This is a genomic window from Vampirovibrio chlorellavorus (assembly GCF_003149375.1).
GTDB lineage: Bacteria > Cyanobacteriota > Vampirovibrionia > Vampirovibrionales > Vampirovibrionaceae > Vampirovibrio > Vampirovibrio chlorellavorus_B.
In genome coordinates, this window is sequence record NZ_QFWH01000008.1 from 57672 (window position 1) to 115342 (window position 57671).

General features: G+C 54.2%; 41 protein-coding genes and 3 rRNA genes (1 of these 44 only partly in view). 25 read left to right on the forward strand and 19 right to left on the reverse strand.

The window, feature by feature from the left end; genetic code table 11:
- Window positions 1-210 precede the first annotated feature (210 nt).
- The 9 genes from DF283_RS10810 (at window position 211) to rrf (ending at window position 15226) form a co-directional block, all read left to right on the forward strand.
- A complete protein-coding gene (locus DF283_RS10810; protein WP_303674887.1) occupies window positions 211-1647 on the forward strand; it encodes an MBOAT family O-acyltransferase in 1437 nt (478 codons plus the stop codon).
- Window positions 1648-1692: 45 nt separating this feature from the next.
- A complete protein-coding gene (locus DF283_RS10815; RefSeq protein WP_303674888.1) occupies window positions 1693-2868 on the forward strand; it encodes a hypothetical protein in 1176 nt (391 codons plus the stop codon).
- Window positions 2869-3118: 250 nt separating this feature from the next.
- Window positions 3119-4411: an NAD(P)/FAD-dependent oxidoreductase gene (locus tag DF283_RS10820; protein ID WP_303674889.1), complete on the forward strand. Its 1293-nt coding sequence runs from the start codon at window positions 3119-3121 to the stop codon at window positions 4409-4411.
- Between the two features lie 271 nt (window positions 4412-4682).
- Window positions 4683-6677: a sensor histidine kinase gene (locus DF283_RS10825; RefSeq protein ID WP_303674890.1), complete on the forward strand. Its 1995-nt coding sequence runs from the start codon at window positions 4683-4685 to the stop codon at window positions 6675-6677.
- Window positions 6678-6716: 39 nt separating this feature from the next.
- Window positions 6717-6899 (forward strand): CPXCG motif-containing cysteine-rich protein, encoded by a 183-nt coding sequence (locus DF283_RS10830; protein ID WP_303674891.1) that lies wholly within the window; start codon window positions 6717-6719, stop codon window positions 6897-6899.
- A 288-nt stretch (window positions 6900-7187) separates the two neighbouring features.
- Entirely contained in the window at window positions 7188-9446 is a 2259-nt protein-coding gene (gene topA, locus DF283_RS10835) for a type I DNA topoisomerase (RefSeq protein ID WP_303674892.1), read from the forward strand.
- 593 nt (window positions 9447-10039) lie between these two features.
- Window positions 10040-11553: ribosomal RNA gene (locus DF283_RS10840) — 16S ribosomal RNA — on the forward strand.
- Between the two features lie 386 nt (window positions 11554-11939).
- Window positions 11940-14948, forward strand: a 23S ribosomal RNA gene (locus DF283_RS10845).
- Between the two features lie 162 nt (window positions 14949-15110).
- Window positions 15111-15226 (forward strand): 5S ribosomal RNA (rrf, locus tag DF283_RS10850).
- Together the 16S, 23S and 5S rRNA genes form the textbook arrangement of a ribosomal RNA operon.
- Window positions 15227-15366: 140 nt before the next feature.
- Here the strand turns inward: rrf and DF283_RS10855 are convergent.
- A complete protein-coding gene (locus tag DF283_RS10855; RefSeq protein ID WP_303674893.1) occupies window positions 15367-16134 on the reverse strand; it encodes a response regulator in 768 nt (255 codons plus the stop codon).
- 370 nt (window positions 16135-16504) lie between these two features.
- Between DF283_RS10855 and DF283_RS10860 the strand changes: the two genes are divergently transcribed.
- Window positions 16505-17203 carry a response regulator transcription factor gene (locus DF283_RS10860; RefSeq protein ID WP_303674894.1) on the forward strand — a complete coding sequence of 233 codons (699 nt, stop codon included), beginning with the start codon at window positions 16505-16507 and terminating at the stop codon, window positions 17201-17203.
- Between the two features lie 18 nt (window positions 17204-17221).
- On the opposite strand, the gene uvrC is transcribed toward DF283_RS10860, so the two are convergent.
- Both uvrC and DF283_RS10870 read right to left on the reverse strand, forming a co-directional pair.
- Window positions 17222-19060 (reverse strand): excinuclease ABC subunit UvrC, encoded by a 1839-nt coding sequence (uvrC, locus tag DF283_RS10865; protein ID WP_303674895.1) that lies wholly within the window; start codon window positions 19058-19060, stop codon window positions 17222-17224.
- Window positions 19061-19478: 418 nt separating this feature from the next.
- Window positions 19479-19784, reverse strand: coding sequence for a hypothetical protein (locus DF283_RS10870; protein ID WP_303674896.1), 306 nt, complete (start codon window positions 19782-19784; stop codon window positions 19479-19481).
- Between the two features lie 500 nt (window positions 19785-20284).
- Here DF283_RS10870 and DF283_RS10875 point away from each other — a divergent pair, with 500 nt between their 5' ends.
- Window positions 20285-22252: an adenylate/guanylate cyclase domain-containing protein gene (locus DF283_RS10875; protein ID WP_303674897.1), complete on the forward strand. Its 1968-nt coding sequence runs from the start codon at window positions 20285-20287 to the stop codon at window positions 22250-22252.
- A gap of 15 nt (window positions 22253-22267) precedes the next feature.
- Here the strand turns inward: DF283_RS10875 and DF283_RS10880 are convergent, their stop codons facing one another.
- Window positions 22268-22939 carry an ankyrin repeat domain-containing protein gene (locus tag DF283_RS10880; RefSeq protein ID WP_303674898.1) on the reverse strand — a complete coding sequence of 224 codons (672 nt, stop codon included), beginning with the start codon at window positions 22937-22939 and terminating at the stop codon, window positions 22268-22270.
- A 303-nt stretch (window positions 22940-23242) separates the two neighbouring features.
- Between DF283_RS10880 and DF283_RS10885 the strand changes: the two genes are divergently transcribed.
- Window positions 23243-23569, forward strand: coding sequence for a DUF6812 domain-containing protein (locus DF283_RS10885; protein WP_303674899.1), 327 nt, complete (start codon window positions 23243-23245; stop codon window positions 23567-23569).
- Here the strand turns inward: DF283_RS10885 and DF283_RS10890 are convergent.
- From DF283_RS10890 to DF283_RS10900, 3 genes are all read right to left on the reverse strand, one after another.
- Window positions 23509-24375: an alpha/beta fold hydrolase gene (locus DF283_RS10890; RefSeq protein WP_303674900.1), complete on the reverse strand. Its 867-nt coding sequence runs from the start codon at window positions 24373-24375 to the stop codon at window positions 23509-23511. The genes DF283_RS10885 and DF283_RS10890 overlap by 61 nt on opposite strands.
- 88 nt (window positions 24376-24463) lie before the next feature.
- The gene (locus tag DF283_RS10895) at window positions 24464-25309 is read right to left on the reverse strand and encodes a formyl transferase (protein ID WP_303674901.1); all 846 of its coding nucleotides are present in this window, start codon (window positions 25307-25309) and stop codon (window positions 24464-24466) included.
- A 498-nt stretch (window positions 25310-25807) separates the two neighbouring features.
- The gene (locus tag DF283_RS10900; RefSeq protein WP_303674902.1) at window positions 25808-27310 is read right to left on the reverse strand and encodes a menaquinone biosynthesis decarboxylase; all 1503 of its coding nucleotides are present in this window, start codon (window positions 27308-27310) and stop codon (window positions 25808-25810) included.
- Between the two features lie 428 nt (window positions 27311-27738).
- On the opposite strand from DF283_RS10900, the gene DF283_RS10905 reads away from it, so the two are divergent.
- From DF283_RS10905 to purQ, 4 genes are all read left to right on the forward strand, one after another.
- Complete coding sequence (locus DF283_RS10905) at window positions 27739-28317, forward strand: GerMN domain-containing protein (protein WP_303674903.1); 579 nt, start codon at window positions 27739-27741, stop codon at window positions 28315-28317.
- Between the two features lie 443 nt (window positions 28318-28760).
- The gene (locus DF283_RS10910; protein ID WP_303674904.1) at window positions 28761-29093 is read left to right on the forward strand and encodes a hypothetical protein; all 333 of its coding nucleotides are present in this window, start codon (window positions 28761-28763) and stop codon (window positions 29091-29093) included.
- 255 nt (window positions 29094-29348) lie between these two features.
- The gene (gene purS / locus DF283_RS10915; protein ID WP_303674905.1) at window positions 29349-30332 is read left to right on the forward strand and encodes a phosphoribosylformylglycinamidine synthase subunit PurS; all 984 of its coding nucleotides are present in this window, start codon (window positions 29349-29351) and stop codon (window positions 30330-30332) included.
- Between the two features lie 24 nt (window positions 30333-30356).
- Window positions 30357-31052 (forward strand): phosphoribosylformylglycinamidine synthase subunit PurQ, encoded by a 696-nt coding sequence (gene purQ / locus DF283_RS10920; RefSeq protein ID WP_303674906.1) that lies wholly within the window; start codon window positions 30357-30359, stop codon window positions 31050-31052.
- A 314-nt stretch (window positions 31053-31366) separates the two neighbouring features.
- Here purQ and gltX read toward each other — a convergent pair whose 3' ends face one another.
- Together gltX and DF283_RS10930 are read right to left on the reverse strand one after the other, a co-directional pair.
- Entirely contained in the window at window positions 31367-32848 is a 1482-nt protein-coding gene (gene gltX / locus DF283_RS10925; protein WP_303674907.1) for a glutamate--tRNA ligase, read from the reverse strand.
- 131 nt (window positions 32849-32979) lie between these two features.
- Window positions 32980-33918, reverse strand: coding sequence for a septal ring lytic transglycosylase RlpA family protein (locus DF283_RS10930; protein ID WP_303674908.1), 939 nt, complete (start codon window positions 33916-33918; stop codon window positions 32980-32982).
- Window positions 33919-34293: 375 nt separating this feature from the next.
- On the opposite strand from DF283_RS10930, the gene DF283_RS10935 reads away from it, so the two are divergent.
- Window positions 34294-35238 carry a cation diffusion facilitator family transporter gene (locus DF283_RS10935; RefSeq protein ID WP_303674909.1) on the forward strand — a complete coding sequence of 315 codons (945 nt, stop codon included), beginning with the start codon at window positions 34294-34296 and terminating at the stop codon, window positions 35236-35238.
- 74 nt (window positions 35239-35312) lie between these two features.
- Here DF283_RS10935 and DF283_RS10940 read toward each other — a convergent pair whose 3' ends face one another.
- The gene (locus DF283_RS10940) at window positions 35313-36263 is read right to left on the reverse strand and encodes a hypothetical protein (RefSeq protein WP_303674910.1); all 951 of its coding nucleotides are present in this window, start codon (window positions 36261-36263) and stop codon (window positions 35313-35315) included.
- Between the two features lie 440 nt (window positions 36264-36703).
- Window positions 36704-37261, reverse strand: a complete 558-nt coding sequence (locus DF283_RS10945; protein ID WP_303674911.1) for a LysM peptidoglycan-binding domain-containing protein — start codon at window positions 37259-37261, stop codon at window positions 36704-36706.
- Window positions 37262-37620: 359 nt separating this feature from the next.
- On the opposite strand from DF283_RS10945, the gene DF283_RS10950 reads away from it, so the two are divergent.
- Window positions 37621-40320 (forward strand): valine--tRNA ligase, encoded by a 2700-nt coding sequence (locus tag DF283_RS10950; RefSeq protein WP_303674912.1) that lies wholly within the window; start codon window positions 37621-37623, stop codon window positions 40318-40320.
- 126 nt (window positions 40321-40446) lie between these two features.
- On the opposite strand, the gene DF283_RS10955 is transcribed toward DF283_RS10950, so the two are convergent.
- Entirely contained in the window at window positions 40447-40749 is a 303-nt protein-coding gene (locus DF283_RS10955; protein WP_303674913.1) for a hypothetical protein, read from the reverse strand.
- Window positions 40750-40950: 201 nt separating this feature from the next.
- The gene (locus tag DF283_RS10960; RefSeq protein WP_303674914.1) at window positions 40951-41103 is read right to left on the reverse strand and encodes a hypothetical protein; all 153 of its coding nucleotides are present in this window, start codon (window positions 41101-41103) and stop codon (window positions 40951-40953) included.
- A gap of 641 nt (window positions 41104-41744) precedes the next feature.
- On the opposite strand from DF283_RS10960, the gene DF283_RS10965 reads away from it, so the two are divergent.
- From DF283_RS10965 to DF283_RS10975, 3 genes are all read left to right on the forward strand, one after another.
- Window positions 41745-41990 carry a FeoA family protein gene (locus DF283_RS10965; protein ID WP_303674915.1) on the forward strand — a complete coding sequence of 82 codons (246 nt, stop codon included), beginning with the start codon at window positions 41745-41747 and terminating at the stop codon, window positions 41988-41990.
- Window positions 41987-43849: a ferrous iron transport protein B gene (gene feoB, locus DF283_RS10970; RefSeq protein ID WP_303674916.1), complete on the forward strand. Its 1863-nt coding sequence runs from the start codon at window positions 41987-41989 to the stop codon at window positions 43847-43849. Before DF283_RS10965 ends, feoB begins: the two co-directional genes overlap by 4 nt.
- Before the next feature lie 117 nt (window positions 43850-43966).
- A complete protein-coding gene (locus tag DF283_RS10975) occupies window positions 43967-44473 on the forward strand; it encodes an EF-hand domain-containing protein (RefSeq protein WP_303674917.1) in 507 nt (168 codons plus the stop codon).
- 46 nt (window positions 44474-44519) lie between these two features.
- On the opposite strand, the gene DF283_RS10980 is transcribed toward DF283_RS10975, so the two are convergent.
- The 3 genes from DF283_RS10980 to DF283_RS10990 form a co-directional block, all read right to left on the reverse strand.
- Complete coding sequence (locus DF283_RS10980; protein WP_303674918.1) at window positions 44520-45236, reverse strand: ComF family protein; 717 nt, start codon at window positions 45234-45236, stop codon at window positions 44520-44522.
- Between the two features lie 669 nt (window positions 45237-45905).
- Complete coding sequence (locus tag DF283_RS10985; protein ID WP_303674919.1) at window positions 45906-46388, reverse strand: hypothetical protein; 483 nt, start codon at window positions 46386-46388, stop codon at window positions 45906-45908.
- A gap of 261 nt (window positions 46389-46649) precedes the next feature.
- Window positions 46650-46979 carry a hypothetical protein gene (locus tag DF283_RS10990; protein ID WP_303674920.1) on the reverse strand — a complete coding sequence of 110 codons (330 nt, stop codon included), beginning with the start codon at window positions 46977-46979 and terminating at the stop codon, window positions 46650-46652.
- 256 nt (window positions 46980-47235) lie between these two features.
- On the opposite strand from DF283_RS10990, the gene DF283_RS10995 reads away from it, so the two are divergent.
- Window positions 47236-48834: a peptide chain release factor 3 gene (locus tag DF283_RS10995; RefSeq protein WP_303674921.1), complete on the forward strand. Its 1599-nt coding sequence runs from the start codon at window positions 47236-47238 to the stop codon at window positions 48832-48834.
- A 102-nt stretch (window positions 48835-48936) separates the two neighbouring features.
- Window positions 48937-49686: a hypothetical protein gene (locus DF283_RS11000; protein WP_303674922.1), complete on the forward strand. Its 750-nt coding sequence runs from the start codon at window positions 48937-48939 to the stop codon at window positions 49684-49686.
- 27 nt (window positions 49687-49713) lie between these two features.
- Here the strand turns inward: DF283_RS11000 and uvrA are convergent, their stop codons facing one another.
- Window positions 49714-52623 carry an excinuclease ABC subunit UvrA gene (uvrA, locus tag DF283_RS11005; RefSeq protein ID WP_303674923.1) on the reverse strand — a complete coding sequence of 970 codons (2910 nt, stop codon included), beginning with the start codon at window positions 52621-52623 and terminating at the stop codon, window positions 49714-49716.
- Between the two features lie 141 nt (window positions 52624-52764).
- Here uvrA and DF283_RS11010 point away from each other — a divergent pair, with 141 nt between their 5' ends.
- Entirely contained in the window at window positions 52765-53640 is an 876-nt protein-coding gene (locus DF283_RS11010) for a hypothetical protein (RefSeq protein ID WP_303674924.1), read from the forward strand.
- An 18-nt stretch (window positions 53641-53658) separates the two neighbouring features.
- A complete protein-coding gene (locus DF283_RS11015) occupies window positions 53659-55104 on the forward strand; it encodes a tetratricopeptide repeat protein (RefSeq protein WP_303674925.1) in 1446 nt (481 codons plus the stop codon).
- Here DF283_RS11015 and DF283_RS11020 read toward each other — a convergent pair.
- Together DF283_RS11020 and DF283_RS11025 are read right to left on the reverse strand one after the other, a co-directional pair.
- Window positions 55101-56621: an MptA/MptB family glycosyltransferase gene (locus DF283_RS11020; RefSeq protein WP_303674926.1), complete on the reverse strand. Its 1521-nt coding sequence runs from the start codon at window positions 56619-56621 to the stop codon at window positions 55101-55103. The two genes, DF283_RS11015 and DF283_RS11020, sit on opposite strands and share 4 nt — an antisense overlap.
- Window positions 56615-57671, reverse strand: the 3' portion of a protein-coding gene (locus tag DF283_RS11025) for an amidohydrolase family protein (RefSeq protein WP_303674927.1). It continues 212 nt past the right edge of the window; 1057 of the gene's 1269 nt are visible here — the last part of the coding sequence; the start codon falls outside the window, past its right edge; the stop codon is at window positions 56615-56617. The genes DF283_RS11020 and DF283_RS11025 overlap by 7 nt, the downstream gene beginning before the upstream one ends.

A 57671-nucleotide genomic window follows, 5' to 3' on the forward strand; every position in this document is an offset into this window, starting at 1 on the left:
CGCTCAATTTTCTACCACCACCTTCCATTAACACTTTGACTAACCGGAGTAACAGCGTGTCTTGTTGAATCAGGGCGCGCTGTTATTCTGTTCAGGGGTAAGGAATTTGGGCATACGCTGGCGAAGGGGTCGATGGGTGGCAATTTGGGGCGGTTTTGTTTTTTATTGGTGTATTCCTCACCGCCCCCCGGGAAACCCGATTGACGCCGTATGTTGTTTAACAGCCTGACTTATATCCTGTTCCTGGCCCTGGTGGCCCTGTTGTACTGGAACGTGCCGCCTCGTTTTCGGGTGCCCTTGCTGTTGCTGGCCAGTTATGGGTTTTACATGAGCTGGAGTCCTCCGCACGGGTTGATATACGGCCCGCTGATCCTTGTGGACTCCCTATACTTTTACGGCTTGAGCGTGGCCATGGTTCGCTGGCCTGACTTTAAAAAGTCCTTGCTGATTTTCGGCGTGACTACCGAGTTGTTGTTACTAGCTTACTTTAAATACGCCAACTTCCTGGCCCAAACCAGCGAGCAGATTTTGCGATGGCTGCACCTGCCTGCCGCCCATCAACAGTTTGATATCTTCCTGCCCTTGGCGATTTCCTTTACCAACTTTGTGTTGATCAGTTACCTGATTGACGTGTATCGGGGTAAGGAAACCCCAGATCCTTCCTTTGTGCGCTTTGCCACCTATGTGGCTTTTTTCCCTCACCTGATTGCCGGGCCCATTGTGCGGGCCAGTGAACTGCTGCGCCAGTTTGACGACAACCCTCGCTTTGACAAGGCCCGCTTGATTCAGGGCATTCACCGCTTCTGCACCGGTTTCTTCCTGAAGGTGTTTATCGCCGATGTCATTGCCGTGTATGTCGATACCATTTTCGGGCATCCCGGCTTGCAGGCTTTTAATACCAACTGGATTGCCCTGTACGGGTTTAGCGTGCAACTGTTTTGCGACTTTTTCGGCTACACGCTCATGGCTCAGGGATCGGCGCTGATACTGGGCTACACCTTGCCAGAGAACTTCAACGCCCCCTACTTCGCCAAAAACATGTCGGAGTTTTGGCAGCGCTGGCATATTTCGTTGTCTCGCTGGCTGCGCGATTATTTGTACATTCCGCTGGGGGGCAATCGGCACGGCAAGGTTAACACTTACCGCAACCTGTTTATCACCATGGGCCTGGGTGGGCTGTGGCATGGGGCCAGCTGGAATTTTGTAATCTGGGGCCTGCTGAATGGATTATTCCTGTGCATCTATAAAACGGCGGCCTACTTCAAAATCAATCGTTTCATTCCCACGGCGCTGGCGGTAATCATAACCTTTCACGCGGTGTGCCTGACCCGGGTCTTTTTTCGGGCCCCCACCCTTCAGGAGGCCTGGCATTTTTTAGGCGCACTGCTCAATCCCTTCCATTGGCAAACCCTGGCCACGCCTGCGGGCAGCGTGGAGGATGGACATGCCTTTATGGCCCCGGAAACCGCCTTGTTACTGGTGATTTTGTTTTTTGTAGGACATGCCCTGATTCGCTACTACCGGCCCCGGCTCACCCATCCCTTGTGGCAAGAGGCCTCCATCGCCGCCGCCTACGGGATTTTTCTCTACGGGCTGATTACTCTGGGGGGGCGTTCCTCCCAGCAGTTTATTTACTTTCAATTCTAGATGTTGATGATGAACCAATCGCCCCCAAAGCATTTGCCTGCCTCCATGCCACAACCGCCTGCCGCCCCCCCACCTCCGGGTCAGCGCTGGCGACCTGTGCTGCTGGGCGTGGTGGGCTTTGGCGTGTTCAATCTGTTGGTTTCCCTGTTGGTGACCTGCTCGCCCCTCAATCAGCGCTTTAATTTCAAGTACGGTAATTTTTTACCGGCCAAGCTGCAACTGCTAAATGTTTACGGCCCATCCTCGGTCAATGTGCTGTTTCTGGGAACCTCTCAAACCAACAACGGCTTCATCCCGGCCTTCTTTGATGCTCGCATGGGCCATGGCGTGAAAAGTTTCAATCTGGGCTTGCCCAACAATCGCTACGATATTATGCTGGCCACCCTTCAGTTGTATCAACGACGCTATGGCAAGCCCCAATTGGTGTTGCTGGAACTCAGCCCCTCCATTCAGGAGACAGACTCCCGCTACTATTATTTATCGGCGCTCTATTACCGAACGCTCATTGAACAGGAGTCCAACCAGCTCTTCTCGTATTTGTCGAATCCGCTGTTGGCGGACAACGTCAAGCAGGAGTTAGTGACCTCTGCTTTCAGTAGTTTGCGGCAATACCGCAACACGTTTTCTCCGGTCAGCCTGCTGGATAAAGTGGGTGGCAAGATGCGGCAAGTCACCCAGCGTCTGCCGGTGTGGGCCAATGCCCCGGCCATGGCGGAATCGCCTGCGGATGATGCTGTGACCGCTTCTCTGGATGAGGCGGACACGCCCCCACCGGCCTGGGTCACCGATAAAATGCTATCCGGAGGCTGGTACCCCAAGGCCCAAAGCCCGTACATGACAACCCGGCAAGGCATTGCGGATAGTGTTCGGGAAGCCCGAAAGTACTATATTGACGCCCAGACGTCGGTGAATTTCGAGAAAATCAGGGCCTTGCTGGCTTATTGTCAGCATCAGGGCATCCCGGTGGCCTTGGTGACCTGGCCGAACCACCCAGCTTATGTGCAGGCATTTCAGCATTCTCCCCTGCATCCCGATTATCAGCGGGGAGTGGCCCATTTATTAAAAAAATATCCGGTACTATGGATCGATCTGAACCGGTATTCACCAGCGGCGACAAAAGCATTGGGAGCAGGGACCTTCGCCGACCCCCGGCATTTGACCCCGGAGGGAGCCCGGTGGTTTACCCAAACCCTGGCCGAGCGGTTGACAGGGCGGTCTTAAAATACGCTTTGGCACGCTTTCACAGCGGATTTTTCACCTGAGCCGGACGGGGCTGTTTGAGCATTCCTAAATGTTGCCTGCCGGTTGGCGTATTCCTGTTTGATCCGGGGATGCCCTTTGTGAAATACTACTGCCAACTAAAGTGTTCAGCCTACACCATCATTTTGATATTTTTTGACACTCCGTTAACACCCTGTCTCCTCACTCACCGTTCATTTTTATTGAAAACAAGATAGAAGGACGTTCCGAAATGACAGCTCCCTGGGTTCCGCATGTGGTCATCGTTGGCGGCGGCTTTGGCGGCTTGTATGCGGCTCAGGCCTTGGGCAATCAGCCGGTCAAGGTAACGTTGATCGACAAGCGTAATTTTCACCTGTTCCAACCGTTGTTGTACCAAATCGCCACCGGCAGCCTGTCTCCGGGCGATATTGCATCCCCCTTGCGCACCGTTGTGAAAAAGTTTTCCAACGTACGGGTCATCATGGATGAGGTGCTGGATATCGATCCGCAGGCCAAAACCCTGAAACTGAAGCACAACGCCGAGGGCGTCAGTTATGACATGCTGGTGCTGGCCACTGGCGGGATGACCCACTACTTTGGCAACGATGCCTGGGCCCAGCATACCCAGAGCCTGAAAACGGTGGAAGAAGCTCTGGATATGCGGCGTAAGGTCTTTATGGCCTTTGAAAAAGCCGAGCAGGAGCCTGATCCCCAAAAGCGGGACGCCTTGATGAACTTTGTCATCGTGGGCGGGGGCCCTACCGGGGTGGAATTGGCCGGAGCCCTGGCCGAGCTGTCCCGTTTCAGTATGCCGTCCGATTTCAAGAACATTGACTGCCGTCGGGCCAACATTATATTGGTGGAAATGGGGCCCCGGGTGTTGGCCGCCTACCCCGAGGATTTATCTCAAAAGGCCGGGGAAACCCTGGAGCGCTTGGGCGTTACTTTGCGCACCGGCACCTCTGTGACCGATATTCAGGAAGGCATGATTACTCTCTCTGCTCAGGGAAACACCGAGCATATTCCGGCGGAAACCATCCTGTGGGCCGCTGGGGTGAAGGCCTCTCCCCTGGGACAGTTGTTATGCGAGAAAACCGGCTGCGAGCTGGATCGGGGGGGGCGGGTCATTGTGGAAGCCGACCTGTCCGTTCCCAAGCACCCGGAAATTTTTATTGTGGGCGATTTGGCCAACTACTCCCACACCCCCGATAAACGTCCCTTACCGGGGGTAGCCCCGGTGGCCATGCAGCAGGGCCGTTATTTGGCCCAATCTATTCTCAAGCGCCAGAAAGGCCAGTCGGTTCAGCCCTTCAAATATCTCAACAAGGGAAATCTGGCCGTTATTGGCATCAACGAGGCGGTGGCCGATCTGCATAAAGTCCATCTCAGTGGCTTCCCGGCCTGGTTTATTTGGGCCTTTGTCCACGTCATGTACCTGGTGGAGTTTGATAATAAGGTACTGGTCATGTTGCAGTGGCTATGGGCCTTCTTCACCCGACGCCACAGCGCCCGCCTGATCACGGGTAAGGGATCCTACGATTAATTCCCGCTTTCAGTTTTTACGGTTATTTTTTTTCAATAGGCCTCCCTCCCGATTTTGCACGGATGGTCTTGAGCCAATGCCCAGTGGTCTGGGGTGTGTGGTTTCTCTCCGACACTCAGACACGCCCGGAGTGGCGTCTTTTCGGACGGTCTCTCCGTGGGCTCCCTCGAATCGCTCCAGAGTGTAGTAGCCCCTAGGGTAATGGCGTGGGGCTGCGGGAACGGAGTAAGCTATAATCAGTTAGGTTAGGTAATCAGGCTGGAAAAAGCGTATGGGGTTCCTCAAAAGGCTCATCAAGGAGAAAGAGCTGGCCTTGCTCTTGCTGACCGGGCTGGCCGTGATTGTGCTGATGGATGCTCTGCTGGCGGAAGGCTTCCGCAAGGATCAGCGCAACCGGCAGATTCTGGACGCCGAGCGCTTGCAAGCCAAGGTGGAATCCTCTCTGGAAGAGCATGTGACGGCTTTAATCGCCTTGAAAGTCGTTTACCAGAATTTTACCGACATTACCCATTACGACTTCCAACAGTACGGTAAATCCATCACCTCCACCCTGGGGGGCTTTCAACGCCTGTTGTATATCGACCCCTCCCTGACCATTCGGCAGGTGTATCCGCTGACGCCGGAAAACGCAGGGCTGTACAACTACTCCCTGCTGAAACAGGGGCCCATGACCCGGGCTTTGCTGAACGCCAAGAATTCCCAAAGCCCTTCCACCTCCCGGCTGATTCCATTCCTGAATCATCCTAAAAGTTTCTGGGCCTTCATCCCGATTTACCGCAATAATGCCCGACACGATTTTTTGGGGTTTGCCGCTGGCGAAATCTCCATGGAGAAAGTGTTTCAGCCTCTGGCCCCTTCTTTTTCCGCCTATCAAATCCAGTTGATCGATCCGGCCAATGTGAAGCTGTTTGAACATGTCACCATTGATGGCACTGTCAACAAGCGGGTGTATACCTCCCGCTTTAATTTACTGGGTCAGCCCTGGCGGCTTCAGCTCAATCCGGTCAATCCGCCCACGGAAACCCTGCTGTTTCAGCGGAGCAGCTTGTGGGTGGGCGGGCTCATGATTCTCTTTCTGCTGGGGCTGGTGATTATGGGCTCCAAGCGGCATAAGTTTGAGCTGGAAGAGGCTCAGAAGCAGTTTGAGACGATTGTGGAAGCTTCGCCAGACGGCATTTTGCTGCTGGATGAGCGGTTGGACCTGCAGATTTCCAACCGGGTTATTCGGGACTGGCTGGGGCAAGATGAAGTCGCCTTGCAGGGAAGGAACTTCTTTCAGCTGTTTGAATGCCAATGCCCGAATTTGGGCAAATGCAGCGAATTGTCTCACTTGCTTTGCACCACCACCCAATTTGCCCAGGATTTGCCGGATGTACTGGAAACCCGGATCATCGACGCGCCGGAGACTAGCCCTAAAACCCTGCGCTTGAACGCTTCCCGCATTGTGCAGGAAAAAAACGGGAAAAAAGAGCCCGGTTTCATTTGCGTGCTGGGCGATATTTCTACCAGCAAAGAATTGGAACGGGTCAAGGAAACCTATGTGGCCACCCTGACCCATGACCTGAAAACCCCTTTGCTGGCCCAGCAAATGGTACTGGAAACCCTGGGGAATGGCACCATTGGCCCCATTAACGAGGAGCAGCGCAAATTGCTGCTGGGGGCCAAGGAAAGTGTGCATGATCTGGTGGAGATGGTGAACAGCACCCTGCTGTTCTACAAGCTGGAATCCTCGCATGTGCAGTTACACCGTCAAAAATCCCAGTTGGCCGGGGTGGCGAAAGAGGTCATGAGCAGCCTGCAGCCTTTGGCCGAGAAAAAGGACGCGCCTTTGGAGCTGGATGCGGCCATGGCGTTGCCGGATGCCTGGATTGACGTGATTCAGATGAAGCGGGTATTCCACAATTTGTTGTCTAATGCCATTAGTTACGGACGCAAAGGGGCGCCCATCCGGGTCAGTATTACGGTGGAATCTCGGGGTGATGATGGCGAATGCCTGCTGATTGAGGTCTACAACGAAGGCAAGGGGATTCCGCCTGAAGAGATACCCAAAGTTTTTGACAAGTATTATTCCCTGTCTCGCAAGTTTAAACAGATTGGCACCGGACTGGGCTTGTATATCTCCCGTCGCATTGTGGAACTGCATGGGGGCAAGTTATGGGTCACCAGTGAAGTGCAGAAGCAGACCCGCTTTTTTATCTCGCTGCCCGTGATGCAACAAGTGGAAAAGGCCACCACGACCGGCCCCGTCAGAAAAATGGCGGTTTAGACCGCACAACAATGCTTAGGAAAGGCCCGTAAACGCAGTATGGATTCTTTTTTCTTGTGCGCTTTTTGTTTTCAGAAAAATTCCGTATTCGTGGATCCCTCCGGCGGGGAGAGCCAGCGCTATGTGGAGGACTGTCAGGTGTGCTGTCAGCCCAACCGGCTGTCCGTGTGGTGGGATGAGTACGAAGAGGTCTATGTGGCCGATAGTGAGCCGGAAAGTTAAGGGGCAAGTCGTAAGCCCGGGACTGCGGAAGCGGCCGGTTTTCTCGATGAGTTATCTTGATGAAGCGGGGGCTATTCCATCCCCTCGCGCGCTTGTGAGTCATTCTGCTTAATAGTGCTTTGGGATTCCACCGCCCCGGCGCGTGGTGTGGTATTTTAAAATCTCGCAGGATATGGGCAAGCCCGGGGACTGTCGCCCGTGATCGGTTGACGAGCGGCGGCACCTGTGAAGTTTTGAATAAAAAATTCTGAGTCAAAAGTTCTGAGTAAAAATTCTGGATAGTTGAGCATGGCCAAGCTGCTGATAGTAGAGTCTCCCGGTAAGTTGAAAACCCTGCGCAGTATTCTGGGCGCGGGTTGGAACGTGCAGCCCAGCGTGGGCCACATCACCGAACTGGCCCATGACGGCGAGGACGCCCTGGGCTTTGAGCTGGGCGACAATCAGGTCATTTGCCGCTATATCGCCCGGGGCGATCGGGGGCGGGAGGTCATTCAAAAGCTCAAGGCCGCCGCCAAGAACGCCGATGAAGTCTATCTGGCCACTGACCCGGATCGGGAAGGGGAGGCCATTGCCTGGCACGTGGCCCAGCAACTCAAGTTATCCGACCCCAAGCGGGTGATTTATACCCAAATTACCGAGCAGGCGGTCAAGTCCGCCCTGGCCTCGCCCACTCGGCTGGATATGGACCTGATCAACGCCCAGCGCTGCCGCCAGTGTCTGGATAAGCTGGTGGGGTATCGGGTTTCTCCCTTGCTGTGGAACTCCACCGGGGGTAAAAGCGCCGGGCGGGTGCAAAGCGCCACTTTGCATCTGGTTTGCCAGCGGGAGCGGGAAATTCAGGCCTTTACCCCGCAGGATTACTGGTCGGTGTGGGTGAACTATCAAATTGAGCCGACCGCTTCCCCGGAAATGGATAGCCCGGAGCCCATTATTTTTCGGGCGTTTTACAAGGGCCAGCTAGCTTTAGCCGGTGCCAGCAGCCCGGCGGAGGAGACGACTCAAGACGAGGCCAGCGAAGATGGCAAGAACGACGATGCCAAGTCCGATGAGGTGCAAGCGCCGGAATCCACCAAGGTTCTAACGCTGGCCGAGGCCGAGCGCCTGGTGACCATTGCCCGGCAAGAGCCCCATCGGGTGCTTAAGGCAGAAGGCAAGCTGACCACCAAGTCGCCTCCGCCTCCGTTTATCACCAGTTCCTTGCAGCAAAGCGCCGGGTCCCAGTTGGGCATGAACCCGGAAAAGACCATGGCTGTGGCCCAGTCCCTGTATGAAGGGGTGGAGCTGGCCAATGGCCCCAAGGGTCTGATTACTTACATGCGTACCGATTCCGTGGAGCTGTCCCCGGAGTTTATCGAGCAGGTGCGCAGTTATCTTTCCCAAAAAGACCCCAAAAACCTGCCTACCGGAAAAACCAGGCAACACAAGGTGAAGGACAGCGCGCAAGCGGCCCACGAAGCCATCCGTCCCACCGATGTGTTTATCACCCCCAAAAGCATTCAGCAGTATCTAACCCCTGATCAGTACGGACTGTATGCCATGATCTGGCGTCGAGCGGTGGCCTCTCAGGCGGCGCCCGCCAAACTGATGAAAACCGTCATTCTCACTCAGTCGGGTCCTGTCTGTTGGGAAGCTCGCGGCATGATGGTGGAGTTCCCCGGTTACACGTTCTACTGGAACAACCTGGACAAGGCCTCTCATTTGCCCACGCTGCAAAAAGATCAACCCCTGCCGGTGGCGGAAGCGGGGCATGACCAGCGGCAAACCCAGCCGCCGTCTCGCTACACGGAGCCTCGCCTGGTGCAGTTGATGGAAAAGCGGGGCATTGGGCGGCCCTCTACTTTTGCCTCCACCCTCAAAACCTTGAAAGAGCGCCAGTATCTGGCCCTGAAGGGTAAGGCCCTTTACCCCACCGAGTTGGGCCTCAGCACCGATCAGGTGTTGCTGGATGTGCTGCCCGATATTGTGTCCAGCGAGTTTACCGCGGCCATGGAGAGCAGTCTGGATGCCATTGCCGAGGGCAAACAGCAGTGGGAGCAGTATTTGATTGGCTGGAATCAGTCGTATCTGGCCCCGGAACTGGTAAAAGCCCGGCTGGCCATTAAGGAAAAGTTCCCCCAGCGCCTGTACCGGGGCGGGAATAACAATCAGGATTTGGCCAAGTCTCGCACTAAATGCCCCCAGTGCGCCCAACCCATGGGGAAAGTCCCCACCAAAAAAGTGAAGAAGGGTTACTTTTTAAAGTGCGTGGGCACTTGTGAGAACCTGGTTTTGTTCTGGTCGGATCGCAGCGGTCAGTGGGAGCAGCCGCAGGCCCGGCAGGAGGCTGGCACTGGGAAACCGGTGGAGATGAGCCCTTACCCTTGTCCGGTTTGCCAGAAAAATCTGGAAATTTATCCTTATGTGAAAGACGGGCAGGAAAAGCAGCTGTTGCGTTGCTCCGATACCAAGGCCCGTCAGGAAAAAAAGCACGCCGATGTGGTGTACTTCCAGTCCAAAGGGAAGTGGTGGAGCCCCAAATTTGGGGAAATCAAAGCTCAAGACTCTTAAACCGCAAAAAGAAATTGTGATGAGCTTGCTTTAGTTATTAATACAGAATTGTCGAAAATTCAGTGAGGGAAATAGTTTTAAACGCTTTTAAAGCTCTTGCACGGATCAGTTGACAACCCCAATTCCTCGACTTACTATGATACTCCCCTCACGACAGAAGGGGCGAGCGAAACGAGTCGCCAGAAGCCAGTAAAGCAGCTCACAAAAAAGTGGTTGACAAGCCGGTAAGAAGCGATAAGATATAACTCCCCTCAAGTCACCGGGTCGAGTTGAAGAACTCACTGAAACTGGCAAGTAAACAACTAGTTGACAAGCCAAGTGGAAGCGGTAAGATAAAACTCCTCCCGAAAGAAAAACCCCTCACTCCAGAACAATAAATACCTCAGTCATCTCGATTGATTATATAGAGTTCTAAGTCGAATGGTTTTTCAAGGGTTCGTACTTTGAAAACTGAATATTGGAACATACAAAGACTCCGTTCAAATCTAAACAACGAGAGCCAGAGAAACAGGAATAATCCTGAAGATTTCGAAGTTACTTGATGCAAGTTGAGTGACTGACACTGAATCGTAAGATTCGGGTAAAAGATTTCTGTAATGGAGAGTTTGATCCTGGCTCAGGACGAACGCTGGCGGTGTGCTTAATACATGCAAGTCGAACGATGAGGCCCTTCGGGGTACATCAGTGGCGGACGGCTGAGTAACGCGTAGATAACGTGCCTCTTACTGGGGGATAACATCGGGAAACCGGTGCTAATACCGCATAAGTCAATGGCTGGAATGCTGTTGATTAAAGATTTATCGGTAAGAGATCGGTCTGCGTCTGATTAGCTAGTTGGTAGGGTAAAGGCCTACCAAGGCGATGATCAGTAGTTGGTCTGAGAGGATGACCAGCCAGAGTGGGACTGAGACACGGCCCACACTTCTACGGAAGGCAGCAGTAGGGAATTTTGCGCAATGGGCGAAAGCCTGACGCAGCAACACCGCGTGTAGGATGAAGGATTTCGGTTCGTAAACTACTGTCAGCAGGGAATATAATGACTGTACCTGCAGAGGAAGCATCGGCTAACTACGTGCCAGCAGCCGCGGTAAGACGTAGGATGCAAGCGTTGTCCGGAATTATTGGGCGTAAAGAGTTCGTAGGCGGTTGCCTAAGTCTGATGTTAAAGCCTGGCGCTCAACGCCAGCATGGCATTGGAAACTGGGCGACTAGAGTGTGGTAGAGGTCACGGGAATTCCTGGTGTAGCGGTGAAATGCGTAGATATCAGGAGGAACACCGGTGGCGAAAGCGCGTGACTGGGCCATAACTGACGCTGAGGAACGAAAGCCAGGGTAGCAAAAGGGATTAGATACCCCTGTAGTCCTGGCCGTAAACGATGGATACTAGGTGTAGGTGGATTCGACCCCATCTGTGCCGTAGCTAACGCGATAAGTATCCCGCCTGGGGAGTACGCTCGCAAGAGTGAAACTCAAAGGAATTGACGGGGGCCCGCACAAGCGGTGGAACATGTGGTTTAATTCGATGCAACGCGAAGAACCTTACCTGGGCTTGACATCTACGGAACCTGCGTGAAAGCGTGGGGTGCCTTCGGGAGCCGTAAGACAGGTGGTGCACGGTTGTCGTCAGCTCGTGTCGTGAGATGTTGGGTTAAGTCCCGCAACGAGCGCAACCCTCGTGGTCTGTTGTTACAGGTCGTAAGATGCTGAACCCTCAGGCCAGACTGCCGGTGACAAACCGGAGGAAGGTGGGGATGACGTCAAATCATCACGCCCCTTATGTCCAGGGCTACACACGTGTTACAATGGGTAACGGACAATGGGCAGCTTGGCAGCGATGTCTGGCAAATCCTGAAACCGTCCCTCAGTTCGGATCGTAGTCTGCAACTCGACTACGTGAAGTCGGAATCGCTAGTAAACGCAGATCAGCACGCTGCGTTGAATACGTTCCCGGGCCTTGTACACACCGCCCGTCACACCACGAAAGAGGGTTATGCCCGAAGTCGGTGTCCCAACCGTAAGGAGGGAGCCGCCTAAGGTGGAACTCTTGATTGGGGTGAAGTCGTAACAAGGTAGCCGTACCGGAAGGTGTGGCTGGATCACCTCCTTTCTAAGGAGAGCATGACCAACAATTTTGGTTGGTTATACTCCTAGGTCGACGTCATTCATACTGGTTTCCAGTGTGATGTAGTTACTTCATTTTCAGGCTTACGTTTTAGAAGTAACCAAAGGCGCATTTGAACGTTTGAGTCGTTCCGATATTCAGTCTTCAGGGTGAGAGCCTTGAGGTAGCGAGATTCCGAGGATTTGCATCTGAGGAATTGAGTTATTAAAGTTTGTACTTTGACAACTGCATAGATCAAATTGAATCTCTAAAATATTAAAGAAAGATTCTGTTTGCGTAATCTTATTTCAAACTGAGAAATAAAAAAGGATTACTCGCGTATCAATTGAGAGATTGATTGATACAGAAAAAATGGATGAATCAATGTTTTAGGTAAAGCTACCAAGAGCGCACGGAGAATGCCTAGGTACGAGCAGCCGATGAAGGACGCGATAAGCGGCGATACACTACGGGGAGTTGCAAATAAGCCTTGATCCGTAGAAATCCGAATGGGGCAACCCCACTGGAGTAATGTCCAGTGACCGATACCTGAATCCATAGGGTATACGGAGGTAAGCCAGGGAACTGAAACATCTTAGTACCTGGAGGAAAAGAAATCAAACCAGAGATTCCCTTAGTAGCGGCGAGCGAACGGGGAAGAGCCTAAACCTCATACATGTGATAGCTGACAGGCGTTGTGTATGGGGTGTCGTGGGACCTCCCACCGGAGCTGTTGATCCGGTAAACAGTTACAAAATCTTAGCTAGTCAAACACAGCTGGAAAGCTGGGCCATAGAGTGTGATAGCCACGTCGACGAAAGCGAAGGATCTGTTGGAGTCATCCCGAGTAGTACGGTGCACGTGAAATACCGTATGAATCTGCGAGGACCATCTCGTAAGGCTAAACACTGCTCGTAACCGATAGTGAACTAGTACGGTGACGGAAAGGCGAAAAGAACGGTGGAAACCCGAGTGAAATAGAACCTGAAACCGTGTGCTTACAAGCAGTCAGAGCCCTATTGATAGGGTGATGGCGTGCCTGTTGAAGAATGAGCCAGCGAGTTAACTTCAGTAGTTGGTTAAGGGGTTAGTACCCGGAGCCATAGGGAAACCGAGTCTGAATAGGGCGAATAATAATTACTGGAGTTAGACCCGAACCCTCGTGATCTAACCATGGCCAGGATGAAGCGTAGGTAACACTACGTGGAGGTCCGAACCCACGAATGTTGAAAAATTCGGGGATGAGTTGTGGTTAGGGGTGAAATGCCAATCGAACGAGGAGCTAGCTGGTTCTCCCCGAAATGTGTTTAGGCACAGCGTCGGACGTATCTTACCGGGGGTAGAGCACTGATTCGGTGCGGGCCCTAGAACGGGGTACCAAATCGAGACAAACTCCGAATACCGGTAAAGTGATATCCGGCAGTGAGACTGCGAGAGATAAGTTCCGTGGTCAAGAGGGAAACAGCCCAGACCATCGGCTAAGGTCCCAAAATCTACGCTAAGTGATTAACGAGGTGTTATTTCCTAGACAACCAGGATGTTGGCTTAGAAGCAGCCACCATTAAAAGAGTGCGTAATAGCTCACTGGTCAAGAGATAATGCGCGGAAAATGAACGGGGCTAAGCGTAGTACCGAAGCTATGGCAAATACAATTTATTGTATTTGGGTAGGGGAGCGTTCTGTTGTAGGTTGAAGTCAGACCGATAAGGACTGGTGGACGAAGCAGAAGTGAGAATGCTGGCTTGAGTAGCGAAAACATTGGTGAGAATCCAATGCACCGAAAACCTAAGGTTTCCCACGGCAGGCTCGTCCGCGTGGGGTTAGTCGGAACCTAAGGCGAGGCCGAAAGGCGTAGTCGATGGACATCAGGTTGATATTCCTGAACTATTATTAAACCGTTATGAGCTGCGGAGGGACGCAGAAGGCTATGTATGCCAGCGATTGGAAGTGCTGGTGCAAGCGTGTAGCTAGTTCGTGTAGGAAAATCCGCACGGGCGTCAAGACGTGAGACGTGATGCGCAGGGTTTACGAACCCGAAGGTACAGACGCCACGCTGCCGAGAAAAGCTTCGCGAGCCAGGTTTAATAGTATCCGTACCGTAAACCGCCACAGGTGGGTAAGTAGAGAATACTAAGGTGCGCGAGATAACCCTCTCTAAGGAACTCGGCAAAATAGCCTCGTAACTTCGGGAGAAGAGGTACCCTGGTAGCGTGTAGGATCCAAGCGGTCCGAAGCGTGATAGGGTTGCAGCGAATAGTCCCAGGCGACTGTTTACCAAAAACACAGGTCTCTGCTAAGTCGCAAGACGATGTATAGGGGCTGACGCCTGCCCGGTGTCGGAAGGTTACGGGGAGCGGTTAGTGGCAACACGAAGCTGTGAACCTAAGCCCCGATGAACGGCGGCCGTAACTATAACGGTCCTAAGGTAGCGAAATTCCTTGTCAGGTAAGTTCTGACCCGCACGAATGGCGTAACGATCTGGGAGCTGTCTCGGAGAGGGACTCGGTGAAATAGGAATGGCTGTGAAGATACGGCCTACGCATGCCAGGACAGAAAGACCCTATTGAGCTTTACTCTAACTTGTCATTGAAATTTGACTTTGTATGCGCAGTATAGGTGGGAGGCTTTGAAGCTGGAACTCTGGTTTCAGTGGAGCCGTCGTTGAGATACCACTCTTACAAAGTTGGATTTCTAACAGTTTGCCGCACAATTCCGGCGACTGGACAGTGGCAGGCGGGGAGTTTGACTGGGGCGGTCGCCTCCTAAAGAGTAGCGGAGGCGCCCAAAGGTTCCCTCAGGCCGTATGGAAATCGGCCAAAGAGTGTAAAGGCAGAAGGGAGCTTGACTGTGAGACCTACAAGTCGAACAGGGACGAAAGTCGGGCTTAGTGATCCTGCGGTTCTTCATGGAAGGGCCGTGGCTCATCGGACAAAAGTTACCATAGGGATAACAGGCTGATCTCCCCCAAGAGTCCACATCGACGGGGAGGTTTGGCACCTCGATGTCGGCTCGTCGCATCCTGGAGCGGTAGTACGTTCCAAGGGTTGGGCTGTTCGCCCATTAAAGCGGTACGTGAGCTGGGTTCAGAACGTCGTGAGACAGTTCGGTCCATATCCGGCATGTGCGCAAGAGATTTGAAGTGGATCTGACCTTAGTACGAGAGGACCGGGTCGGACGAACCGCCAGTGTACCGGTTATCACGCCAGTGGTAAACGCCGGGTAGCTGTGTTCGGAGTGGATAAGCGCTGAAAGCATATAAGTGCGAAGCCCACCACAAGATGAGATCTCTCACGCGGTCAACGCGGTAAGTGCCCAGGAAGATAATCTGGTTGATAGGACACAAGTGGAAGCTTGGCAACAAGTGCAGCTGAGTGTTACTAATCGCACGAGGGCTTTTCCTATAACACGTTGATTCATTGAAAATAACGAGTAATTTGAAAGCAAGAACAGTTGATTTCAGGTTTAGAGATGAAATGCGGACAATGCGCTTCAAACAGTGTTGTCTGTGATCTATGCAGTCTTCAAGGTATTTGAGTTCTGGTATATCCAGAGTGACAGATTTCCTTGGTAGTTTAGTGACAGGAAAACTCCCGTTCCCATTCCGAACACGGCCGAAAAGACTGCTCACCGCGACAATACTCGGACCGTAAGGTCCCGGAAAGATAGCGCTCTGCCAAGGGTTTATTTAGAAAAAAGCGTCAGTAGCGATACTGGCGCTTTTTTTTGCTTCCACTGGAAGAAGCATACGCCCAAGCCCTCCACACACCCCCTCCCCGCACGGAACTTTACTCAGCTTTTTGAGTCTTTGATTAAGGCAGGTTAGGACAAATGTTGTTGCAGTAACCCATCCAGATCATCAATGCTTTTTTTCAAGTCTGGGAGGAGCGTAGTTGCTTCCATAATAGCATTTTTTGCGACCAGTTCTTCCAGTTCACCGATGGTCTGAAAGGGGCCTTCTGTGGTGAAGGCGCCAATGGTCCCTTTTAACCGGTGCAGATGAGACAATAGTGCAGCATGATCACTTGTTATGAGAGCTTGGTCTATTTGCAACCATACTTCTCGGGTGGTTTTACGCAAGAGCGGTGCTGTCTTTCTTAGAAGCGACAGGTCACCGTGCGATTGCTTGAGAACTTTGGTGAAATCGAGCCACTCTGTTGCGGCTGCCGTTTCTGGTCGTACAGGTTTATTTGTCTCCTCTGACAGTGGCTGGGTTGCCGCGCCCTCTGCAATGAAGCTGTGGATCTTTGCTAATAATGTTTCAATTTGATAGGGCTTGGATACATGCCCATTCATACCGGCCTGAATCAGATCGTCCAAGTTAATGGTTGCCTCATCAGCGCTTACGCCAATGATGGGCAATAATTCCTGGGAATAGGTTTGACGGATGATCTTCGTCGCTGCAATCCCATTCAGTTCGGGCATATGGACGTCCATTAAAATGCCCGCGTAGCCGCTTTGCTGGATCATGTCCAGACATTCTTTGCCATTGCAAGCCCACTCTACCGCATAGCCGCTTTGGGTCAGGATATATTCAGCGAGTCTGTAATTGAGCTGATTGTCCTCGACAACCAGGATCTTCTTTTTCATTGGCAATTCTTTGGCTTTTAGACAGGGGAGGGGCCTATTCCTTGTTTGTTATAAACAAGTTTATTATAGCCACCCTTTGCGCAATTAAATACGATATAACTTATCTTCGCTGTCAGGGTATTTGAGAGTCTATTTCATGTGTAGTTGCTTAATTGCCGGCATTAGCCCAAAAGGCTGAGTTTAATTGTTATTTTGAATGGTTCCTTCAGTTTGTGGTCATTCATCCCATTAAAGTATAAGATATTAAACATCCCTGTTGTTTGCGAATGATTTGGCTTTATTGGTATCGCTCATATTTTCGGCTTGCACTTGTCAGGCCAGTTTCACGTCATTCAGTATCATTAAGTATTCTGCAATGAGGTTTTGTTTGATGGTTGATCAATCTGTCGTCACATCAAGTGTGCAAGCCATGATTGTCGATGACGACGAAATTACCCGCATGGGCTTAAAACATGCGCTGGAGAAAATGCAGATATTTTCTGGCGTCTACGAGGAATCAAGCGCCAACGCCATGCTGGCTTACTTGGCTACAAAACCAGTGGACCTGGTGTTGCTGGATATTTCCATGCCCGGAATGGGCGGCATCGAAGCGACACGTTTCATCAAACAGCACCACCCTGAGGTTAAGGTGCTGATCTTTACCTATCACGATGACGTGGATAAGGTGAGCGCTGCCTTAAGCGCCGGGGCAGATGCCTACTGTGTCAAAAATATCAGTGTGGAACGGCTGCGGTTGGCCATTGATTGTGTGCTGCAAGGGGCGCTTTGGCTGGATCCTCTGATTTCCCGGAAAGCCTTGGGGTTTTTGGGGCACTCCGAAGGCGCCCAGGTGCCGCCCGCTGCCTCGCCGACCCTGTCTCACCGGGGTTCCAAACGGCTTGATTTGACGGAGCGGGAGTTCGATGTACTGCGCCTGATTACTCAGGGCAAAAGCAATAAAGAGATTGGTGTGTTGCTTGAAATCTCCCCGTACACCGTGAAAACCCACATTCGCAACCTGACCCAAAAACTGGGGGTTGAAGATCGGACTCAGGCTGCCGTAAAGGCCTTGACCGAGAGCTTGCTGTAAATCTGCCCATTGGGGCGGTTACTCCTTCAGCGCGCTGTGTATGACTTGGGCTATGTTTTGGTTGAAGCCCGGCAGCCCGGCAATTTCCTCCAGCGATGCGGACTGGAGTTTGTTTATGCTGCCAAAATGCTTCATCAGCGTTTCTTTTCGTTTAGGCCCAATCCCCTTAATGCTATCCAGTAAGGACTGGGTGGCTTGTTTTCCGCGTAAGTCCCGGTGGTAGGTAATGGCAAACCGGTGGGCCTCATCCCGAATCTGCTGCAATACAAACAAGGCCCCGGAGGTACGCGAGAGCAAGATCGGTCGGGATTCTCCCGGTAGATAAATTTCCTCGAACTTTTTGGCCAGGGAGATGATGGGCTGATCCTGCACGCCCAGTGCGCCCAGGGCCTCCAAAGCGGAGGATAACTGTCCCTTGCCGCCATCAATGATGACCAGATTGGGCGGCTCCCAGCCGTCCTGCTGCTCAACGGCCCTTCGGAACCGCCGGGTGATGACCTCGTGCATGCTGGCAAAGTCATTGGGCTCCCCTTCTGCAATCTGGATCTTGAATCGGCGGTAGGCCTTGCGATCGGGAACGCCATTGGTAAAAACCACCATGGATGCTACCGTTTGCGACCCCTGGAAGTGGGAAATATCATAGCATTCCATACGGGCCGGAAACTCTGGTAGTCCCAGTGTGGTTTGCAGTTCGAGCAAGGCTCTGGCCGGGTCGTTGCGATGACTCTTCTCTTCTTGTCCTTGCGCTTGTTCCAGGGTTTCCGTGGCGTTTTTGATGGCCAGCTCGATTAGTTCCCGCTTCAGGCCCTTTTGGGGCTGGGTAATACTGATTTTTTTGCCGCGCTTTGCGGTTAACCATTCCACAAACAAACCTTCATCCTCAATGGGGGCGTGCAGGATGATTTCATCGGGCAGATCCTCGGGCTCTTCGTCTTGATAATATTGGGTCAGGAAGGCATTATATGCCTCCTCGGGACTGCTTTGATGGGTGAGGGCGATATCGTGCGGGCGGCTGCCAATGAGCTTTCCCCGGCGGATATTGAGGACCACAATGGCGCATCGGCGGGCGTTGCTGGCCATTGCCACAATGTCCTGGCTGACCTTGGCGTCCGGGTAGTAGATTTTTTGTTGAGCCACCACGTCCTGCACCGCCAGATAGCGGTCCCGCAACTTGGCAGCCAGCTCAAAGTTGAGCGCCTCGCTGGCCCGCTGCATCTCCAGCGCCAGCCGCTCTATCAGGTCGTCCGCTTTCCCTTTCAGAAACAGTTCCACCTGTTTCACCACTTCCGCGTACTCTGCGGCGGTGACCAGCTCCTGGCACGGCCCGGAACACGTACCGATGGAGTAATTCATGCAGGGCCGGTTTTTAAACAGGGGCTTGCGCCGCTGCCTGAGCGGAAAGTGCTTGCGAATAACCTGTAAGGTTTTGTACATATTGCTACTGTGGACGTACGGACCGAAAAATTTCCCCCGCCCGGTGGGTTCCCGGGTGATAAACAGACGGGGATAGGTTTCCGCGCTGAGCCCAATCCATGGAAACTTTTTGTCGTCCCGCAGCAAAATATTGTACTTGGGCCGATGCTGCTTGATGAGGTTGTACTCCAGAATGAGCGCCTCAATCTCCGTATCGGTCAAAATATAGTCGAAACGGGTCACCTGTTGCATCAGCACAGCGACCTTGGGAGCCAGACCGGCGGGGTTCTGGAAGTAGCTTTTGACCCGATTCTTCAGGTTCTTGGCCTTGCCCACATAGAGCAGTGTGCCATCCGACCCAAACATGCGGTACACACCGGGTTGATCCGGTAACCGCAGCAAAGCGGTCTTAAAGTCAAAGGAAGGCGATGCGGACTGTGACATGGAGGGCCTATGCGGTGAATAAAGGTGAATTCCGGCCGCAAAAATCCAACTGCGGGATTTTACACGATGCCAACCCCTTTATTATCGCTCGTTTGTCAAACGTTCGCCATAGGGCCTGCCAAGGAGCCCAGCCATTTGACCCAGCTGCCTTTCAGGTTTCGGGAGGGCTTTTCGCCATGTCATGCAAGACTAGAACCCGGTCCGGGGAGTGGTGCGACGGTTTGCCCAGTCCTCTCTGTTTTTAAGCCCACATCGTTTCTTGTAGCGTTTATCGAAGCGTTTTTTTACCAGCCAGCCAATTTAACCAACCCTGATAGTAGCCGTGAACTAATTTCCGGCAGGTTTTCGGCAGGGCAATTGGACTGTGCAAGCGGGTTCCTTCCCGTTTGTAAGTCAAAGGCTCTGCCAGTGGTTTTGCTTACTCCAGAATACCGGCTTCTACCAGTTGGGCGAAGACTTCAGGATTTTGGAACTGTGCTTGGGCCTCAGGCAGGCTCATTTGGCTAATCTTGTCGACCAAGCCAGCGATGGGGGATTGACCACCGGGTGCTTGTCCAACTTCTGCCAATCGAGCAAAATTGATTTCAACGGTATCGGCCAACGGTCCACTCTGGGCAGCTAGGCTCTGTTCTTTTTTAATACGCTCGGCTTCGCCACCTTTGTCTTTGAAGAGTCCTGCGTTGGCAAAACTGCTGAGCTTTGCTTGAAAACGATTAATATCCATTCTCTATTTCTCCTTTGGGATGCTCTCTCTGTATAGCTCTCAATAGAATGATTTCTCTCTGTATGTGCATAAAACCCATGAATCTGGTTTTGATGTCAGCAGGACGTTTATTTGTTTATATATATTTACAAAAATATTGCTTGCCCAGCCTACGGCCAGTGTTCAGCGGGCCAGGGTCGGAAAGGCAACAATATCAGGGATGATCATAATGGCTGAGCCTGCGATGCGCAATTTTGAAGGGCTAAATCTTTACGTTTGCGCTGACTGGCCCGGGCAGCCGAGTGGCCCGGTTGCCCCTCGGGGGCATGTTCAAGGCTTTTTGTGACATCTCTGGTAAAAACCGCGTTCCTTAACAGGGAATAAGGCTATGATAAGGGTGGGGCAGGAATATCCAGAGAACCCGTGGCGGGTGACTGCAGCCCTCCAGCCGGCGAAAACGCCCTGCTGGCGTGTATGATAGATCGGTTGATGGCAAACATTTAGACAGGGAGAGGGCCGGGGTGTCGGGCAACTGGTTGCGAAAAGGTTTACTGTGGATTTACAGCCGGCTTTTACCAGCCATATTGTCTTTGGCCGCCCTGTTCGGGCTTTGGTTCTGGGGGCAACGGCAGGAACAGTCCGTTTATGACCTTTGGTGCGGTTGGTCGGCCCCGCTGGCCACCCACAGCCCGGTGACCCTGGTATTGATCGATGATGAATCCATTGCCCGCCTGTCCGGACGCTTTGGGCCCATGCCCTGGCCCCGGCAATTTTATTTGCAAATTTTCCAGCGGGTTCAGGCCCAATCGCCCGCGGTGATGGTTTTTGACGGGCATTTTGCCCACTTTTCCCAGGCTGGGGATCAGGGGCTATTTGATGCTCTGAGCCGATTCCCGAACCTGATTACGGGGCTTGCCCTGCCGGAGCGAGCAGACAGGTCCGGCCCGCTGAATCCCGCTCGACCGTCTTATTATCACCGGCTGAATCCGGGGGTGGTGAGCATCCGTGAGGACGCGGATGGGGTCATTCGGCGGGTGAAGCCCTTTGAGCTGATTCAGCCCCCTGCGCAGAAGAGCGACCGTTTTCAGCAATCAGGCGTGTTTCCGGCAGGCGTGTTTCCCGCCCTGTCCACGGAGGCCGCCTATCAGTTCTGGGCGCGGCTTCATCCTCAGCAATCCTGGGCCCTTGAGATTAGCCCCTCGACACTGGGGGCTCCCCGGTTGCGCTTTGGGTCGGAGGGTCACTTATCCACATTGCCCGGTTTGCCGCTGGCCGGGGATTTATCCTACCGATTGCGCTGGTCTCGCGTTCTTAACCCGGTTTCCGGGGAATACGCCCGCAGCCACCTTGTCGTGCCGGTGTGGCGTCTGTTTGAGCCGGGTGCCGTTCTCCCGGCCCCCCTGAAAGGGCGGGTGGCCTTAATCGGCTCTTCCTCTACCGTGTTTCGGGACTTTCATCGAACCCCCATGGCTTACCGTCATCTGGGGCCGGATATCCACGCCACGGCCATCGATAATTTACTGACCGGGCAAGCCATCCGTCGCGCCAGTCCGGTCTTTAACGCCCTGGTACTGGTGCTGTTGGCCGGGGCTGTGTTTGGACTGCGTCTGGGCCTGAGCAGTCTGGGGAAAACCTTGCTTTATACCACGGGGGGGATGGTGCTTTACTGCTGGGCGGCCTTTTGGCTGTTTGCCCATCAGTCCCTGTGGCTGGATGTGGTGACCCCGGAGCTGTTCATGATGGGGGCCTTTCTGGCGGGGAGTACCTACCGCAGCCTGTTCAAGGAAAAGCAACTGGCTGCCATGGAAAAAAGTCTGACCCAACTGGTGGATCCCGAAGTGTTGCGGGAGATCCGGCGGCAGGCCCACGTGCTGAAGCCCGGAGGCGAGAAGCTGGAGATTACCTCCATGTTTGTGGATATTCGCAACTTTACCACGCTGGCGGAGCGCCTGCCGCCGCAGGACGTGACCGCCCTCCTGAATCAGTTCTACGGGCTGGTGGTGGATATTGTGTTCCGCCATCAGGGCACCATTGATAAATTCATGGGGGATGGCATCCTGATTATTTTCGGGGCGCCCTTGCCCGATGCCAGCCATCGGGTTCTGGCCTTGCGGGCGGCCCTGGAAACGTTGTACGAGACCCGTAAACTGGCCCGGCACTGGCAGGAAAGTCTGGGTTTTGATACGGACATCGGCATTTCCATGAACACGGGAACCGCCTTTGTGGGCTTTCTGGGGCCAGCGGATAAGCTGGAGTATACCGCCGTGGGGGACACGGTGAATACCTGTGTCCGCCTGCAAGAGCAGGCCCGGTTGCTCCAGACAAGTTTGTTGATGAGCGAGTCCACAGTGGCTATGGAGGCCGCCCTGCTGTCCGATATTCTGGGATCCGGGGACTGCCTGTCGCTGGGAGAAGTGTCCGTACGTGGCCGTGAGGCCAGCATTCGGGTATTTACGGTTTCGCAAGCGCTTTATGGACAGCCTGACTAGCTTTTTGCGGGTCTGCTAGGGTTTTTGGCGCTTGTAAACGGCGCTTTCCGCTCCCGCGGCTTGTAGCAGCCGGATGCTCTCCTGATTGTGCTGGCGTATGCTCCAGTCCAGGGCCGTCATGCCGTCTTTATCCCTTGCGTTCAGATTGATCCTGGGGGTGTTCAGTAATTGCTGCAGGATGGGCGTACGGCCATAGCGGGCGGCCAGAATGAGCGGGGTTCTCTGGTCCTGGTTGGGCTGGTTGGCGTCCGTTTTGGGGTGGGCCAGCAGTTGCTTGACCACAAAGTCCTTGCCATAGCGAACCGCCACCGCCAAGGGGGAAAAGCCGTTCTTGTCCGCCTGATTGATGGCCTCGCCGGAGAGTTTGGCCAGCAGTGAGTCGATGCGAGCCGTCTCGTTTTTAAAGACCGCTTGCCCCAGCGCGGACATGTCTTTTAATGCCGTGCTGGTTTCCGTTTCTCTGGGTTGGGTCATTTCGGTTTGGGGAACGGGTAACCGGACTGGTGTGGAGGCAATGGGAATTCTGCGTGGATTGCTGACGGGGATGGGGATGGGCTGCAATTGCTCAGCGCTCACAGAGCGGCGGCCTGCGGCGGCTACTTTCCGTGTGTTTGAACTCTGGCGGTGATCGACCGGATAACGCCCGGTGGTTTGCTTCTGAAATGGGTTAATAAGGCTGAAAGTCATCGTCTACAATCCCTTCCCGCTTGCATGCGTTGCGTCACTTTTATGGCCACTTGAACAGGACGGGTGTTTACCGCCCATTGAATTGATGAAATCATTCACTCTTTTTTACTGTATGACAAACAGGGGCATTTGATAAAGCAAAAAACGGAGTTTTCCACAGGCAGAAATGCGGTGAACCCGATCCGCACGCCACTGCCCGTGACGCTTGAAATGGCTCAAGCCCCTGTTTTTAGAGGAGGACAGGCATTGCTCATCAGGGTAGGATCAAGGTCAAGGCAGCGTGAGCAATTTGGGAGCGAGGGAGTGGATCAATTCGTAGCCGATTCCATACGCAGTACATCGGAGAAGCTCCGGGCTATGGTGGTGACACGGTATTTTAACCTGGAAGGGAGCATGCACTTCCCGCGCCTGGGCAAAGAGGGACGCCGACTGTCCAACATGCTCAACAGCGATCGCAAGTTCATCGCCATGACCAATGTCAAAATCATCAATCGCATGAATGGGGTGCAAGATCCCAAAGTTTACCCGTTTATTCAGGTGAATGTGGAATCCATCGAATTCATTCAACCCTACGACGATCCGGAACCGACCTCGGAGGTCAGCGAGGCCAATCCGTCCAGTATGCCCTGAGCCAGTCGGCCATAATCGGCTTCAAACAGGACATCGTGATAAAAGTCAGGGTAGTTGAGCAACTGTTTGGGGGTGTGCCGGGGGATGCGCTCGTAGGCCTGCCTCATGGCCCCGGGGTCACAGACGATATCCTGTCCGGGAACGACCATCAGGGACGGAATCTGGAGGGTCTGGATTTCCCGCATGGCCTGATTGCACCAATCCCGCACGCCCAGTAAAAAGCCCGGGGTCAGGGGCATTTTCAGGGCCCCGTTGAACTGGGGATCGTTCAGGATGGTCGGGTTGCGGGTAATGGCCTCCAGTCCGTAGGGCAGCTGGGTGCGGGCCCTGGCCCCCAGTAGCAGATGGCTGAGAACATTGCGCAGTACGTAAGCCGGGCTGAAGGTTTGCTGGTGGGGTTTATAGGCCGGGGCCAGCAGGGTTACGCTGGAGAAGCGCTGTGGATGTCGGGTGGCCAGCAAGGTGGATAACACCCCGCCCAAACTGATGCCGCACAGGGCCATTTTATCGGGTGTGTGTGGTTGAAGCACCTGTTGATGAAAGGCTTCCAGATCCTGCCAGATAATGGGCGCCTGAGGCAGGGGGATGTCCACTGGATTGAGGCCAAAGCCTCGCAAGTCCGGGGCGAAGATGGGGTTGTAGCGGGGCAGTAGCAATTCCAGAAAATGCAGGGCTCCTTTGACGGAGCCGCCCAATCCGGGGATGAATAACAGGGCCTGACCGCTGGCGGGAGGCTCGGGATGGTTCAGGCGTCCGTATTTCAGGGGAGAACCGTCGCTGCTGGTAAAGGATAGCACTTCAAACATACTGGGTATCATAGGGGGTGGGTGGCAGGAAAGGCAAGCCTGTCTCGACTGCGCGCAATTTGTTTACGGCAAGCAGCCTTCTTTCTATTCAGGCCAAAACCGGATTGGGCTTGGGCTGGTATTGGGCCAGCCATTGGTAATAAGCGGCCCGGTTCAGGATGGGGTGCCCCAGAGCGATGAGTTGCTCGAAGTCGTCCGGGGTGGGGAGGGTGTAATAGGCGCTCTCGGCTTCCGCTTGGGGCCGGGCTAGGGGCGTTTGTCCCTGTCTATATTGCTCAAGCGCTTTTAAAATACTGGCCGCCGCAGGTTCATAAAGGGCCACGGTATGTTCAAACAGGGATTGCCCAGCCTGGACGGGAAAGACTTGCCGATCCACGATGGCCCCGGTGTCAATGGTGCCATCGGTAACGGTGTGCAGGGTAAAGCCGTATTCGCTGCGCTGGTGCAGCAAGCTCCAGAAGGTGGCCAGAATGCCTCGATACTGGGGTAATAGACCCGAATGCAGGTTTAAAATGCCCAGCCGGGGGATTTGTAGCACGGGCCCTTTAAAAATGTGCCCAAAGCGAATGGAGACGATCACATCAGGGGCGAATTGCGCCATTTCCGCTATCACCTCTGGGGTGTTGATACTGCTGATCAGCCTCATGGGGGCTTGGTAGCAGTGGCTGAGCTGGTTGAAGGTTTTCAGTCGCCCTGTGCCGATGGCGGACAGGGCCTCTTGTTGCGGAAACAGAAACTCATTGAGGAGATCCTGCTCGTAGAAGCGCAGGTAGGTCAAAGCGGCTCCGTGGGCTCGGGTGCCCGCCACGGATTCCGAGAACAGGACTTTCAGCTCATTCTCTGGGAGTTCTCTCGTCTGACTGAGGGCGGGAAAAATACGGTTGAGGGCGATATTGGCGTAAATATCCCGGTTGACGCAAAAAAGCAGTTTCATAGGGCATGGGCCTGTCAGCGGCGCTGGGTTGGTGAACTGCGTTCTATTATGGCCCAGTTCTTCGAAGAGGCAAGAATTTGTTTGCTACTGCCAGTTAAACCAGGAAGGATCGTAAGGACCTGGGTCATTTCCACAGTAGGCACTGTTGCAACTACTAACCTTGACTTTCCCCCGGCTCGTCATGAAGATTGAATGTACCGCTCCCTGAATTTATGAGTCAGGCATCCCTTACTTATCGGACAGGAGCCACAGAAACGCTATTCGGTGGCCCCAAGCAGGCCCCGATGCAATCAGCGGCTCAATTTGCGCCGTGATCCGCGCCTAGCTGAACATGGGATCGCTGTTGTAACAGACAAAGCCAATAATAAAAATGACCGCGAATAAAATCAAAATCTGAAGCATAAAAAACGAATCTCCAATTGCTTGAGTACCATGACATAAGCAATTAAAGATTCGTTTTGAGGTAAAATTGCCCGAATTTTCGATTCACCGAATTTTTTAACGGGCCATCACCGGCGTTTTCCCGAAGTACTCCTGCCAGCGGGCGTCGACTTTGGCCCGGGTGTCACTATCCATCTCGATTTCATCCGGCCAATCCCGGTCAAAGCCTTCCGTGGGCCATTTCTTGGTGGCATCAACGCCCACTTTGCTGCCGTAAGCCCACAGCGGGGTGGCGTGATCCAGAATGTCCATGGGGCCGTCGGCAAACATCATATCCCGCTTGGGATCGGTGTTGTTGAACACGTGCCAGGCCACCTGGCTCAGGTCATGCACATTGACGTGCTTGTCCACCACAATCACGTACTTGCTGAACATCATCTGCCCAAAGCCCCACACGCTGCTCATCACCTTTTTGGCGTGGCCGGGGTAGCGTTTATCAATGCTCAAAATCACGCAGTTGTGGAATACGCCTTCCCAGGGCAGGTTCATGTCCACAATTTCAGAGATAAACAGCTTGAGCAAGGGCAGGAAAATGCGCTCGGTGGCCTTGCCCAGATAGCAATCTTCTTGCGGGGGCTTGCCCACGATGGTGGTTTGGTAAATGGGGTTCTTGCGGTGGGTAATGGCGGTGACATGCAGCACCGGGAAGTCATCGGCCAGGGAGTAATACCCGGTGTGATCGCCAAAGGGCCCTTCCCAGCGCAATTCATCTAAAAGCACGTAGCCTTCCACCACCAGCTCTGCGGTGGCGGGCACTTCGTTATCAATGGTTTTGCACTTCACCATTTTGACCGGATCGCTGTGCAAAAAGCCCGCCAGAATCATTTCATCAATGCCCGGTGGCAGCGGGGCCGTGGCGCTATAGATGATGTGCGGGGCGCAGCCGAAGGCGGCGGCCACCTCTACCCGATCTTTTCCCAGGCGGCGGGCGTTTTCGTAAATGCGGTTGCCGTCGTGGTGCTTGTGCCAGTGCATGCCGGTGGTGGTGTTGTCGTACTTCTGCATGCGGTACATGCCCACGTTGCGCTCGCCGGTGGCCGGATCTTTCACGAACACGCAGGGGTAGGTCATAAAGGGGCCGCCGTCATCCGGCCAGCAGGTGATAACCGGCACGGCATCCAGCATGGGTTGGCTGGGATCGGTAATGACCACTTCCTGGCAGGGGGCCGGGCCCTTGTGATCGCGGGGCAAAAACTTGTTGAGTTCGGCCAGCTTGGGCAGCATCTGGATTTTTTCCCAAAAATTGGAGGGAATATCCGGCTTGATGAAGAACTCGATGCGCTTCTGGATCTCCTCATAACGTTCCACGCCCAGGGCCAGCATCATGCGGTTATGGGAGCCCATGGCGTTGATGAGGACCGGCATGTCGTATTTTTCCCCGTTGGGGCCGTGGACGTTGGTAAACAGCAGGGCTTTGTTCTGATTGCCCGGGGCTTTGCTGATGCGATCGGTGATCTCGGTGATTTCCAGGTGGGTGTTCACCGGGGCGGAGATTTCCACCAGCTCATCTGATTTTTTCAGTAATTCAATATAACCGCGTAGATCATTAAACTTGGGCATGGCCATCATACTCCTTCAAACAGCAAATCAGCTTGGGAACGGTTATGGAAGTGGGGCAATACAAAGTCGGTGTTAATAATGGAATTCATTGGCGCTCATCGGGGTTCACTTACCGTGGGGTTGAGCAGTTGCTTCAGAAAATCCGGGAGCCATTGAAACGTCTGGCATCAAGCGGGAGGCCGTTTAAACAAAAATATCGAGGCTTATTTACTGGGTAACAGTAGCACAAAGCCGGCCCGCATCAGATGTTATTTCGCAAGAAACCATTCCCGAACAGAAATCTTAAAGGCGGCACGCCGGGCGGCTATCTTCAGCAAGTCGGCCTCTGTTCAGACAATCCTGAAAAATCTTGTTAAAATAAGGGGCAGTGTTGCAGTTTGTCTCAGCCGTTTGTGTCATTAGAGCGTTGTGAATTGAAGGGAATGCGTATGCCTGCCGTTTCAGCCCAGAAAAGTCCGGTATGGTTCCGTCAGTGGTTGACCTGGGGACTGTTGCCCGTGCTGTTGACGGGGGCGGTTTCTCTGAGCGGATGCAACTGGTTTGGCCCCAAGCCGGTGTTGCCGCCGGGTCAGCAAGCGCCCATTGCCTCCGATGAAGTGGCCGTATTTTTTAGTAAATATCAGGGGAATCAAAGCATTGCAGAGCCGGTTATTCGAAAAATCCCCGAAGCGGCCAAAGCCGAGCCCCTGAAATTCGCCCTGACCGAATTGCTGAAAGGCCCCAGCGCAGAAGAGAAAACACAGGGCTTTTACACGGAAATTCCCAAGGGCACGCAGCTATTGGGCGTGGCTCAGGATCCTAAGGTGATTACCATCAACCTGTCTGGCCAGTTTGCCACCGGGGGTGGTTCCACCAGTATTACCCAGCGGCTGGAAGAGCTGAAGCGCACCATTAAGGCCATTGATACCCAGCACGAAATCACCGTGCAAGTGGATGGAAAGCCCCTGGAACTCCTGGGTGGAGAAGGGCTGGAAGTGCCCGGCTCTCTGCAGTCCGAGCCGCAATAGACCTTTTCAGCAGGAATACTCACGGCCCCTTGCGAGGAATACTCGGGCCGCTGGGCGGTGGATGGCGCTTTGTGATCAGTCCCGCCGCCTCGGGTGGAACGCACCTGCTTGAAATCGCAGGGGGATGATACCTTGGGTTGTGGCTGGCGTTTTTGTGTTTTTCGCAAAATTTTATGCGGGGCTACTTTCGTTTTCTAGCGCGCTTTTTGGCCATGCTCGCCCAGTGGGCTGTGGGTAATTGACATGAAGGAAAAGGCAATCTTTTCCATTTGGTTGTTTTTATTTTATTAGCTAGAGAGGTCGTAGGCGGTTTAAAGACGTTCGTAAGATATCTCATGAAATACCCTATGTACGCTGGTTTTAAGTGTTCCGGGGTGTCTCAGGGAGTTGATGTCAATGTGGCTGGCGTTTTTGGACTGGTTTAGAGGAGAGGGTGAATTAAGATGGTCGCAGTTCCACAGTTTGTGAATGTGGTGAATGTCAATAACAATTATTTTATGGGTGGCCCACCTGGCATGGGAGGCGCTCCAATGATGATGGCGCAGCAACCTTCCAGCATGGATCAGTTCATGTATGGGATTAACTATCAGGTCGCCATGGCCACCGCAGGGCCTTGTGGTGGCAGTGTCGTTGACTGGGCGCGGTCGCTGGCCGCTGGGCAACAGCAGGGGGGGGCTTCCGGGGCCGGTGGCGGAATGGAGCTTCTGGTGCAGCTTTTCACCATGCTGACGCAGGCCGTTGCGGCCAAAGTACAGCAGCGAAGAGCCGAAAAGTAAGGCGTCTCATCAAGCGATTTTGGCGGTCGGGGGCCTTGTTGTCCCCGACCGTTTGCGTGTTCGGGCCTTAAGCCAGTGGGATCGAAGCTGTTTACACCGGCCCGCTTTGTTTGTAGAGTAGGGGCAAGCAAGGGTTTTCAGAACGTATTTGCCTCCGATTTGATGGTTCAGTCTGTTAAAACCAAGTCAAACTGCGCTCAGGCCCTTTTTTTCTGACACATCAGCAACTGACTCAGTAATTAACAAGGGGGCCCTATGAGCGTCTCAACCGATATTCTGGCCGAGGGTAAAACCAAGATCCTGCAGGCGGCAGCCTTGCCTGAGATGTTGTCGGTGACTTTCAAGGACGCCGCCACGGCTTTCAATGGCAAAAAATACCAGGAGATTCCGGGCAAAGGGGCGCTGAACGCCAGTATTTCCGCCTTGCTATTTCAGTTGCTACAATCCCACGGCGTGCCCACCTGCTTTGTGCAAAAGGGCAGCCATCCCGGCGAACTGATTTATCGTCGCCTGACCATGATTCCGCTGGAAGTGGTGGTTCGTAATTACGCTTATGGAAGCATCGTCAAACGCTTTGCCCTGGAGGAGGGAACGCCTTTCCATAAGCCGCTGGTGGAGTTTTTTCATAAAACGGCTGATGACCCGCAAATCACGGAAGATTTAATTCTGGAATTCCAGTTAGTGCCCACGGAAGGGGTGTTGCAAACCATTCGGCAACTGGCTCTGCAAATCAATGAAATTTTTGTACCTTACTTTGAGGCTTGCGGCATTCGCTGCGCCGATTTCAAGCTGGAGTTTGGCCTGACCAAAGAGGGGCAGGTGGTGCTGGGCGATGAACTCAGCCCGGATAATTTCCGCCTGCGGGATATGCAGACCGGAGCGGTGCTGGATAAAGACGTGTTCCGGCTGGATTTGGCCGATTTGCGGGAAACCTATCAAGGGCTATTGACCCGTCTGGAAGCGCCTTCCCAAACGCTACAGGCTGTACCCCGGACCTATACGGCGGAAGTGTATGTCCACAGCCGCAAGAATATTCTGAATCCGGAGAGCAAGGCCATTCTGGAAGCCCTGCAGGCTCGTGGCTATAGTAGTTTGCAAGCGCTGTCCGCCGGGAAGCGCTTTACGCTCAAAGTGGAAGCCCCCAGCCTGATCGTCGCCGAACAAACGCTGCGACAGCTGGCGGAGACCGTGCTGAGTAACCCGGTGATCGAAGATTACGAACTGATTTTCAAGAATTGAGATAGCAAGAATTGAGATAGTTTGATGAAATTTGGCGTTGTTGTATTTCCCGGCTCCAACTGCGAAAAGGACATGGCCGATGCCGTGCGGTTGTATTTAAAGCAGGATGTGACGTTTTTGTGGCACGACGCCACCGATCTGGCGGGGGTTGACGTGGTGCTATTGCCCGGTGGCTTCAGCTACGGCGATTATCTGCGCTCTGGAGCCCTGGCTCGCTACTCGCCGGTCATGGAAAGCGTGAAGGCCTTTGCCGATAAAGGCGGCCCGGTGCTGGGTGTGTGCAATGGCTTTCAGGTGCTTACGGAAGCCCACTTGCTGCCGGGCGCCCTGATGCGGAATCAATCGCTGAAGTTCCAGTGCGAACAGGTAGACGTACTGGTGGAAAGCACCCGTACCCCCTTTACCAGTCAGTATCAGGCCGGACAGCGGTTACGCTTGCCCATTGCCCACGCCGATGGCAACTTTGTGGCCGACCCGGATGTGTTGCAGCGACTGGAAGCGAATCAGCAAGTGGTCTTGCGCTATACCAGCGATGTGAACGGCTCGGTGAGCCGGATTGCCGGGGTGTGCAACGAGAAAGGCAATGTGGTGGGCATGATGCCCCACCCGGAGCGTAACTTGTGGCCCACCGCTTCCGCTCAAGGGGGGAACTGGAACGGGGATGGCCAGGGCGTCTTTGATTCCGTGCTACAGTGGGGCCTTGGCCTGCTGAAAGTCTAGAAACGTTCGGGTAGATGCCCGTCTCGTTTGTGCAGACCGGACGCTGCTATAATCAATAAGCACCGGAGCCGAGAGCTCTTGTGCAGGCGTTTTCCTGGATCGTTATTGTGGCTGTGATGTTGTGGCTTTGAAAGGTTGGGCTCGTTGTGGGACGTAAATTCTGGATTTTGGTGACGGCAATGCTGATGGGTTTTATGGTATTCGGCATTTTTTTTCAAATGATGTTTAACACGAGACAAAACCAAAATAAAAGCCACATGACTGTGCCCACCCAGCAAGAATAGTCCCGAGGTTTCGCTCGTGCTGCAGCACCGTTAGGCAGGGCTACCGGTGGTCAGGGTCAGGGCGGTTTCCAGACGGTGTGTGACCACCTCTTTACCCAGGATGTAGAGGGTTTTTGACAAGTCCGCCCCATGGGTGCGGCCGGTGATGGCGGCCCGAATGGCCCACATGACGGTTTTGGTCTTGATGGGCTTCATGCGGTTGGTAAAGCCCTTAATGGCTTCCGCCAGAGTGTCCGGGGACTCAAAGTTGGCGGTGGCCAGAAAATCGTTTTTGAAATCCGCCAGAATCTGGGCGGGTTCCGGCCCGGTCAGTACCTCGCCCACCAGCTGGGCATCCAGAATGACAGTGCGGCCAAAGAAGTAGTTCACGGCTTCCGGTAACTCGCTGAGAACCGTAATGGGCTCCCGGACGGCATCCAGAATTGCGAACAGCTTGTCTTCGCTGTACTGACCCAGATCAAACTGGTGCAGGTAGGGCCGGGCCACAGCCAGTAATTCCGGCAAGGGCATGGTGCGAATCCGTTTGCCGTTGATAAAGTTGAGTTTGTCTTTCTCGAAAATGGCTGGGCTATGCGTAATGCGCGCCAGTTCAAACTGTTGGGCGAAGTGGGACATGGTGCCAATTTCTTCTCCATCCGGCGGGGACCAGCCCAGCAGGGTCAGGAAGTTGCAAAAGGCCTCCGGCAGATAGCCGTCCTTGATGTAGTCGGAAACGGCCACGGCCCCATGGCGCTTGGAGAGCTTGGTGCGATCGGGGGCCAGAATCATACCCACGTGGGCGAATTGGGGCGGGGCCACCTTAAAGGCTTCGTAAATCATAATTTGCCGAGGAGTGTTGGAAATGTGATCTTCCCCCCGGATGACGTGGGAGATCTTCATCAGCATATCATCCACCACCACGGCAAAGTTATAGCTGGGGGTGCCGTCGGACTTCATGATCACAAAATCGCCCAGCAACTGGGTATCAAAGGAAACCTCGCCACGAACGGCGTCCTGAAAGCTCAGGGTGCCTCGTTCATCGGGAATGCGGAAGCGAATGGAGGGCTTGCGGGGATTGCCATGCTCGTCAGGCTTGGCGGCCAGTTCTTCACGGACTTTGGCGTCTCGGCAAGCGCCACTGTAAATGTAGGCCCGTTTTTCCGCCTGGGCGGCTGCTTTTTCAGCGTCCAGTTCCGCCTGGGTCAGGTAGCAGTGGTAGGCTTGTCCACTGGCTAGCAGTTTTTCGGCCCACTCCTGGTAAATGGCGGTGCGCTCCGATTGGGCATAGGGGGCGTAGGGGCCGCCAACATCCGGGCCTTCATCCCATTGCAGGCCCAAGGCCTTCAGGCTGTCGTAAATATTCTGGGTGTAAATATCCTGAGAGCGCTCCCGGTCCGTGTCCTCAATCCGCAAGATGAATTGACCGCCGTGCCCTTTGGCGTATAAGAAGTTAAAAAGGGCGGTACGCGCGGTGCCAACGTGCAAAAAGCCGGTGGGGCTAGGGGCAATGCGAACTCGGATGGGGGAGGACATGACTTTGGGATACCTGTTAAACGATTGTCCTTATTATACCCGACTCAAAATGCTTTACAGCATAAAAGCCCCTGGTAGGTCCAAAGGCTTTTATGGTGAATCGAGCAATGAGAGCGATGCGAATCGCCTGTTTAACCGCGCTTCTGCACGACTTCAACGGACACCCGGGCCACGCCGGAACCCAGCATGTCGATTTTCTTGGCGGCGCCACGAGACAAATCGATAATGCGTCCGTGGGCAAAGGGGCCCCGATCGGTGATTTTCACGTAGCAACTTTTACGGGTACGCTGGTTGATGACCCGCACGATGGTGCCGAAGGGCAGGGTGCGGTGGGCAGCGGTCAGGGCGAACTGGTTGAAGCGGCTGCCATCCGCGGAACGGCGGCCGTGGAAGTAGGGGCCGTACCAGGAGGCCATCCCGGTTTGTACCTTACCGGTGCCTTTGTAGTTGGACATGTTCTCTGCCAGACTTTCCAGAACCTTGTCATCCAGCGCCGTTTGACCCAAGGCCTGACGCAAGCGGTTGCTGTACAGCAGGGCCAGTTTGAGCGGGGATTCCTGGGTGGCTTTGGCCGTTTGGGCGTCCACGGTAACCAGGGTCTGATTGTCGGCCTGAATGACCGGCAAGTTGTTGACCAGAGCGGGACGGATGCTTTGGGCTGTTTGTGGATTGTTTTCCAGCAGCTGGTTTAGTCGGCTGGCAATGGTTTTGACCCTGGTGTACGAATCCAGACCGGCTACTTCGCCCTGAAAACGCAGAATTTCGGTGCCATTCAAAAACAGGCTGGTGGTGCTGTCATCCTGAGGTAACACCTGAATGACGGTCGGCAAAGTGCCGGGCCCGTTGCCGATGGTAAAGACGTCGGTGGTGTCTGAAGGCTGTCCCTGAGGGGCTTGATCCGCGCTTACATTGAAATCGGGATGGCTGATAACGGATGCTAACTGTAGGCTTTCTTGCGAGTTGGAGGTGGTGTTTGTGGCCTGGGTTTGGGCGAATACGCCGCTCATCAAACCGGCTTGTCCCAGCATTACCGCTGATGCCAGCAGTGCCGCCAGTTTTTTGTTAATCATCTATGTGCTCGCTCCTGTTACTACATCAACGGGGTAAGAGGAAAACTGGAGTTAGACTCGATTGCGAATTAATGCTATTAGCAATCTGGGTAGTTTGGGTTCCTCTTGAGCGATCCAAAACTTACACCGATTAAAACCTGTACCGCAACCCGTGGGAACACTGTCTTTACATTTTGTTTATATTTCCTGAGGCAAATTTAGATTTTTATGTTTCAAAAATATATACTATTGAGTAAGGTGTCATATCAGGCACTGTGTCAATTTGATATTTTTTGTATATGTAAATGACAACTGTAAAGAAAATGAACGAAAAGGCTTATTTTTTAGTCGGTTTTTTAACATTATTTTTAATATATTAATTAGGATTTTAATAAAATGTCAAATGATTGTCATCATGGTAGACAACATATACGTCACCATCACCACCATATTGGAGTGGCGGAAGGGCTATCGGTTCAACACGTTAAAAAGCTGCAGGCTGTTATGGTTTTATCGGTTCTGTATCTGCTTTTGCAGGCTGCGGGCGGATTTTATTCTGGCAGTTTAGCCCTTTGGGCCGATGCTGGGCATAAACTGGCGGATATTGGGGCAATTGCTCTGGCCTTGGCGGCCTCCTGGTTTGCCAATCTGTCCTCATCCCCTCAAAAAACCTTTGGATTTTATCGTTTGGAGATTTTGGCGGCCTTTGTGAATGCCGCTGGCTTGATGGTCGTCTCTTTGCTGATTTTCGCCGAGGCGTTGCAGCGGCTTCTTCACCCGGGGGAAGGGCATGTTCACGGCCATATCATGGTGGGGGTGGCTGGGCTCGGTTTCCTCATTAATGTGATTTCCGCCCTCGTTCTTTATCCTTCCCGCTCCTATAATTTGAACGTGAAAGGGGCCTTGTTGCATGTGATGACCGACATCGCCAATTCCGTGGGGGAAATGCTGGCCGCTGGGGTCATTCTCTGGTTTGGCTGGCTTTGGGCCGATGCCCTGATTGGCATTGCCATTTCGCTGATGGTGCTGGTCAACGCAGGCCGGGTGTTGAGAGAGGCCTTGAACATATTGATGGAGGCTGCCCCACCTCGCTTGAGCGTTCCTCATATTCATGACTTCATCCTGCGGCATCCCGGTGTACAGGATGTGCATGATTTGCACGTGTGGACTGTGACCACCGGAAAAGAGGCCCTGCTGGCTCATGTACAGGTTGATGAGGCCCACTTTCATGATGAAACGGCAAAGGCCCTGGAGCATGAACTCCGGGAGGCCTTTGACTTATGTCATATTACGGTGCAGCTGGAGCCGCCCGGTTTTGAGGAAGCGCTCCTGCCATTCTAGGACGGTATGGGAGTGGCGCTGGGCCCGTGGTTGAGGCTGAGCAGGTTCGCCCGAGTCAGCCCGTGCCCGGGGCTTTAGGCTGTTTGGTCCTGTTGGTCCTGAGGCTTTCCAAAGGCCTCTGTGAGTGCGGTGAAAAATTTCACAAAGGCATTGAGCATGTTTTTACCGGACTGGCCGTCCTGAGACGGATTCAGCATGGCCTGAAGCAGCTCGGTGAAGGCCGAAACGATATTGTTGATGGTGGCTTCAGTAGACTTTGGGTCTTGGGATGCCGCCGGGGTGTCACCCGTCGTTCCGTCTGTTACTCCGTCTGAACCATTGGCTGCCGGGTCCGACTGCCCTGTCTCTCCCGTTCCCTGTGCGGCAGAGGATTCTGGCGGGGTTTCAGTGGCAGTCCCTGCCTCGTTCACCGGGTCCTGCGTTGTGCCTGCTCCTGGGGCTGCCGTACCGCCTGAGCTATCCTCCGCGGTGCTGCCAGCCGCTGGCGGGTTGGCGGGTTGCTGTCCGTTGGCGATGGCTTCCAGATCGCTCAGAGTGAAGTCGCTACCGTTTATGTTGTAGGCACCGCTAAAGGCAAAGCTGAAGTCCTGGGTAGAAATGCTCATATCCTGCTGATCACCGCTGGCCAGCAAGGCCAGTTCGTTTGCGCTGATGCCGCCATCGCCGTTCATATCCGGGAGCAGGGCCTGTCCCTCTTTTCCGCCCAAAACCATAGACGCAAAGAGGCGTCCGACTTGCAGGTCTGTTTCGCTGGCGTTCGGGTTGTTTAATAGCTGGTATGCGGCATTGGCCAATTCTTGCTTGTCAACCACACCATCCCGGTTGTCATCGGCCATAATTAATCCTTGCTGGGCAGCGCTCAGGCTGACTGAGTCTCCGCCTATGGTCGATTGCTCCGCCACGAAAGGATTCTGAGCGTCCGCTTCCGCAGCTGACGTTCCCCGCACTGGAGAACCGCTACTGCCTGTGTTCGTCATGGTAAAAGGGGTAGATGAGCCAAACGTTGAATTTCCATTCACAGTCATTATTAATTCTCTCCTCACTCTAGGCACCATACGGGTAACGCGCTGGTGTTACCGGGCTGGATGAAATAAAACACACTCTCTATTTAGGTTTAAAAACAAACAATTGATTTAAATTGCGTACCCCTCTCTCTCTGGAGAGGGCTGTTTGCGCCATAGACGCTGCAAGCCCAGTCAAAGCCAGCGGTTGAATGGCGCATGTGAGCGACAGGTCTCAGCAAACACCTGCTTTTTACGGGTTTCGTACAGAAAGATTGGCGCAAAAAGCCAACTCCAAAAGTCCGCCCAGCACAAAGAAACCCGTGGAGTCACCAAGGCGGAATGGTCAGGGCAGCAACGCCCGTTCTAGCCTTCAGTCTACCGCTTTAGCAGCCTGTGTAAGGTAAGCGGGGACAGTGAGGGGTTGAGTCGTAGTCCCTTAGTCTCCCTTTAGTACCCTTGGGTTAGTACCCCTTGGGCGGAATGACCAGCTTTTGATCCAGTTGCAGCTTGTCAGGACTGCTCATATTGTTGGCACGCTGGATTTTATCCACATACTCCGGGGCGCTGGAGCCATAGACTTTTTCAGCGATTTTGCCCAGCGTATCGCCGCTGACCACGGTGTAAGTGGTGTTTTTACCGCTCACTGTTCGTTCGGTCACGGTGCCCGGCTTGGCTGGGGCGGGGCTGGCTTCTGTGCCACTCTCCGGTTTGCCCTGTAGTAGTTCTTCATTGGCGGGAGCCAGTAAGTCCGTGGCGCCCGTTTGTACCTGGGGGCGCATAACCAGCAGCAGGAAAACGGCGCTGGTCAGGATACCACCGACAACCAACCCTGCCAGAAATGCCACCAGTGGGTTACGCTCTTCCTTGTGGAAAGGGCGGGCGTTGGACCACAACATGTCCAGTTCCTGAGGCAATTCGTTATCCGCCCGAACGTATACGCCCGGTATTTTTTCCTGAGTGTCAGAAGGCATGTCCTGATTGTCTCCGAAGTCTTGGCCAAAATCTTTGGGCACCATCATAAAAACTCTGTCCTTTTTATACAGCGCAGGTACGTTTCTTACTATTTAAAGAGGCAATTCTATAGGAAATTGCGATGCAAAGCCGAAAAGGGGCAAATCAACTCTCTGGCGAAACGCGCTGCGAAATGGCGAACTACCGGGGCCGGGATACCAGTATTATTGCTGACATTAACGGAAGGCTTGGCTCTCGGCAGCCGACTTTGATATTGTACTATAACTTATTTCCACCCTTTAGCAGTCCTTAAGCAGTTGCCACACTTTTTTACAAGAGCCAGCCTGACTTCAGTCCACATTTCAGGAATTCGGCTTTCTATTATTAAAGAGGCAACTGACTCAAACCAAAACAGGAATCATCCTTCATGACCTCTTCATCCTTACCCAAGGCCTTTGAGCCCAAAGACGTTGAATCCCGGACGTATCAGTTTTGGGAGTCTCACCAGTTGTTTAAGCCGGAGGCCAACACCCAACCACAGGGCAGGTTCAGTCTGGTGATTCCGCCGCCCAACGTGACCGGGGTGCTGCACATGGGGCATGCTCTGGATTCCACCATTCAGGACATCCTGATTCGCTGGCACCGCATGCTGAACCACAAAACCCTGTGGATGCCGGGCATGGATCACGCCGGGATTGCCACCCAAAATGTGGTGGAGCGCAACCTGCGGGAGCAAGGGGGGCAAACCAAGGAGGAAATGGGCCGGGAAGCCTTTGTAAACCACGTATGGGAATGGGCCAACGCCCGGAAGTCCGATATCGCCAACCAGTTCAAGCGGCTGGGTGTTTCCCCGGACTGGGAGCGGCAGCGCTTTACCCTGGATGAAGGCCTCACTCAGGCCGTGCGTCACGCCTTTGTGCATTTATATGAAAAGGGGCTGATCTATCAGGGCACTTATATCGTGAACTGGTGTCCCCGCTGCGTGTCGGCCATTTCCGATATTGAAACCGATTATGAGGATGAAAGCAGCTTTCTGTGGGAAATCGCCTACCCCTTAGCCGATGGACGTCCGGTGAGTGAGGCGGGGCATCCGCACCTGGTGGTGGCCACCACCCGCCCGGAAACCATGTATGGCGATATGGCCGTGGCCGTGAATCCGAAAGATCCCCGTTACAGTCAGTACATTGGCCAAAAAGTGCGCATCCCGCTGACTAGCCGGGAAATCCCGGTGATTGCCGATGACTACGTGGATGTCAGTTTTGGCACCGGGGCCCTGAAGATTACCCCGGCCCATGACCCCAATGACTTTAAAATCGCCCAGCAACACGGGCTGGAGCCTTTGTGGGTCATCGACGAGCGGGGCCGCATGAAGGCCGAGGACTTTATGCCCGAAGACATCCGGGGGCTGGAACGCTTCGATGCCCGCAAGCGCACCGAAGCCCTGCTGGAGCAGCAAGGCTTTTTAGTGGCTAAAAAAGAGCATAGCCACAGGGTGGGGCACTGCCAACGGTGCAGCACCACCATTGAGCCGTTACTGTCCAAGCAGTGGTTTGTGAAAACCCAACCCTTGGCTGAACGCTGCCTGCGCTCGCTGGAGGCGGGGGAAATCCGCTTTATCCCGGAGCGCTGGACCAAGGACTACGTGCGCTGGCTGACTGATATTCAGGACTGGTGCATTTCCCGCCAACTGTGGTGGGGACATCAAATTCCGGCTTGGCACTGTGGCCAGTGTCGGGGCGTCACCGTGGCTCTGGAAACCCCGGCGCAATGTAGCGCCTGCGGTTCTGCGGAAATTACCCAGGACACCGATGTGCTGGATACCTGGTTCTCCTCTGGCCTGTGGCCCTTTTCCACCATGGGCTGGCCCAATACGCAGGCAGAAGACTATAAAAACTTCTACCCCACCGATGTGTTGGTGACCGGCTTTGACATTATCTTCTTCTGGGTGGCCCGGATGACCATGTTCGGGCTGGAGCTGACCGATCAGTCGCCCTTCCACACCGTGTATATTCACGGCCTGATTCGGGATGAAAAAGGCCAGAAGATGAGCAAGTCCAAGGGTAATACCGTGGACCCGGTGGAAGTGATTGATGAGATCGGTTGCGACGGCTTCCGCTTTGGTCTGACTTCACTCATTACTTATGGTGGACAGGACATTAAGCTGAACAAGGAAAAGCTGGAGCAGGGCAAGCTGTTTGGCAACAAGCTGTGGAACGCTTCTCGCTTTGTGTTGATGAATATAGGTGGGGAGGATGCCCAGGGGGTAGATGATCAGCCCATTGATTTGAGTGCCCTGTCCCTGATGGATCGGTGGGTGCTGAGTCGCTACAACACCGCCGTGCGGGAGGCCAACCGCTTATTGAAAGAATTCAAGTTCGGGGAGCTGGCCGATACGCTGTATGAGTTCATCTGGAACGGCTTTTGCGACTGGTACGTGGAGTACGCCAAAAAGCAGATGCAGGATCCCGCCCTGCGGGCCAACACCCAGCGTGTGCTGTTGCACGTGCTGAGTGGCATTTTGCGCCTGATGCACCCCATTATGCCCTATATCACCGAGGAAATTTTCCAGAAGCTGCCCCACCGCAAGGAATTGTCGGTCTCCATCGCCCCTTACCCGCAAGCCGATGAGTCCCTGATTGATGAGGGCATCAGTCAGCGCATTGATTACCTGTTGGAAGTGGTGCGTTCCCTGCGGAATATTCGTCAGCAGTACACCGTACCCCATCAGCAAGCGGTGAAGGCCCATGTGGTAACCACCGAGCCCATGGAAAAAGAGGCCATCGAAAGCGGGCTGGCCATTCTGAACCATTTTATTCGCCTGGAGCAATTTGAAGTGCGCGACGTGGTGGATGCCCGGCAAGAGCATGTGGCTGTGAATGTGGTAGGCCACAGTCGCATTGTGGTCTCTCTGGAAGGGCTGATTGATATTGGTCAGGAGCTGGATCGGGTGCGTAAGAAGATGGACGCCCTGATCAAGGAAAAAGATCAGCTGGATAAAATGATGATGAACTTTGAGTTTCTGGAGCGGGCCCCTCTGGCCGTGGTGGAAAAGAACAAAGCCCGTTTACAGGAAGTGAATAAGCAGGTGAAAGCCCTGGAAGAGCAGCTGTCCAGTCTGAGCAGCTAAGTCATCCGGCTTTTGCAATGGTTTTCGGGGGCGGTTATGATCCGCCCCCGTTTGCTAATATTGCGCCCGCTTTTTTTGCGAATTGAAGGTGGGTTGACGATTGCCCGGGTTGAAGCCTGCTTGGGCTTAAGGCTGGGCAGGCTTTAAAGGTACCCGTCGGGAAGGGCCGAACAGCGCTTTGATTTTGGCGTTTAACTCCGCGTTCAGGGAGGGCTCTCCGGCGGATGGGGTTGTTCTGGCCGTGGGAGGGCCGGCTGGCGGGCGCAGTGGGCGCTGGAAACTGTCCTGAAGGGGGACTGTCTTCGGGGTGTCCGGTTTGACGCTGGAAGCGGGCCCGTTCTTGCCCGGGTAGGGTGGTTTGGTCAGCAGGGTCGGGCGAAGTTTCGATGGTTTGGACAGGCGTTTGAATACGCCAAAAATGGCTTGCATAGGACAATCCCCTCTCACATTGTGGACAGACAATGACTGCGTTTAAAGAATGCGTTTAAAAATTGGATTCAGCGAGGCTTTAAGGGTACCCGGGGCACGCCGATTTGCCAAGTGTTTTTTGAGTGTATTGGGTTAAATTGTGCCAAAGCCAGCCCGACTGGAACGTGGCTGGCCTTGCACGATGTTTATGAGTTGTTGGACCTATTTTTTAATAGGTGGCTTGGCCTTTTGGAAGGTGTCCGCTTTTAACGGTTGCTGAAGGCCTGCTTGAGGCTTGGCGGCCATGGCTTGTTTTGCTTTTTCGGCCATTTGTTTGACGGAGGGTGTTTTTCCACCGAAGCTGATGACTTGCATAAGACTCCCTTCTAACAATATGCACTACCGTTGTGATGAACAAAGTCATCCGGCCAGAGTGCCGGACACCATGCTCTTGATCCCTGAATTAACCTAAAGCGATTGAATAATCATCAATTTACCGCATGCAGGCCAACTGTAAAGAACCCATGCTGACTTGCGCGTGGTTTGAAATGGTTTTTTAGTACCAACCACCGAGGTGTGGAAATGTGGCGGAAGGACAAAAGGCTGTTCCTGAAAACTTAGGGTCTTTTGAACACCATCGTCACAGAAACGTCACAAAGCAAATGTAAATTTTTGTTAATTCAAGGGGCTTGATCCATCTTTGCTTTTTCCTGGAATTCATTTTTGAAGCGGGATTTGAGTAAAAAGCGTAGAATCGCTCAGCAAAAGTGGGCCGGGCCTGTGCAGATCCAATCGGGTTTTGGCGTTTTTATTAATACAGCGGATTCGATCGGGGCAGCCATGTCCCGCAAAGAAACTTTGCTCTAAGGCTTTCGGCTTGTGTCTGCTTTTGATAATATTTCTCAATACATGGCCTCACCCCGAGCAAGCCGTTTCCCGAGCAAGCCGTTTATGGTCCCCCTCCGTCTCTGTTATTTTTCACCTCCGTCCCTCCCTTAATGAAGGCACCAAATCGTATGGCATCTGCTGATACCCTTGAAAAAGCCACCGTGGGTGAAACGCTCTATATTAAAGCCATTCTGGATGATGAAACGGCCACTGTGGCTATGCGGCTTGGCATTGCCGAAGGGGAGACCATTCAGTTGGCCTCCAAAGTCCCGGGTGGCCCCGTGGTCATTCGCCGGGGGGGCATGGAAATTGCCTTGGGGCGTGAATTGTGTCGAGGGATTGAAGTGCAACGTCTGGAGGGAAGTACCCGATGAACATGGCCGCCCTCCCGGAGCCCAGCGGACTGGTGCTGGGAAGCTCATTAGCCACGGAAAACACCCCGAAGACCGTGGTGCTGGCCGGTAACCCCAACGTGGGCAAGTCCCTGTTTTTTAACGCCTTTACGGGCTTGTACGTGAATGTGTCCAACTTCCCCGGGACAACCATTGATGTGCCCAAGGGGCAGATGGATGACAATACCCGGCTGATGGATACGCCCGGTGTGTATGGTCTTTCCGCCATGAGTGAAGAGGAGCGGGTGGCCGAGGACGCCATTTTGGGCGCCGATATCATTATCAACGTGGTCAGCGCCATTAGTTTGGAACGAGATTTATTTTTAACCCAGCAAATCATTGACTACGGTAAACCCCTGATTGTGGCCGTAAACCAGATGGATGAGGCGGCTTCCCGGAATCTCTCCGTGGACTTGGCCCGCCTGGAAAAACTGCTGGGCGTGCCGGTGCTGCCAACAGTGGCCGTGCAACAGGAGGGGTTATCGGCAGTGAGGCAGGCCGTGACCTCGGCCCGTTTGGGTCTTGCCACCCCGGGTGCCCCGGAGCCCAAAGAGATCAAGAGTCTGGAGGCCAATCTGGCCCATCGCATGAAAATTTATGGGCTGCGCCGTCAGTATGTGAATGCTTTGGCCGCTCAGGTGGTGACCGATAGCACCCGCCCCGGCTCGGTGCGACAATTGCTCTCTCAGCGGGTAGGGCAGGCTTTGCTCAATCCTTGGGTGGCTTTTGCGGTGATGTTGGTGGTGTTGTACGCCTTGTATCAGGTCATTGGGATCTGGGTGGCCGGAGATCTGGTTACCTTGACCGAAGGCAAGTTCATGCTGGGGGAAGACGCCGGGATGTGGCCGGGTCTGGTGCCCATGCTGCAAGGCCTGATTGCCCGGGTTTTTCCGGAAGGCAGCTTTCTGTACACCGTCTTTGGCGGAGAGTTCGGGGTGCTGACCATGAGCATCCGCTATATTTTCGGGGTGCTGTTTCCGCTGGTCTTGGGCTTCTACATTTATATTTCCATTCTGGAAGACTGCGGTTATTTGCCCCGTGTGGCCGTCATTTCCGATGGCTTGTTGAATAAAATTGGCCTGAACGGGCGGGCGGTCATTCCCCTCATTCTGGGGCTGGGCTGCGTGACCATGGCCACCGTGTCCACCCGGGTGCTGACCTCCAATCGGGAGCGCACCATTGCCTCCACCATTCTGGCCATCACCATTCCCTGTTCGGCTCAGTTGGGGGTGTTAATCGCGCTGATGGCCAAGGCCGGTGGCGTCAAAGCCTGGGGTGTCTACATTGCCGTGTTGTTCGCTGTCCTTATTGGACTGGGGACGATTCTCAACAAAGTATTGCCGGGGCGTTCCACCAGCCTGATTCTCGATTTACCGCCCATGCGCATCCCGAATTTCAAAAACATCGCCCGTAAAACCTGGGTGCGCACCATGGTCTTTATCAAGGAAGCCGCGCCCTTGTTCGTGTTGGGCTCTCTGTTGGTGGCGGTGTTACAGGCCACTCAAATGCTCCAGCTTCTGGAACTAACTTTGGGCCCGGTGATTAAAGCGGTCTTGCACCTGCCCTACGAAACCGCTCAGGTGTTTATCATGGGTCTGGTGCGTCGGGATTTTGGCGCGGCTGGCCTGTATTTAATGGCCGATCGCATTACTCAGGCCCAGTTGCTGACCTGCCTGATGGTGATTACCCTGTTTGTGCCCTGCTTTGCTTCGGCCACCGTGATTTGGAAAGAGCGGGGCATCAAGGAGGGCCTGACCGTTCTGGCCGGTTCCTGGATCATCGCCTTCGGGGTGGGGGCCGTTATTGCCCGCCTGCTGGAGCTGTTCCCGGTTTTAGGCTAGGAGCAGTTGGCCTTTATAGCCCTTTTACTGAATCCGTCAGCTGATGGAGGAAGTGCGGTCTGCATGCGGTTACAGTGAGACAACGACCGGTTAGAGAGAGCCAGATGGGGTGTACGCATGAATTTTGGAACCGCTGCGTCTATAGGGATGGAACTGATTCAGGGTGGCAACGGCATGGGGGCTGTGATGAAAGGGGCCTTGAGCGCCGCCCGGCTGACTCAGGGGAAGGGCTTTTCCCAAATCGCTCAGAAATTGGGACTGTCTGAAAAGTTGGGCCAGCAGGTGGGCCAGGCGGTCAGCGAACTGGCCAATGCCATGGGCAATCACAGCGGGTCTCAGGTTCTGAATGCCCTGCAATATTTTGACGCCGATAAAAACGGGGCCATTACCCGGGATGAATTGACTCAGGGGCTACAAAAGTTACAGGGCTTGGGCGTGAGCCAATCGGGTACCACCGGCAAGTTGTACCAGATGGGCGATAACCTGCTTAAAAATTATGATCGTCTGGCCGCTCAGGACGGAAACGCCAGCACCCTCAGCTTTCAGGACGTGGGCACGCTGATGGCCAAAGACGGCCATCAAGCCACGCTCTCCAGAGCGGATTGGCAGGCTCTGAACGCATAGCCGCTGCCTCGTCCCCCTGTCAATGCTAAAGACGCCCCTGTGCGCCTTACTCTATCTCGGCGGCCCGGATTTGAGCCCCCAAAGGAACCCGGGTGACGGCCAGACAGACCAGCTTGTTGCCCGTCTCTTCCGGGCTGGCCGCTTCGCTGCGAAAAGCGCGGGCAGCTTCCATAAAGGTGGCCCCGGTGGTGGTAATGTCATCCACTACAATCACTTTCTCGTAGCCGGAAATGACGCCGCTTTTCAGGTACAGACTCTGGGAGATGTTCTGCAGGCGGGTTTGTTTATCATGAATACGGTGCTGGGGTTTGATTTCCCGCATCCAGCTGAGTAAATCCGGTCGATAGTCGTAGCCGAAGTGGCGGGCCATTTGGCTGGCAAACAGCTCGATGCGGCTGAGTTCCCCATGGTGCGGTGGAATGGGAATGACCAGCACGTTTTCCGGGTGAACCACCTTAAACCCGCTGCTGGGAGGCAGGCTTTCCCAGTATTGGGTTAATAGTCCAGACAGTACCGGGATATGTTCCACCCGGTTGTAAAACTTGTGCCCATACAGGATGCGCTTGATGTTGGGGTTGAAATTGGTGGCCGCGTGAATGGCGCAGCTGGGACTGCTTAAAATGGCTTTGGGCTGGCGCAGTCCCAGCTTTTCGTGGCAGCGGCCGCAAAACTGAAGGTGATCCGGGCGTTTTTGCTGACAGGAGACACAGGTTGAACTGGCCAATGCCAACTTTACTTTACCAATGAACGTATCGATGAACATGCGTCACCCACCCAAGCCCATCCAAAGGAGCTAGATTAAACGATACTTTAGAGTCTAACCGACAGAGAAAAGGTACAGAATCACTCGTTGCTTTCTTATACCACCGAAGTGAATGTGAAAATTTGAAAAAACTCAATATGATTTTAATATCAGAATAGCATACCGTGAAGGGGTTTAAATGCTTGTTTTTAGAGGGTTTTTGAGGATTTTGGCGGGTGTTTTTTCTTGTCGGCACTGGCGAACCCGCATCCATGAGGGGAAATGCTACTGCCCCGACTGTGGACGGGGTCTGATCTTTCAGTGGGCGGTTTTGCGCTGTCTGCAGTGCCATCGCCGGGTGGAAAGCCGATTGTGGTTTGGGCGGATCTTTCCGGTGCAGCGGTGTTGCCCGCATTGTGGCCATGCTGAGGTACAAACCGATTGGCTGAGTACGCCAGCTTACTTTCAGTTGCACAAGGCCCAGCTGGTTTTGATTGCACAGGAAGCACAAAGGGAGGCTCAATGGCAAAAATACATCCTGGAGGACTCTGGTTCAGGCTTCTTGGGAAAGAGCGGGCTTGATACCCTCTTTAGGGCGATCCGAGCCTTCGAGACAGGGGACAGCCACCTGAATTTCCTGGATGACAGGCGCTCAGGTGGCAGTAGGGCAATGGTTTAGAATTGATACGTCTATTTTTGGTAGGCCTTGAGCGCCGCTTCGACTTCTATTGGCCCGAGTGCGTTACTAGTGGCTCCAAAACGGTTAAAGTTAAATTGGTTAAAGAATCGAAGTAAATAGTTTGCAAAGTTTCTTTGCTCGAAGCTAAACAGCTGTGTCCCTCGTTGAACCGCTGTAAGTTCTTGCCAGGTCAACAGGCTATTATCAAGCCCTGGTGTGTATTTTTCTACGTTTTTGATGAAGCCCGTTGCTGACCCTAGGCCAGAGCCACCGCCGATGCCGCCAATCCCACCGATCCCACCGATCCCGCCAATTCCGCCAATTCCGCCAATTCCGCCACCACCTGGCTTTACTGCACCGCCACCTGGCTTGACAGCCACACCGCCTGGCTTGGTAGGTATGCCAAATCCTCCGGGTTTGGCTGGTTGGGCAGGTTTTGTCTGTTTGGTGTTGGCCGCAGCTTGATTGAAATTGAAATTGGGCACACTGACCATGATGATGGTTCTCCTAAAAATTCTATAAATTACAATGTATATATCTTGTATATTTTTAATAAAACAAATAGTCTCGCATTATTGCGCTTGATAAAGCTGAGGCCAGCGATTTGTTTTAGACAAAGACATCCCTCGAACAGTGCCTTTCAGGACGAAATGCCAGCCTGGGTTTTTATTTAGAGCATTTCTCACTAAAAGCGCTTTAGCGCGATGGTGATAAAAGATTTGTAAGGCTGCCTTACAAACAGTGTTTGCGCGGGGTTACCCGAAAGTCTTAAAGGACAGATCGATGTTTTTGTCGATGACCTTCTGCACGGCGTCTATTTCGGTTTGCACAGCCTGTTGTTGGGTATCCACCCGTCGCAATTGCAGTTCCAGGGATTTATCCAGGGTTTGCAAGGCGTTGATCCGCAACTGAATTTGCACGGCCTGGGCCTCATCCGGGTCCAGAGGCGTGACTGCCGTAATGAGCTGGTTGGTGATATTGGCCAGCTGAAGGCGGGACTGGTTGATTTGTTGACCAGTCAGCTCCAGATCGCTCTTGCGAGCGGTGAGGGCTAAAAATCGACCTTGACTCGCGCCTAAACCCAATGGAGAAATCCCTATGCTTATCTGTGAATCTCTTCGTACCCGTTTATTCGGCACCGGCAGCCGAACCTTTAGGAATGTAACGTTCTGTTAACGCCTGTGCCTTCGTGCGTGCGCTCGGGCAGAACCGTCGATGCGTCCCTGTTTAACCCTCTAGGGGCATTCGTGTTACCATTGCTAGGCGGTGTAAGCCGCCCTTTTTTCACGTCCCCCCCTGCCTTGTGTCACAACGCCCAACCAGAAGTTGACCCCAGCCTTTATGACTTTGTCCCCTATGACTTACACGCAGCAAGTTCAAAAACGTCGTACCTTTGCCATCATCTCCCACCCGGACGCCGGGAAAACCACCCTGACCGAAAAGCTGTTGCTCTACGGTGGGGCGGTCAATCTGGCCGGATCGGTCGCCGCCAAAAAGCAGCAACGCCAGGCCACCTCCGACTGGATGGCCCTGGAGCGCCAGCGGGGCATTTCCATCAGCTCCACGGTATTGAACTTTGAGTACGACGGCTTTCACATTAATCTGCTGGATACCCCCGGTCACCAGGACTTTAGTGAGGATACCTACCGTACTTTAATGGCTGCCGATAGCGTGATCATGCTGCTGGACAATGCCAAAGGGGTAGAAACCCAGACGCGCAAGCTGTATCAGGTGTGCAAAAAGCGGGGCATCCCGGTGGTCACCTTCATTAACAAGCTGGATCGTCCCGGTCGGGAGCCGCTGGAGTTACTGGATGAGGTAGAGAAGCTCTTTAACATTCGTACGTGCGCTTTCAACTGGCCCATTGGCATGGGGGACAGCTTCAAAGGCGTGTACGATCGTCGGGAAAAGCAGGTGCATACCTTTGAGCGTACCAGCCACGGCAAGTACAAGGCCCCGGTCTCGGTGGCCGATGTGCATGATCCGGCGGTGAAGGCCGCCTTGCCCGAAGATGTCTATATCCAGCTGGTAGAAGAGATTGAAATTCTGGATATGGCCGGGGAAGAGTTTTCCACCGAGTTGTATTTAAACGGGGAAATGACCCCGGTATTCTTTGGCAGCGCCGCCAATAACTTTGGCATTGAGCTGTTTTTGTCCCAGTTCCTGCGCTTGGCCCCCATGCCCAGCGCCCGCAAAACCACGGCGGGCTCGGTCGATCCGGCTGCGGAAAATTTCTCCGGGTTTATTTTCAAAATTCAGGCCAATATGGACCCCCAACACCGGGACCGCATCGCCTTTATGCGCATTTGCTCCGGCCAGTTCGCCCGGGATATGCAGGTTAAGCACCCCCGCTCCGGCAAGATGATCCGGTTGTCTCATTCGCATCGCCTGTTTGGGCAAGACCGGGAGACCATTAACGAGGCCTACGCTGGCGATATTGTGGGCTTGAGCAGCAACGACCAGTTTGCCATCGGGGATACCCTGTGCGTGGGCCCGGCCATTGAGTTTGAGCCCATTCCCACCTTCTCCCCGGAGTGCTTCGCCCTGCTGCGCAATCCCAACCCCTCCAAGTACAAGCAATTCCAGAAGGGCATCGATCAACTGCGACAAGAAGGGGCCATTCAGGTCATGTACCTGCAGGATTCCGGGCAACGCAACCCCGTTTTGGCCGCCGTGGGCCGCTTGCAGTTTGAGGTGGTGCAGTACCGCCTGCAAAGCGAGTACAACGTGGAAACCGATATTGAGAACCTGCTGGAATTTACCCACGCCCGTTGGCTGGTGGGTGAGCCTGCCGACCTGGAAAAGGTGGAGTGGATCGTCAACGCCCGCAAGGCGGAGGATGCCGATGGGCGTCCAGTGGCCCTGATTAAAGGGGAGTGGGCCTTGAATTATATGGTGGAAAAAAATCCGCACATCACCTTCCAAGATACCCCTTATTGAGTAGCGTTTTGAAGAACTGTCCCCTTTCCCGCTTTGACGGGTAGCCTTACAATAGCCCTATGTTTTACAGGCTAACGATTTAGGGTAGAGGAGTGCGGCATTGTGAGCGTCGAAATTGTTTCGGATCAGTCCCCCAAGGGGATGAGTACCGGTAAAAAGTGGCTGATCGGTTGCGGGGGGTGTCTGACCGTTTTGATTATTCTGGCGGTTGTGGCCGGGGTAGCCATTTCCACGACTTGGAACAACCTGCAAAAAGGCAGCAGCGAGTCGGTGAAAAAACTGTTTGGCGAAAGCTACAACTCGGCTGGCTATTTGGCCTTTGGCCTGCCCCTGAACAAACCCGTCAACGGCAGCATGGTCATGATGATGTCCACGGATCAAAGCACCATGATTTTTGCCCTGGACACCGAGGGGCTGGGTCAGGAGTTGTCCCTGTTGCAGAAAACGGATGACAAGGCCTTGCAAGCGTTCTTCAACGGCTTGGGCAAAGACTTCCTCAAGAACAGCCAGGCCTCTCAAAGCAGCACCGGCAAGTTTGAGGGACTGGAATTCCAGAAGCCCCACTTTGTGACCCTGAGCGCTCAAAAGCGTTATCCGGTGGTTTATGCGGTGATGGAAACCAAAAAGAATGAACAGACGACCTACATTCCGGTCACGGCGGCCCTGATTCCGGTCAGTAATCAGCGGGCGGTGTTGCTGCTGGCCCTGTCTCCCTCGCAGTCCTCTACGGTGGCTGGCACCCCTTTTGAAGCGGTGCAAAAGGAACTGGAAGAAAAGTTAAACCAGCTGGTGAAGGACAGCGAACTGGATGATCGTCTGCTCTCCACCATGGCGGAGAAAGCGGCCAAGTAAGCTGATCCGTTTTCCAGTGCGTACTGCCTAAACGTCAAAATAGCGCTTCAGGAATCGCCCGGTGTAGGAATCTTCGCATCGGGCGATGTCTTGCGGGGTGCCCTCGGCCACCACAAAGCCGCCCCGGTTGCCGCCTTCCGGGCCCATATCAATGATATGGTCAGCCACTTTGATGAAGTCCAGGTTATGCTCAATGACCACCACGGTATTGCCCTGATCCACCAGACGGTTCAGGATGTGCAGCAGGTTCTCCATATCGGCCCAGTGCAGGCCGGTAGAAGGCTCATCCAGCAAGTACAGGGTTTTCCCGGTGCTGCGGCGGCAGAACTCGGTGGCCAGCTTGACCCGCTGGGCTTCTCCGCCGGATAGGGTGGGAGCGGGCTGCCCCAGCTTGATGTAATGCAGGCCCACGTCGTTCAGTACGCCCAGCATTTTCTGGATGCGGGGCAGGGTATGGAAAAACTCGTAAGCCTCGGCCACGGTCATGTCCAGCACTTCGGCGATGTTCTTGCCGTGGTAGGTGACTTCCAGCGTTTCCGGGTTGTAGCGCTGGCCATGGCACACTTCGCAGGTAATATGCACATCGGGCAGGAAATTCATCTCCTTGACGATGACCCCATCCCCCTTGCAGGCCTCGCAGCGTCCGCCAGACACGTTGAAGCTGAAGCGTCCGGGTTTGTAGCCCCGCACCTTGGCCGCCTCGCTGTTGGCGAATACGTTGCGAATGGGATCGAAAATACCTGTGTAAGTGGCCGGGTTGCTGCGGGAGGAGCGCCCGATGGGGGACTGGTCGATATCGATCAGTTTATCGATATGCTCCAGGCCGCTGATTTTTTGAAATCCGTCCGGCTTAACCAGATTTTCCCCAAAGTGGTAGCGCACCGCCTTGTATAAAATGTCAAACACCAGGGTCGACTTGCCGGAGCCGCTGAGGCCGGTCACGCAAATCAGTTTTTCCAGCGGAAAGTGGACCGTCACGTTTTGCAGGTTGTGAAAGGTGGCCTTATGCACGGTCAGGGCCTTGCCGCTACCCGATCGTAAGGTTTCCGGGATTTGGATACTGCGCTTGCCGGATAAATACTGCCCGGTCAGGGAATCGGCACTCTTCATGACCGCTTTGGGCGATCCGGCGGCCACAATGCGCCCCCCGTGGACGCCCGCCTGCGGGCCGATGTCCACCACCCAGTCCGCGGCCCGGATGGTATCCTCGTCATGCTCTACCACAATCAGGGAGTTCCCTTGATCTCGCAGTTTTTGCAGGGTTTGAATGAGCTGGTTGTTGTTGTGTTGGTGCAGGCCAATGCTGGGCTCATCCAGAATATAGAGAATACCGGACATGGTGGCCCCCAACTGAGAAGCCAGCCGGATACGTTGGGCTTCCCCGCCGCTGAGGGTGGCCGCTGGGCGGGTCAGGGTCAGGTAGTCCAGTCCCACTTCCAGCAAAAAGCGCAGGCGCTCTTCCACTTCGTGCAGGGGGTGGCGGGCAACGGTCATCTGGAACTCGCTCAAGCTCTCCGGCACGCTCTGGATGAACAGCAGGGCTTCTCGGATGGGCAGTTCGCACAGCTGGTGAATGTTTTTGCTTTGTTCGCCCTGTCCGAGCGTGACGGCCAGACTGAACGGCTTCAGCCGGGCTCCGTGGCAGGCTTCGCACTCCCGTTCCCGCATAAAGGTGCGGATGTAGGCCTTGGTGCTTTCGCTGCCGTGTTGCAGGCGGCGCTTCATGATGTTCATAACCCCATCGAAGCCGCCCACAAAGTCAAACCAGTCAGACTCCTCCTCATCGGTTTCCGTGGCGAAGCCGTAGCCTTCCTGAATCAGGGCGTCCCCCTGTACCTGTTTGCGAAACTCGCCATAGAGCAGGAAGTTTTTTTCTTCTGGCTTGAGCTTGGCAAAGGGGGTGGTGGTGGAAAAGCCGTGTTTTTTGCCCAGTTTCTTGATGAAGGTAGGATAATAGCGCCCGGTGAACTTCTCAAACGGGGCAATGGCCCCTTCTTCCAGGGTTTTGTCCGGTTCGGGAACCAGCAGATCCTCGGCGATTTCAAACTGCACGGCCAGCCCTTGGCATTGGGGGCAAGCCCCGTAAGGGGAGTTAAAGCTGAACAGTCGGGGAGACATCTCTTCCAGGGTTTGGGCGGTCTCTTCATCCTCATCGGCGCTGCTGGACAGGTGCAGGGAAAAGGCGTAGTCCTTGCTGTCGCCATCGTCATTCACGCGCTGCACCAGCACAAAGCCATCCGATTTCTTGAGGGCGGCTTGCAAGCCTTCCATCAATCGCTGTGCGGTGGCGTCATCGGACTTGAGTACCAGTCGATCAATGACCAGCTCGATATCGTGGCGCTTGTTGCGCTCCAGTCGGTAATCCTCCGGCAACTCTTCCAGCAGGTGCATGGTTTCATCAATGCGCACCCGCACGTAGCCTTCCTTGCGCCATTGGCGGAACTGGGCGTTGTACTCCCCCTTGCGGCCCCGCACCACGGGGGAGAGAATCTGCAGCTTGCTGCCCTCAGGGAAGGCCCGCACGGTGCTGAAAATGCTTTGCAGGGTGTGGCTGGTCAGGGTTTGTCCCGTTTTGGGATCGTGGGGGGTGCCCACCTTGGCGTAAATCAGGCGCAGGTAATCATAAATTTCCGTGACTGTGCCCACCGTGGAGCGGGGGCTTTTGGTGGTGGATTTCTGATCGATGGCGATGGCCGGAGACAGCCCTTCGATGCTTTCCACATCGGGCTTCTCGAACTGGCCGATAAACTGCCGGGCATAGGAACTGAGGCTTTCCACGTAGCGGCGCTGGCCTTCCGAAAAAATGGTGTCGAAGGCCAGGGAGGACTTGCCGGAACCCGACACTCCGGTAAATACCACCAGTTTGTCCCGGGGAATGCTCAGGCTGACATCGCACAGGTTGTGTTCGTTGGCCCGTCGAATCTGGATTTCATTCATAAACTGCGTATCCTGATCAGTACTGCTTCTATCACGCCTGGAGGTTGAAACGGATGGCTGCTTCTGGAAGGGAAAGGAGCATATTCAAGTTTTTGAGTTGGTTGTCGAGAGTGAAAGTATCCGCTTGATTCTGGAGATGAAATGGCTTTTTTTCAAAATAACCCATCATTACGGGCTGATTCGATGGCTCCCGGTTCTGAGGAGCCGCCGGATACTTCCCATTCTCCCAGATCCGCCCCGCTTTTCAAGCAGGAAGCTCATCCGGTCGGATCGCCAGTTGGATCATTGAGCGACTATCTGGCCCGACATTTGAACCCGGAGAACGAGGAGGCGGTAGCCCCCCCCGGTTCGGGCGCGGCTCGGCTGAAAGGCGGATTCAGCTTGCGGCAGCCTCTCCCGGAGGTTCGCCCTGAGTACGCCACCGAGGGGCAGTTTTTGAACAGTCTGGACGTGGATTTACCCGCCGGGCTGGAGCAGTATTTGCCCACCCTGATTTTTCGATTAAGAGTGATGAAAAAACGGCTGGACGGAGAAATTTTTGAAATGCGGGGCTTGCTGAACAAATACCAGCGCTTGCCCGATCCTTCACCCGATATGCAGGATCGCATCCGGGCGGTGCAACACCGCTTGCGGGTGCTGGAAAATCAGGAGCGACGGGTCAGTTGGCAGCTGGCGGAAGCCCTGCCCTTGGGCCAATGGTTATTTGCCGTGGCTCAGTTTCTTAGCAAAGGCCAGAGACAGGCCGAACGTCTGGGAGATCAACTCTGGCACGGGTTGCTGGCTTTTTTTCATGGGCGGGCCTATTTATCGGTGGAACGTGCGGGACGGGAGCTGGTGGAGCTGGAAGGGCTGTATCGGCAGCGCTCAGCGGATAAAGTGATGTCCAGCGCCGAGTTGGGACAATTGATTAACCGGTACGAACACACCTTGACCGAGGTCGAGAAAAAAGCGGCTGAACTTTCCCAAACTTCCTTTTGGGGTCGGTTGTGGCAAGAGGCGCGTGGTCTGGTAAAATAAAATAACAAGACCTATTGAGTGATTGATGGCACGTCATCAGGCGGCATCAAGCGAACCGTCCACGATAGAGAGGCTATGAGCAAATACAGCCGTCGGCGTCGGCCCCGCCAGATTTTTCTGGGCAATTTTTATTTAAATCCCAGTGTGCAGTACCTGACCACGGTGATTAGCGCCATTGCTCTGGCCGGTTTTGTGTTTTCCGGCTTTTTGCTGTTTCGCTTCACCGATGAAGAGGATTTGATTAACCGGGGTAAAACCCAGTTGATGGAAGGCAAAGTGGCCTGGGCGGCCAAGACCTTTCAGACTCTGGTGTCGCACCACCGGGACAGTTATGAGGGTCACTTGCTGCTGGGGCAGGCTTACCTGCAACTGGATGAGCGTCGCAAGGCCGAGCAGGAGTTTGAGATCGCCGCCTCCCTGAAGCGTCGGGATAAGGATGCCGCCCCGGAAATCGCCATGAGCAAGGTGGCCATGGCCCAAAGTGATTTTTTGCGGGCCGAGACTATTTTGGTGAAAGCCTGGCGCAAAAGTCGTAAAGATGTCGCCCTGAAACAGGCCCTGTTTGAGCTGTATGAGCATTGGGGCAACACCCTGTACGATGCTGAGACGAAGGACTATGCCCAGATTGTGCAGAAGTATCAGTCCGCCCTGTACTATGCCAGTGATTATCAGGCGCAGCAGGTGATTGAACAACGCATGGTGGAGTGCATTGAAGCCTATACAGAGCGTTTGATTGCCCTGCGGGAGTATGACACAGCCATTCAGCAATTGAAAGTGTCCCTGCGCTATAAGTATTTGCCGGATACGCTGATTCAAATCGCCGAGACCTATAACCGCATGAACCGTCTGGACGATTCCATTACCTGGTTCAGGAAGGCTTTTGATGTGAGTCCGGATGTGGTGGGACTGCGCCTGATTAACGCCTTGCTGGAAAAGGGCCAACAGCTGGAAAAGGCTAAAAAGCCGGATGAGGCCAAGCCCTATTTTGATGAGGCCGATAAAATCAGCCAGAATGCCAAAGTGGCCCTGGATATGTTGTATCCGGTGACCATTTCCAGCGTTAAAATCAACAACGATCTGGATGACGTGACTGGAGAATTTGACCCGGTAATCACGGTGAACCTCTCCAATGATTCCACCCGGGATTTGAACTTTCTGGCCGTGAAAGCCGAGTTTGTGTCCGGGAATTCCGTCATTGCCAGCGTGACCAGTCGTGTCGCCACCCCGGATAAACCGCTGCCATCCAAAATTTTAAAAACCTGGCGTCCGGTGAACCGCTTGAGCGTGGAGCTAAAGCCTGATAGCAAGCTGAACGTCCACGCCTTGAAGGAAGGCAAGTTGACGGTGAAGATTTCGATTGCCTATCAGGATGGGGACGATGCCGTCTGGAAGCTGAAATCCATTCAGGAAGCCTCTATTTCCACCGGCACCCTGCGTCCGGTGCTGGAAGCCAAACCCGTTTAAATGCCGCTGGTTTGCTCGGTTTGTTTGAAGAGGGCGCTGCCTTTCAGGGTGAGCCACAGGGGCACGAGCGTGAGTAGAATTTCACTGATGACCGGTAAGTTCTGCAGAATGGTAAAGCCTGCCAGTTGAAACAGGGAAAAAATCAGGGCAAACTGCCGCAGCCGACTGGATTGGGGGAGTAACAGGCACAGGGGCAGGAACATGACCGGGTACCAGGGGTGGAACTTGGCGCTGATAAAGGCGATCATGACCACGCTCACCAGTGCAATTTCCCGAAGGAGCCTCTGGTCAGCCAATGGGGAGGTTTTCAGGGTGGTCCACAGACGCCAGCCGTAAAAACTGGCAAAGCCGACCCAAAACAGCGGCTTGAAGACGGACAGAAACTGCGTCTGGAGGGCCTTGGCCGGGGCGTGGCACCACTTGAGCGGGTAGTAAAGGGCATTGGCCAGCAGGCTGATCACAGAGTGCTGGGGTTTCCCGGCGTTATCCAGCAGGGCGTTCCACGGCCATGGCTGGGCGGGATCGACATAACCTGCCCCCAGCCATAAAAGCAGCAGGGCGGAAAGCCCCAGCCCCAGCAGAAGGGAGCCCCTCGCTTTTTTTTGCCACAAGGCCAAAAGAATAAAAGGGGCCGCCAGCAGGGAGGCGTACTTGGTAAGGATGGACAGGGTTAACAGGGGCAGGCAAGTCCACTGGAACCGCTGGCTAAGCAGTGCCCAAAGGGCCATCAGTAGCAGAAAGACCATAATGATATCGTTGTGCCCGTTGCCCATAGCGTGTAACAAGACCAGCGGGTTGGCTCCCCAACAGTAGGCGGCCAGCCACGGGTTTGGATGGCCCATTAACCGGCTGATTTTGGCAATCAGCCACGTGGACGCTAGTAAGAGCAGCCAGTTGAGGCCCTTGAACAGCAGGTAGGCGCCGGTAAAACTGGGCCCACTCCAACGGGTTACCCAATCCGTCAGCCGGGCGAAAAAGAATCCGTAGGGGCAGGGGTTATCAATCCAGTGGGCATGCAGTAAGGGACTGTTTTGCCACTGGGGAATCTGGGAAATGGTGGTGAGATAGGGGTTGGTCTGAAAAACGCTTTGCTGAAAGCCTCGGTTGAGGTAGCCGAAAATATCACTGCTGTGAAACGGGGTGGTGAAAATGAGGACGGCCCCGCACAAGGCTGTCCAGCTCAGGATGGTTCGGGGTAAGGCCTCATTTTGATTTGATGCTGGCGAGTTGGGTTTCCACTGCGTGAGCAGCCGATACCCCCGGTAAAACAGCCAGCCCAGCGCCACAATCACCAGCGCTTCCAGCGTGTCCAGCAGTACCCGGCTGGCCAGCGCGTTCAGCCCCGGGAAATGCCAGAGGGTACCCTGCCAGGTGCCCTTGATGGAACGGGAAAGGCTGGCGTCGGTTGACCCGTAGTACAGCCACAGCAAGAGGCTGGGAATCACCAGCAGGCTATAGAGGCCCAGGCTGTTTTGCTGGAGTCGTTTTAAGGGATCCAGACCGTTGGGCTTCAGCATGGGGATGTTCTCTCATAGCGCCACTGCCCATCAATCATGACCGCCTGTACGCTGGTAGAGGCTTCAAGCACTTGTTTTTCCGGGCAGTGTCGGGCCGAGTCCGGGGCTGCCTGCCAGCGTACCCAGTCCGCTCGCTTCCCCGGGGTGAGAGAACCCAGTTGCCGGGCTTGTCCCAGCACTTTGGCCCCATCCAGTGTCAAGGCCCGCAAGGTCTGGGCATCACTCCAGCCGTGCAGCCTTTGGGCCAGACGGGCCTCCTCCCGTAGATCCAGCGTGGCTGTGCTGAGACGCCCGTCGGTACCCAGTCCGACCGGAATATTAGTGGATTCCCAGTCCGCCCAGCGCAGGGTTCGCCCATGCAGGGCCAAATTGCTGCGGGGACAATGGGCTATCCCGACCGGGACTTGCCCCAGTGCCTTTCGATCCGTCGGGCTGGTATGGATGGCGTGGGCTAAAATGGTGGGCTGGCTGAGTAAATGATTGTCCAGCAGACCTTGTACGGGGGAGGGCAAGGGTTTTTCCACCCTGAAGGTTTTCCCCAGTACTTGCTGATGCAACTGATCAATGGCGCTGGGCTTTTGGGCCAGATAGTCTAGTTCGGCTTCCACTTCGGCCAGATGGGTATGGATGAAGGCGGGTTGCAAAGTCCGTTGCAGCGCTTGCCATGCCGGGATGGACACATTGTAGAGGGCGTGCGGCGAGAGGCCCAGGGTGATTAACGGCGCAAGTGCGCTGGCCTGTTGTAATTTCTGGTAGGCCTCCAGCCAATGGGCGATCTGAATCGGCTCATAGCCCGGATGAAAAACTTCCAGTGCAACCATGGCCCGGAGTCCGGCTTCTTGCAACGCCTGGATACTTTCCGGGCCGGAGGCGATGTCATTCACGCAGGTGACCCCACTTTGCAGGCACTCCTGGACGCCAAACCGGCAGCGCTCCAGCTTGTCCGTGGAAGATGCCCGGCTCCGGTTACTCTCGATGACCGCCAGCAGCCAGTCGATAAACGACTGCTGGGGCTCTTTGGGGATGGGCTGTGAAAAACTTTGCTCCAGA

Excerpts from the sequence above, each read along its gene's own strand:
- DF283_RS10810 (WP_303674887.1), top strand. The coding sequence starts at position 211 with ATGTTGTTTAACAGCCTGACTTATATCCTGTTCCTGGCCCTGGTGGCC.
- DF283_RS10815 (WP_303674888.1), top strand. The coding sequence starts at position 1,693 with ATGCCACAACCGCCTGCCGCCCCCCCACCTCCGGGTCAGCGCTGGCGA.
- DF283_RS10820 (WP_303674889.1), top strand. The coding sequence starts at position 3,119 with ATGACAGCTCCCTGGGTTCCGCATGTGGTCATCGTTGGCGGCGGCTTT.
- DF283_RS10825 (WP_303674890.1), top strand. The coding sequence starts at position 4,683 with ATGGGGTTCCTCAAAAGGCTCATCAAGGAGAAAGAGCTGGCCTTGCTC.
- DF283_RS10830 (WP_303674891.1), top strand. The coding sequence starts at position 6,717 with ATGGATTCTTTTTTCTTGTGCGCTTTTTGTTTTCAGAAAAATTCCGTA.
- topA (WP_303674892.1), top strand. The coding sequence starts at position 7,188 with ATGGCCAAGCTGCTGATAGTAGAGTCTCCCGGTAAGTTGAAAACCCTG.
- DF283_RS10855 (WP_303674893.1), bottom strand. The coding sequence starts at position 16,134 with ATGAAAAAGAAGATCCTGGTTGTCGAGGACAATCAGCTCAATTACAGA.
- DF283_RS10860 (WP_303674894.1), top strand. The coding sequence starts at position 16,505 with ATGGTTGATCAATCTGTCGTCACATCAAGTGTGCAAGCCATGATTGTC.
- uvrC (WP_303674895.1), bottom strand. The coding sequence starts at position 19,060 with ATGTCACAGTCCGCATCGCCTTCCTTTGACTTTAAGACCGCTTTGCTG.
- DF283_RS10870 (WP_303674896.1), bottom strand. The coding sequence starts at position 19,784 with ATGGATATTAATCGTTTTCAAGCAAAGCTCAGCAGTTTTGCCAACGCA.
- DF283_RS10880 (WP_303674898.1), bottom strand. The coding sequence starts at position 22,939 with ATGACTTTCAGCCTTATTAACCCATTTCAGAAGCAAACCACCGGGCGT.
- DF283_RS10890 (WP_303674900.1), bottom strand. The coding sequence starts at position 24,375 with ATGTTTGAAGTGCTATCCTTTACCAGCAGCGACGGTTCTCCCCTGAAA.
- DF283_RS10895 (WP_303674901.1), bottom strand. The coding sequence starts at position 25,309 with ATGAAACTGCTTTTTTGCGTCAACCGGGATATTTACGCCAATATCGCC.
- DF283_RS10900 (WP_303674902.1), bottom strand. The coding sequence starts at position 27,310 with ATGCCCAAGTTTAATGATCTACGCGGTTATATTGAATTACTGAAAAAA.
- DF283_RS10905 (WP_303674903.1), top strand. The coding sequence starts at position 27,739 with ATGCCTGCCGTTTCAGCCCAGAAAAGTCCGGTATGGTTCCGTCAGTGG.
- DF283_RS10910 (WP_303674904.1), top strand. The coding sequence starts at position 28,761 with ATGGTCGCAGTTCCACAGTTTGTGAATGTGGTGAATGTCAATAACAAT.
- purS (WP_303674905.1), top strand. The coding sequence starts at position 29,349 with ATGAGCGTCTCAACCGATATTCTGGCCGAGGGTAAAACCAAGATCCTG.
- purQ (WP_303674906.1), top strand. The coding sequence starts at position 30,357 with ATGAAATTTGGCGTTGTTGTATTTCCCGGCTCCAACTGCGAAAAGGAC.
- gltX (WP_303674907.1), bottom strand. The coding sequence starts at position 32,848 with ATGTCCTCCCCCATCCGAGTTCGCATTGCCCCTAGCCCCACCGGCTTT.
- DF283_RS10930 (WP_303674908.1), bottom strand. The coding sequence starts at position 33,918 with ATGATTAACAAAAAACTGGCGGCACTGCTGGCATCAGCGGTAATGCTG.
- DF283_RS10935 (WP_303674909.1), top strand. The coding sequence starts at position 34,294 with ATGTCAAATGATTGTCATCATGGTAGACAACATATACGTCACCATCAC.
- DF283_RS10940 (WP_303674910.1), bottom strand. The coding sequence starts at position 36,263 with ATGACTGTGAATGGAAATTCAACGTTTGGCTCATCTACCCCTTTTACC.
- DF283_RS10945 (WP_303674911.1), bottom strand. The coding sequence starts at position 37,261 with ATGATGGTGCCCAAAGATTTTGGCCAAGACTTCGGAGACAATCAGGAC.
- DF283_RS10950 (WP_303674912.1), top strand. The coding sequence starts at position 37,621 with ATGACCTCTTCATCCTTACCCAAGGCCTTTGAGCCCAAAGACGTTGAA.
- DF283_RS10955 (WP_303674913.1), bottom strand. The coding sequence starts at position 40,749 with ATGCAAGCCATTTTTGGCGTATTCAAACGCCTGTCCAAACCATCGAAA.
- DF283_RS10960 (WP_303674914.1), bottom strand. The coding sequence starts at position 41,103 with ATGCAAGTCATCAGCTTCGGTGGAAAAACACCCTCCGTCAAACAAATG.
- DF283_RS10965 (WP_303674915.1), top strand. The coding sequence starts at position 41,745 with ATGGCATCTGCTGATACCCTTGAAAAAGCCACCGTGGGTGAAACGCTC.
- feoB (WP_303674916.1), top strand. The coding sequence starts at position 41,987 with ATGAACATGGCCGCCCTCCCGGAGCCCAGCGGACTGGTGCTGGGAAGC.
- DF283_RS10975 (WP_303674917.1), top strand. The coding sequence starts at position 43,967 with ATGAATTTTGGAACCGCTGCGTCTATAGGGATGGAACTGATTCAGGGT.
- DF283_RS10980 (WP_303674918.1), bottom strand. The coding sequence starts at position 45,236 with ATGTTCATCGATACGTTCATTGGTAAAGTAAAGTTGGCATTGGCCAGT.
- DF283_RS10985 (WP_303674919.1), bottom strand. The coding sequence starts at position 46,388 with ATGGTCAGTGTGCCCAATTTCAATTTCAATCAAGCTGCGGCCAACACC.
- DF283_RS10995 (WP_303674921.1), top strand. The coding sequence starts at position 47,236 with ATGACTTTGTCCCCTATGACTTACACGCAGCAAGTTCAAAAACGTCGT.
- uvrA (WP_303674923.1), bottom strand. The coding sequence starts at position 52,623 with ATGAATGAAATCCAGATTCGACGGGCCAACGAACACAACCTGTGCGAT.
- DF283_RS11010 (WP_303674924.1), top strand. The coding sequence starts at position 52,765 with ATGGCTTTTTTTCAAAATAACCCATCATTACGGGCTGATTCGATGGCT.
- DF283_RS11020 (WP_303674926.1), bottom strand. The coding sequence starts at position 56,621 with ATGCTGAAGCCCAACGGTCTGGATCCCTTAAAACGACTCCAGCAAAAC.